47 protein-coding genes (1 of these 47 cut by a window edge) are annotated in these 57,671 nt (G+C 60.5%); 23 read left to right on the top strand and 24 right to left on the bottom strand.

All coding sequences use genetic code 11. The annotated features are described in order from the left end of the window. From C5F75_RS31310 to C5F75_RS31290, 5 genes are all read left to right on the top strand, one after another. Positions 1–78, top strand: partial view of a helix-turn-helix domain-containing protein gene (locus tag C5F75_RS31310; RefSeq protein ID WP_181035502.1) — the end only. It extends 348 nt beyond the left edge of the window; 78 of the gene's 426 nt are visible here — the last part of the coding sequence; the start codon falls outside the window, past its left edge; it ends in the stop codon at positions 76–78. A 223-nt stretch (positions 79–301) separates the two neighbouring features. Further along, a complete protein-coding gene (locus C5F75_RS31305; protein WP_104013273.1) occupies positions 302–940 on the top strand; it encodes a TnsA endonuclease N-terminal domain-containing protein in 639 nt (212 codons plus the stop codon). Then, positions 937–2,928 (top strand): Mu transposase C-terminal domain-containing protein, encoded by a 1,992-nt coding sequence (locus tag C5F75_RS31300; RefSeq protein WP_104013272.1) that lies wholly within the window; start codon positions 937–939, stop codon positions 2,926–2,928. The genes C5F75_RS31305 and C5F75_RS31300 overlap by 4 nt, the downstream gene beginning before the upstream one ends. Beyond that, positions 2,918–3,952: a TniB family NTP-binding protein gene (locus tag C5F75_RS31295; protein WP_181035501.1), complete on the top strand. Its 1,035-nt coding sequence runs from the start codon at positions 2,918–2,920 to the stop codon at positions 3,950–3,952. Before C5F75_RS31300 ends, C5F75_RS31295 begins: the two co-directional genes overlap by 11 nt. Then, positions 3,933–5,540 carry a TniQ family protein gene (locus tag C5F75_RS31290; RefSeq protein WP_104013270.1) on the top strand — a complete coding sequence of 536 codons (1,608 nt, stop codon included), beginning with the start codon at positions 3,933–3,935 and terminating at the stop codon, positions 5,538–5,540. Before C5F75_RS31295 ends, C5F75_RS31290 begins: the two co-directional genes overlap by 20 nt. 277 nt (positions 5,541–5,817) lie before the next feature. Here the strand turns inward: C5F75_RS31290 and C5F75_RS31280 are convergent, their stop codons facing one another. Together C5F75_RS31280 and C5F75_RS37430 are read right to left on the bottom strand one after the other, a co-directional pair. Beyond that, positions 5,818–6,207, bottom strand: a complete 390-nt coding sequence (locus tag C5F75_RS31280) for a BON domain-containing protein (RefSeq protein WP_258048623.1) — start codon at positions 6,205–6,207, stop codon at positions 5,818–5,820. A 342-nt stretch (positions 6,208–6,549) separates the two neighbouring features. Continuing rightward, positions 6,550–6,867 (bottom strand): hypothetical protein, encoded by a 318-nt coding sequence (locus C5F75_RS37430; protein WP_258048622.1) that lies wholly within the window; start codon positions 6,865–6,867, stop codon positions 6,550–6,552. Between the two features lie 364 nt (positions 6,868–7,231). Between C5F75_RS37430 and C5F75_RS31270 the strand changes: the two genes are divergently transcribed. From C5F75_RS31270 to C5F75_RS31250, 5 genes are all read left to right on the top strand, one after another. After that, positions 7,232–8,317, top strand: coding sequence for a catalase family peroxidase (locus tag C5F75_RS31270; RefSeq protein ID WP_104013268.1), 1,086 nt, complete (start codon positions 7,232–7,234; stop codon positions 8,315–8,317). Continuing rightward, positions 8,314–8,850, top strand: coding sequence for a cytochrome b (locus C5F75_RS31265; RefSeq protein ID WP_104013267.1), 537 nt, complete (start codon positions 8,314–8,316; stop codon positions 8,848–8,850). Before C5F75_RS31270 ends, C5F75_RS31265 begins: the two co-directional genes overlap by 4 nt. Before the next feature lie 220 nt (positions 8,851–9,070). Continuing rightward, a complete protein-coding gene (locus C5F75_RS31260; protein ID WP_104013266.1) occupies positions 9,071–10,222 on the top strand; it encodes a TDT family transporter in 1,152 nt (383 codons plus the stop codon). A gap of 102 nt (positions 10,223–10,324) precedes the next feature. Then, positions 10,325–11,311: a malate dehydrogenase gene (locus tag C5F75_RS31255; RefSeq protein ID WP_059605784.1), complete on the top strand. Its 987-nt coding sequence runs from the start codon at positions 10,325–10,327 to the stop codon at positions 11,309–11,311. Positions 11,312–11,375: 64 nt separating this feature from the next. Then, the gene (locus C5F75_RS31250) at positions 11,376–12,182 is read left to right on the top strand and encodes an extracellular solute-binding protein (protein WP_104013265.1); all 807 of its coding nucleotides are present in this window, start codon (positions 11,376–11,378) and stop codon (positions 12,180–12,182) included. 163 nt (positions 12,183–12,345) lie between these two features. Here C5F75_RS31250 and C5F75_RS31245 read toward each other — a convergent pair whose 3' ends face one another. From C5F75_RS31245 to C5F75_RS31220, 6 genes are all read right to left on the bottom strand, one after another. Continuing rightward, entirely contained in the window at positions 12,346–13,086 is a 741-nt protein-coding gene (locus C5F75_RS31245; protein ID WP_104013264.1) for an SDR family oxidoreductase, read from the bottom strand. Positions 13,087–13,233: 147 nt separating this feature from the next. Next, complete coding sequence (locus C5F75_RS31240; protein WP_181035499.1) at positions 13,234–14,139, bottom strand: SDR family oxidoreductase; 906 nt, start codon at positions 14,137–14,139, stop codon at positions 13,234–13,236. Between the two features lie 44 nt (positions 14,140–14,183). Continuing rightward, entirely contained in the window at positions 14,184–15,272 is a 1,089-nt protein-coding gene (nicT, locus tag C5F75_RS31235) for a Nickel transporter NicT (protein WP_104013263.1), read from the bottom strand. 100 nt (positions 15,273–15,372) lie between these two features. After that, entirely contained in the window at positions 15,373–16,404 is a 1,032-nt protein-coding gene (locus C5F75_RS31230) for a DUF4331 family protein (protein WP_104013262.1), read from the bottom strand. Positions 16,405–16,618: 214 nt separating this feature from the next. Further along, positions 16,619–17,896 (bottom strand): MFS transporter, encoded by a 1,278-nt coding sequence (locus C5F75_RS31225; RefSeq protein ID WP_104013261.1) that lies wholly within the window; start codon positions 17,894–17,896, stop codon positions 16,619–16,621. After that, a complete protein-coding gene (locus C5F75_RS31220) occupies positions 17,893–19,215 on the bottom strand; it encodes a sensor histidine kinase (protein WP_104013260.1) in 1,323 nt (440 codons plus the stop codon). The genes C5F75_RS31225 and C5F75_RS31220 overlap by 4 nt, the downstream gene beginning before the upstream one ends. Before the next feature lie 327 nt (positions 19,216–19,542). Here C5F75_RS31220 and C5F75_RS31215 point away from each other — a divergent pair, with 327 nt between their 5' ends. Further along, positions 19,543–20,280 carry an SDR family oxidoreductase gene (locus tag C5F75_RS31215; RefSeq protein ID WP_104013259.1) on the top strand — a complete coding sequence of 246 codons (738 nt, stop codon included), beginning with the start codon at positions 19,543–19,545 and terminating at the stop codon, positions 20,278–20,280. A gap of 60 nt (positions 20,281–20,340) precedes the next feature. On the opposite strand, the gene C5F75_RS31210 is transcribed toward C5F75_RS31215, so the two are convergent. After that, entirely contained in the window at positions 20,341–21,309 is a 969-nt protein-coding gene (locus C5F75_RS31210; RefSeq protein ID WP_104013258.1) for a LysR family transcriptional regulator, read from the bottom strand. Positions 21,310–22,067: 758 nt separating this feature from the next. Here C5F75_RS31210 and C5F75_RS31205 point away from each other — a divergent pair. Beyond that, complete coding sequence (locus C5F75_RS31205) at positions 22,068–23,018, top strand: AraC family transcriptional regulator (RefSeq protein ID WP_104013257.1); 951 nt, start codon at positions 22,068–22,070, stop codon at positions 23,016–23,018. 264 nt (positions 23,019–23,282) lie between these two features. Further along, on the top strand, positions 23,283–23,708 hold the full coding sequence (locus tag C5F75_RS31200) for a DUF3331 domain-containing protein (protein WP_104013256.1): 426 nt from the start codon (positions 23,283–23,285) through the stop codon (positions 23,706–23,708). 156 nt (positions 23,709–23,864) lie between these two features. On the opposite strand, the gene C5F75_RS31195 is transcribed toward C5F75_RS31200, so the two are convergent. Together C5F75_RS31195 and C5F75_RS31190 are read right to left on the bottom strand one after the other, a co-directional pair. Beyond that, positions 23,865–24,773 (bottom strand): LysR family transcriptional regulator, encoded by a 909-nt coding sequence (locus C5F75_RS31195; RefSeq protein WP_104013255.1) that lies wholly within the window; start codon positions 24,771–24,773, stop codon positions 23,865–23,867. Between the two features lie 97 nt (positions 24,774–24,870). Beyond that, positions 24,871–25,215 (bottom strand): DUF4148 domain-containing protein, encoded by a 345-nt coding sequence (locus C5F75_RS31190; protein WP_104013254.1) that lies wholly within the window; start codon positions 25,213–25,215, stop codon positions 24,871–24,873. Between C5F75_RS31190 and C5F75_RS37725 the strand changes: the two genes are divergently transcribed. Further along, positions 25,214–25,483 carry a hypothetical protein gene (locus C5F75_RS37725; protein ID WP_104013253.1) on the top strand — a complete coding sequence of 90 codons (270 nt, stop codon included), beginning with the start codon at positions 25,214–25,216 and terminating at the stop codon, positions 25,481–25,483. The two genes, C5F75_RS31190 and C5F75_RS37725, sit on opposite strands and share 2 nt — an antisense overlap. Here C5F75_RS37725 and C5F75_RS31180 read toward each other — a convergent pair. From C5F75_RS31180 to C5F75_RS31145, 8 genes are all read right to left on the bottom strand, one after another. Continuing rightward, entirely contained in the window at positions 25,414–25,848 is a 435-nt protein-coding gene (locus C5F75_RS31180) for a c-type cytochrome (RefSeq protein ID WP_104013252.1), read from the bottom strand. The two genes, C5F75_RS37725 and C5F75_RS31180, sit on opposite strands and share 70 nt — an antisense overlap. Positions 25,849–25,862: 14 nt before the next feature. Further along, positions 25,863–27,107, bottom strand: coding sequence for a molybdopterin-dependent oxidoreductase (locus tag C5F75_RS31175; RefSeq protein WP_104013251.1), 1,245 nt, complete (start codon positions 27,105–27,107; stop codon positions 25,863–25,865). Continuing rightward, positions 27,104–29,386, bottom strand: coding sequence for a heavy metal translocating P-type ATPase (locus tag C5F75_RS31170; RefSeq protein ID WP_104013250.1), 2,283 nt, complete (start codon positions 29,384–29,386; stop codon positions 27,104–27,106). The genes C5F75_RS31175 and C5F75_RS31170 overlap by 4 nt, the downstream gene beginning before the upstream one ends. Beyond that, positions 29,383–29,976 carry a c-type cytochrome gene (locus tag C5F75_RS31165; RefSeq protein ID WP_104013249.1) on the bottom strand — a complete coding sequence of 198 codons (594 nt, stop codon included), beginning with the start codon at positions 29,974–29,976 and terminating at the stop codon, positions 29,383–29,385. Before C5F75_RS31165 ends, C5F75_RS31170 begins: the two co-directional genes overlap by 4 nt. Then, the gene (locus C5F75_RS31160; protein WP_104013248.1) at positions 29,973–30,572 is read right to left on the bottom strand and encodes a cbb3-type cytochrome c oxidase subunit II; all 600 of its coding nucleotides are present in this window, start codon (positions 30,570–30,572) and stop codon (positions 29,973–29,975) included. Before C5F75_RS31160 ends, C5F75_RS31165 begins: the two co-directional genes overlap by 4 nt. A 1-nt stretch (position 30,573) precedes the next feature. Next, complete coding sequence (locus tag C5F75_RS31155; RefSeq protein WP_104013247.1) at positions 30,574–32,238, bottom strand: cbb3-type cytochrome c oxidase subunit I; 1,665 nt, start codon at positions 32,236–32,238, stop codon at positions 30,574–30,576. Positions 32,239–32,512: 274 nt separating this feature from the next. Next, complete coding sequence (locus C5F75_RS31150) at positions 32,513–34,846, bottom strand: FdhF/YdeP family oxidoreductase (protein WP_104013284.1); 2,334 nt, start codon at positions 34,844–34,846, stop codon at positions 32,513–32,515. Between the two features lie 218 nt (positions 34,847–35,064). Beyond that, positions 35,065–35,571, bottom strand: coding sequence for a Dps family protein (locus C5F75_RS31145; RefSeq protein ID WP_104013283.1), 507 nt, complete (start codon positions 35,569–35,571; stop codon positions 35,065–35,067). 522 nt (positions 35,572–36,093) lie between these two features. Here C5F75_RS31145 and C5F75_RS31140 point away from each other — a divergent pair. The 6 genes from C5F75_RS31140 to C5F75_RS31115 all read left to right on the top strand — a co-directional run bounded on the left by C5F75_RS31140 (position 36,094) and on the right by C5F75_RS31115 (position 42,150). Next, positions 36,094–36,915, top strand: coding sequence for an alpha/beta fold hydrolase (locus tag C5F75_RS31140; protein WP_104013246.1), 822 nt, complete (start codon positions 36,094–36,096; stop codon positions 36,913–36,915). A 520-nt stretch (positions 36,916–37,435) separates the two neighbouring features. Next, a complete protein-coding gene (locus tag C5F75_RS31135) occupies positions 37,436–37,822 on the top strand; it encodes a response regulator transcription factor (RefSeq protein ID WP_104013245.1) in 387 nt (128 codons plus the stop codon). Positions 37,823–37,941: 119 nt separating this feature from the next. Next, positions 37,942–40,131 (top strand): PAS domain-containing sensor histidine kinase, encoded by a 2,190-nt coding sequence (locus tag C5F75_RS31130; protein WP_104013244.1) that lies wholly within the window; start codon positions 37,942–37,944, stop codon positions 40,129–40,131. Further along, positions 40,121–40,795, top strand: a complete 675-nt coding sequence (locus tag C5F75_RS31125) for a response regulator transcription factor (protein ID WP_104013243.1) — start codon at positions 40,121–40,123, stop codon at positions 40,793–40,795. The genes C5F75_RS31130 and C5F75_RS31125 overlap by 11 nt, the downstream gene beginning before the upstream one ends. 173 nt (positions 40,796–40,968) lie before the next feature. Next, positions 40,969–41,646, top strand: a complete 678-nt coding sequence (locus C5F75_RS31120; RefSeq protein WP_104013242.1) for a heavy metal response regulator transcription factor — start codon at positions 40,969–40,971, stop codon at positions 41,644–41,646. Positions 41,647–41,871: 225 nt separating this feature from the next. Then, positions 41,872–42,150: a DUF4148 domain-containing protein gene (locus C5F75_RS31115; protein ID WP_104013282.1), complete on the top strand. Its 279-nt coding sequence runs from the start codon at positions 41,872–41,874 to the stop codon at positions 42,148–42,150. Between the two features lie 106 nt (positions 42,151–42,256). Here C5F75_RS31115 and C5F75_RS31110 read toward each other — a convergent pair whose 3' ends face one another. The 3 genes from C5F75_RS31110 to C5F75_RS31100 form a co-directional block, all read right to left on the bottom strand. Continuing rightward, complete coding sequence (locus tag C5F75_RS31110; protein WP_104013241.1) at positions 42,257–43,417, bottom strand: NAD-dependent formate dehydrogenase; 1,161 nt, start codon at positions 43,415–43,417, stop codon at positions 42,257–42,259. Between the two features lie 206 nt (positions 43,418–43,623). Continuing rightward, positions 43,624–49,134: a trifunctional serine/threonine-protein kinase/ATP-binding protein/sensor histidine kinase gene (locus C5F75_RS31105; protein WP_104013240.1), complete on the bottom strand. Its 5,511-nt coding sequence runs from the start codon at positions 49,132–49,134 to the stop codon at positions 43,624–43,626. 119 nt (positions 49,135–49,253) lie between these two features. After that, the gene (locus C5F75_RS31100; protein ID WP_104013281.1) at positions 49,254–49,910 is read right to left on the bottom strand and encodes a response regulator transcription factor; all 657 of its coding nucleotides are present in this window, start codon (positions 49,908–49,910) and stop codon (positions 49,254–49,256) included. A 222-nt stretch (positions 49,911–50,132) separates the two neighbouring features. Between C5F75_RS31100 and C5F75_RS31095 the strand changes: the two genes are divergently transcribed. The 3 genes from C5F75_RS31095 (at position 50,133) to istB (ending at position 53,731) form a co-directional block, all read left to right on the top strand. Continuing rightward, positions 50,133–50,591, top strand: coding sequence for an MEKHLA domain-containing protein (locus C5F75_RS31095; RefSeq protein WP_104013239.1), 459 nt, complete (start codon positions 50,133–50,135; stop codon positions 50,589–50,591). Between the two features lie 871 nt (positions 50,592–51,462). After that, positions 51,463–52,941, top strand: a complete 1,479-nt coding sequence (gene istA / locus C5F75_RS31090; RefSeq protein ID WP_407641370.1) for an IS21 family transposase — start codon at positions 51,463–51,465, stop codon at positions 52,939–52,941. Next, complete coding sequence (gene istB / locus C5F75_RS31085) at positions 52,934–53,731, top strand: IS21-like element helper ATPase IstB (RefSeq protein ID WP_104013238.1); 798 nt, start codon at positions 52,934–52,936, stop codon at positions 53,729–53,731. The genes istA and istB overlap by 8 nt, the downstream gene beginning before the upstream one ends. Positions 53,732–54,337: 606 nt before the next feature. On the opposite strand, the gene C5F75_RS31075 is transcribed toward istB, so the two are convergent. Continuing rightward, positions 54,338–55,546: an ATP-dependent helicase gene (locus C5F75_RS31075; RefSeq protein ID WP_258048621.1), complete on the bottom strand. Its 1,209-nt coding sequence runs from the start codon at positions 55,544–55,546 to the stop codon at positions 54,338–54,340. Between the two features lie 50 nt (positions 55,547–55,596). Further along, on the bottom strand, positions 55,597–57,387 hold the full coding sequence (locus C5F75_RS31070) for an ATP-dependent nuclease (RefSeq protein ID WP_104013235.1): 1,791 nt from the start codon (positions 57,385–57,387) through the stop codon (positions 55,597–55,599). Positions 57,388–57,671 lie beyond the last annotated feature (284 nt).

The following is a 57,671-nucleotide window of genomic DNA, read 5'->3' as shown; positions in this document are numbered from 1 at the left end:
CAGGAAATTGGACCAGGTGCGGACCGGCAGGTCGTCGGTCGCGTAGTCAGAAGAGACAAGGAGGACGCCAAAATGTAAAAAGCGAGACAAACCAGAAGGCTTGCTCGCTTTTGGGGAAGGCTGAACGCCGCTCCGTGTTGGCGCTCGTAGTGTCGTCCAGCCTCCCCGACTCGTCAAGCCTCCCCTCCTTCGTTTGCACTAAGTTGCCGCGCGATATTCCTGCGGCCGGGCGTTTTTACGCCCGAAGATAGTGCTATTTCTACCTGCTCTCCGAGCGGGTTGGCTTCTTATCGCCTGCGAAATGAAAAAGACGACTACTGCACGAAAAATATTGACGCGTTCCGGACGACGAACTCGATATCTATACCCCTCCACCAAGAATCGCGCGCTTATACAGTGTGAATCGCGGCTTGAGTTCAATGCGGCCATGCACTTCGAATTTTCGCCGGACGTCGTACGCTATCGCGAACAACCAACTGAAGTCACTTATCGCGATCGTAACGACCGAGTGCGGAAGTACTTTCCCGATTTCGAACTGACGATGAAAGATGGAGCGTCAGTACATGTCGAGATCAAGCCCTCATCGAAGCTGCGTCAGGCTCAACTGCGTGAGCGGCTGCAAGATATCGCGCAGCAGTATGTGCATCGAGGTCAGTTGTTCAAGGTTCTGACCGAGCGCGAGATCGGAAGCGCATCAAAAATCGCAAATCTTGAGCGTCTGAGCTATCACCGGCGACCAGCCCCGTACGGATTCGAACGTGCGGAGCTCTTGCGACGTCTGGCTCGGATTCAGCCGCTGACATTCGGCCGTGCAAGCTCAATCGCTGGGAGTGAACAGGCAGTCATGCGCCTGCTGTCGACAGGTTGCCTAGTGTTCGATCGCGACACCGCATTGACGAATTCGACCGTACTTGCCTTCGCGTCGGAGAAACAATCATGATCCGATTCACCTTCAAGAAGGGTTTGGTGTTCCGAGAAGGACTCAAACGATGGACGATCATCGGCCGGACAGTCTTCGGGAAGATAAAGCTCGAGTGTGATGAGGGCGAACCGCGCACGATGAGTCGCGACGAGCTCTACCAGGCGGTCTTGCTCGGCACGATGTCAATCGATGAGCAGAGTCTCAACGTCGATGCTAGCGTGCTATTCACAGCCGTTCCGCGCGATCTCACTTCTTTCCCAGAACACCATCAGAAGAATGCTCGCCGTCGGCACATTTACATGCAGAAGCTGACCGACAATTTTACGAACACAAACTCATGGATCCGCGAACAGACTGAAAAAATCGCAGCAGAGATCGGCGATACATTGGTGCCTTCGGTTAGCAGTATCAAGCGCTGGTGGAGACGATACCGACACACGCGAAGCGTTACCAAGCTGACCGACTGCAGAGAGAATAGCGGGCGCCGCCGCGACAACGTCATCCAGGCACTATTCGAGGAGGCTGTTAACGAGATATATCTCGATCCGCAGAAGCACTCGGGACAAGATGTCTACGGTAGGTTGGTCGAGAAGATCAATCAATACAATAAGCATCGACCTGACCAGGCGCCGCTTACCTGTCCTGTCGAGTCAACAATGTATCGCTGGCTGCGACGTCTCGATCAGAACGCGATAGATGCGGCGCGACTTGGAAAGGACGCGGCCGAAAGAAAGGCTCGCTGGGTGCATGGAATGGCCGTGGCCGATTTTCCTTTGCATCGTGTCGAGATTGACCACACGCCGCTCGACATCTTGGCTATCGACTTGGTCACAAACTTGCCGTTGGGCCGACCATGGATCACGGTTGCCATCGACAGATATAGTCGAGTGATTCTCGGATTCTATCTAAGCTTCCGAGCGCCGTCTGCACAGTCGGTGCTTCAGTGCCTCAAGCGCGCAGTCTTGCCGAAGGCGGATTGGGGGAAAGTTGTCAACTTGCATCGAGAACACCCTGGCTATGGCATCCCGTATCTCGTCGCTGTCGATAACGGCATGGATCTTCACGCGGATGCGGTGCAAATGGTGTGCGGGGAGATGGGGATCTCTATGCTCTATTGCCCGGCCGGGCAGCCGGAGTTCAAGGGAGCCGTCGAGCGTGTGATCGGCACGATTCAGCGCTCCGTGATGCACAAACTGCCCGGAACCGTGTTCTCGTGCGTCGATGAACGCGGAGACTATCCAGCAGAAAAGCTGGCTGCGATCGATCTCAAGACGCTGACGCAGATCCTTATCAAGTGGATTGTCGACGAATACCACCATACTCCGCATCGCGCGCTTGGCATGACGCCGGCCGAAAAATGGCAACAAGGAATCGCGAACGTGCGGATTGAGCTACCGGCATACCCTCAACAGCTCGATATCTTGACGGGACTACCGGAGAGTCGGACTGTATGGCACTACGGTGTCGAACTTGATGGTCTGCACTACAACAACGAGCATCTGCAAGTACTGCGTAGTCGGGCACGCAACTATCGGACGCAAGTGCAGTTGAAGCGCCACGAAGATAACGTCAGCTACATCCACGTCTTTGACGACGAAGCTCGAAGCTATTTCAAGGTACCCGTTACGCATCGGTTCGCGAGCTATGCCGAAGGCCTGACCTTGCACCAGCATCTTTTGATTCGACAGCGCACGAGGCTCGCTCATGGAAATAAATGGAACGATGAGCACCTGCTACGCGTGAAGGCTGAGATTCAGTCCATGATTCGAGAAGCTTTGCGAGGAAAGAAGTTACGAGATCGCAAGCATGCAGCGTCTCTAGATATTATGGATAGCGAACGGGTATTTTCAGATGGATCGGAAAGTGGACGTCGCTCACGTAAGTCCAGCCGTTCGAGATCCCCGGATTCGCAGCGACAAACCTGCGATTCCTCCGATATTGGGCCGTTGCCGGATCTGAATGGATCTCCGAATCCTAGGTACCAAGGAGATGCTCGTGGGTACTGATATCCAAACAGAAAAAAGAGACCCTCTTGAGTTTCTTGCAACGATTGGTCTACCTGAGGACGCGAAGAAGTCACGCGCCCTGGTCGTCAGATTCTCGATACGAAAAGAACTCATCCACTACGACCGCTTTTGCATCGCATTGCGACGGATCGCCGGTATCCATCGTCAATGGCGCTCGGTGTCACCGGGGGCTCGCGCGTTGGCATTGTTGGGGCACACCGGAACAGGGAAATCCACGATTCTGAGGTTCTATGCTAGTCAATTCGAGCAGTTTGAAACTACCGAAGGTCCCATTATTCCGGTTCTCTATGTTGTCGTGCCGTCGAGACCGAGTATCAAGAACCTCGCGCAGGCGATCCTTGACGCCCTAGGTGATCGTATATATAGACGTTCGGCGGAGGATAAGACGGTTTACCTCGTGGAGTTGCTCAAACAATGCAGGGTTGAAATGTTGATCATCGACGAGTTTCAGCATTTTGCTGATGCCGGACGTATCGCAGAAGCAAATCGTGCAACGGATTGGCTGAAGAACCTTATGGAGGCCAGCGGTGTCACTGTGATCGTGGCGGGTCTGCCGAACAGCGCTGAGGTCTTGAAGGCTAATCCGCAGTTAACTCGGCGATTCTCTGCAATCCATGAAGTGCGTCGGTTTGATTGGATGGTTCCCGACGATCGACGAGAGTTCGGGGGCGTTCTGAAGTACATGCACAGTCGCCTTCCGTTGCCTTGTCCCGACCTGCACTCCTCAGAATTTGCAATGAGGATGTATGTGGCTTCAGCCGGCGTGATCGACTACGTTGCCAAGATCATCGATGGCGCGGTCGTGCTTGCAATGGAGTGCGGTAAGACGACGCTGAGTCTCGCATTGTTCGAGCAAGCCTTTACCAAGGAGGTGTGGTCGGGCGGGACGAATAGACTCAATCCCTTTCATCCAGATGCCGAACTACGTGACCTCGTTGGTACAGACGAGCCGTTTTGGTATCTCGCTCACGACGTGAACGGCGATGGCACGAAATTACTATAAGCAATCGGCGTCTGCCGCAATCGCTTCCCTACCTAGGATGCTTATGCATCCCGTTATTCAGGTTGGGGAGGCGAGCTCGGCCTACATGAAACGCATCGCAATTAGCAACGGGCTGTCATTAGATCGCCTCTATGGGCTTGGCGTTATCCTTGATGATGAAGTTCTTGAACATGCGCTTTCGTGGGATAGAGTCGCGCCCCCGATCGAGGCGAGGCGATACTTGACTAGCTTGATCAGTATGCGTCGCTCAGCACCGAGGGCGTGGTTGATCAAATCGGCACGATGCTGCCCGCTTTGCTTACGCGAACAACCACTTTGGGCGGCGGAGTGGGAACTGCGTCCATATCTGGCATGTACGAAGCATCAATGCTGGCTCATTGATCGATGTGGTGCGTGTAATCGACCCATCGCATGGACTAGGAAAGCACTGTTTCGTTGCGATTGTGGTGAGAGGTTTGCCGATGCGTTTACGTCGCCTGCACCCATAAAATTTGCGGAGCTTGCTTCGCTGATCGCCCGCAAACTCCCGGATTATCGAGGTGAGCCGACCGCATTTGATGAACTTTCGTTGGACGACGTGATTGATGTTGTGGTGTGCTTCGGTAGTAACGCCAAAAGCGGAAAGGGGGACCGCGGGGGCAGGACATGGTTCATGCGTGAAATGAGTGATGCCATCACGGTCCTTGAGCCATCGGCTGACGCATTGTCGGCTTGGCCCTCTGGGTTTCTTGCGCATCTACGTGCAATGCACAAGAAAATTGGTGACGAAAAGGGTTGCATCGCATCTACTTTTCGTGGCGTCTATTTCTATATTCGTTCGACCCAAAAGCGACAAGAGTTTGGATTCTTGAGAGAGTGCTTCTTGCAGTATCTCGTTGATCACTGGCCATGGCCTTCTCTGGATCGGAAAAACTCCCCGGTGGACGCCATCGCGTCTCAATTGCCGTGGATGTGGGCCGCACACGCTGCTCGCGAACTCAATATGAGAGAGGGAAAGCTCAAGGAGTTGGCCGAGAAGGGACTCATCGAGGTGAAATACCGGCCATCTCAAAGCCAGAGAATGTTGCTGGCCGTTCGGCGTGAAGACCTACCGAAGATTCGACAGGCCTTGCATGAGCAGGCTGGTATCAAGGCGTTGCGAAATCTCGGGATCTCGGCTCGACGGCAGATCGTGTTGCTGCCGCTCCTTTTTCCGGAGGCTCAAGGAGGTACCGTACAGCTCAACAAGCAAGAAAATGTACAAGTCCTGAAATCCAGCATCGAGAACTTACTCAGACTCGCCAACGAGTTACCAGTCGTAGATCATGAGAGCAACGGACAAGTCGCGTTGGAGCGAGTACTCCGATCATGCGCTTGGCGAAACGACATGGTCGAGCATCTCTTTCAGTTGATTCTGAGTGGCGACATGAAACCGGAAGCCGTGTTGGCGGGAAAACCTGGGTTCACGGGTTGGCTGTTTGGTCGAGAGATGCTGGAAAGAATAAAGTTGCAGGGCTCGCTGACACGGCTAGGGGCATATTCGCAGGCGGGCGCCAACGCGCTTCCGGCGCTGGCGCCGCCAAACCGGATGATATCGACGCCGTCGTGAAGGCGGTTTCGCCCACGCCCATCAACGCCATCCTAGTCAGCTCCGACACGCAGACCGTAGATTTCAAGAAGCTCGGCGTGCGGCGGGTCAGCGTTGGTGCGATACGAGGTGGCAGACCGACGGGCTGCATGGGCACCCTCAGCAATCGCAGCGGGACGGTGAGCGGCGGCACGTGAAGGCGCTCAGCCGTCGCATCACCTGTCGATCGTCGGCGCGAACCGTCGCAAGTTTGACTTGCCCATTCGGTGTAATGAGAGCGGTTGAGCGGACCAACGGTTCAGTGCCCGGCTTCCTTTACGGACAAGTTGTTGACGATGGATTTCGCCGGGGCCGCGACCTGTGCTGCATTCTGTGCAAGCTGAACCTGGTTCTGTTCGGGGACCGTGCCGTCGAGGGTAACGGTGTTTCCGCGTGCAACTACACGGATGTCCGAGGTGGCGAGTCCTTGCGTCCGTGTCAACGCCTTGCGGACTTGTGTTTCGATGTGCCAGTTTGCCCGGCGCGCTTGTTTCTTGCTGATCGTCGTTGCAGACGAGGCCGGAACTGATGGCGTGCTTTGAGCGAACGCGGTGGTGGTGACAACGAACACCGGGACGAGTGCCAATGCTGCAAGTTTGAAATGGCGCATTTCTTCCTCTCTGTTAAACAGTGCCGAGACGATGGTCATTACCGGTCTCGGTGTGTGGGGGGAAAGCCTTGGTCGATGGACCGACGCGGAAATCACGCGCGAGGGTCATCTAGACGACGCAGACAACGACAACCCCGACATGGCGGTAGTTCAGCCTTCGTCGGGGTCAGCGCAGTGTCCGACACTCCCCTGACAATGATTTTCGAAAACGCACACCTGATTATTGGATAAAACGAAGTAATACCGTTCTACAGATTCTGTTGCGCTCGGTTCGTCTTTCGAGACGGTCGGGAAGAGACCGATGTTCGAGATGACGACGAGATCGCCGTCCATACCTCGACGCATGTGCAGAGAGGGGGCGACCTGTCGATGAAGTGGCTCCTACGTCCAGTCCTTCGCGTCATCGACGGTCGTCTTGTAACCGGGAAAATGGTGAAACGGTTCCTGTCGGCGAGAGACGACGGGAACCGATCGATTCGGAGCTATCCTCCGATGCGTTGAATCGTTGTTGCCAGCGATCATGCATGCGAGTCGACCGTCGGTCGAGATCTGCTCCAGCGGCGTTACCAGATCCGTTTCAACCTCGGTCATCGTATCGGTAAGAGGCCGCTTTTGTGTCATATGACCGAAGCCGGTCGCGCACGCGACTATGGCGGTCAGACAGGCTACGCGAAACGAGATCGCGTTCATCGATTTCATCGGACTGGCTCCTATGTCAGGTACGCAGAGGTGCACTTCGAATCCGGGCCGCTCTCGATTGAGCCGCTATGCGCAGTGCATTTGCATCATTGGCGAAGCTTGATTCGAATCGACTACAAAGCGTTTCGCGATGGATCGCCGCGCTTCAAAAATGCACGCTCATGGGTCTAGCGGCGTTCGGCTACTCCCCGCCAGTATGGTTGAGCCGCGCGTGTCGATCTGCAATCGGCCGTGCGAACGCCAAATGGATTCCGGATATTTCCTGACATAGTCGCTTCGCCTGCTTCGCAACTGTTGCGGTAGCGGTGTCGAGACGCGAATGCGCGTCGCGGCCATCTACTCGATCGACCCAGGAGCATATTCAATGTCGTCTCCCGGCCCTTCCCGCCCCCCATTTCTTGCGATAACCGCCATCGCGCTTATCGTATTCTCATCAGCTTTGGCATTCGCGTGGACTGGAGGTTGGCTTACGCCCGCCCGGTTGAGCGGCGCTGAGCTGATCGATTCACTGCAGTCCAATACCGGCAAGGTATTCTCCGGGTTTCGCCGAGCCCATACAAAAGGCATTTGTGTCGCGGGGCACTTCGATTCGAACGGTGCGGGTAGCGCACTGTCGTCGGCAGCGCTTTTCCGCGTCGGCTCGGTGCCTGTAACAGGTCGCTTCAATACCGGAGGAAGCGTGCCGACTGGTGCGGACAGCGATCAGATATTTCGTGGACTCGGCATGCGATTCGCGCTGGCCGACGGTGAAGAGTGGCGAATGGCGCTCGATCAAACGCCAATCTTCGTCGTGTCGAATCCGGCCGATTTCGTCGCACTGCAGATCGCATCGACCCCGGTTCGTGCTACGGGACAGCCTGATCCCGGCACGATGAAGGCGTTCCTCTCAACGCATCCGGAGACCCAGCGCTTCTTCGATTATCTGGAGAAGACGCCAATGTCCTCCGGCTTTGCAAACGGCACGTACTACAGCATCAACGCGTTTCGCTTCATCGACTCGCAAGGCGCAACACGATCGGTGCGCTGGCAATTCGAGCCGGAGCAGCCGTTCACGGCATTGGACAAGCGTACGGCTGCTGCACTGCCAGCAAACTTCCTCTTCGACGATCTGCTCGAACGCGTCCATGAGGGGCCGGTGAAGTGGCACCTTGTGCTCGTGCAAGCCAATTCGGCGGATCGCACCGATAACGCAACGATCGCGTGGGATGGACCACATCGACGGGTCGACGCCGGTACGCTCGTCTTCGATGCAATTGCGACGGAAGCGGACGGACATTGCCGCGACTTCAATTACGATCCGCTGATGTTGCCGAAAGGCATCGCACCATCCGACGATCCGCTTTTGCCCGCGCGCTCCGCAGCCTACTCGGTGTCGTTCTATCGACGTGCAGTGGAAGGGCCGCGCCCGGATGCCATCACTCTCGAACACGATCATGGAGCCGCGAAATGACGAGCCGAAACCCGACCTTTTCCGTGCCGGCCCGTGCGCTGCACTGGCTGATGGCCGTGCTGATCATCGCGATGCTATTCGTCGGAGCCGGCATGGTATCGACCGTTAGTGCGCGTTATCCGCAATTGCTTGCGTTGCATCGGCCGCTCGGTATCGCGATCCTGTTACTGGCGGTGATCCGACTTGGCGTGCGTTTGACGCACCGGCCACCACCGTTGCCGTCCGACATTCCACTATGGCAGACCATAGTAGCGAAGCTGTCGCATTACCTGCTTTACGCGTTGATGATTGCAATGCCGCTCATCGGTTGGGCGATGCAGTCCGCCGGCGGCTATCCGATCGTGATGTGGAAAGGCGTCGAGCTGTTTCCGATCCTGCCGCACGATATCGTCGTCTACGGTCAGCTGCGTCGGCTGCACGGGCTGCTCGCGTATGCGTTTTTCCTGCTGATCCTTGGTCACCTTGCCGCTGCGCTCGTGCACGCATGGATCCGGCGCGACGGTGTCTTCGAAAGCATGGCAGGCAGCCGATAGCGGCACGTCGGGTTCCTCCGGCGGACCGGGCGCCGGACTTGGGCCGCGTCAAGGCGCGAACGTGCGTTGGGGCGCAACCACCCGCCGGGGGCACTTGAGTGAAGGCATCGTGAGCGGGATCCATAAGTAAAAGGTATGTTGTGTATGCGAAGCATGTATTTTTCGTATGGCTCACACACACCTACATTGTCGATACCCCCTCCCTTCCGAGAGAACAGCGATGAAATCGACAATGCCTAGCACGACGGCAGCCCATAGCCGACAAAATCTCGGGGACAAGATTCGGCAATTCACACCGAACTGGTTCGCGATGACGATGGGCAACGGAATCGTATTTCTCGTCATCGCCGGATTGCCGTGGCACTTTGCAGGGCAGATGACGTTGGCCCACACGTTGTGGATGGCCGATAGCGTGCTTTACGTCTTGTTTGCCGGCATGCTGTTGGCGCGCTGGATCTTCTATCCGGAGACGATTCGCCCGATGTTGCATCATCCGCTGCAGTCGATGTTCCTCGGCGCGGTGCCGATGGGGCTCGCACCCGTCATCAACGGCCTGGTGCTCTTTGCCGGCCCGCACGGAGGCGGGGCTGCGAGCCAACTGGCGTACGGCTTGTGGTGTGTGGATGCGGTGGTGGCAGTGGCCGTCGCCGTCGGTGTGCCGTACATGATGTTCACCGCACAGGATCACGCGCTCGAGCGCATCACCGCCGTGCTGCTGCTGCCGATCGTCGCGCCTGAAGTGGCTGCGTCGAGCGCCGCCGTGCTCGCGCCGCATGTCGACGCACAGACCGCGCGCTTCCTGGTGACCGCTGGTTACGTACTGTGGGCCGTATCGGTGCCGCTCGCCTTTACCGTACTCACGGTCGTCTTCTTCCGGCTGGTGATCCACAAGCTTCCGCATCGTGATCTCGGTCCGTCCAGCTGGCTGACGCTCGGGCCGATCGGCACCGGCGCGCTGGGCTTGCTCGCGCTCGGCCACGTCGCACCGGATGCATTTGCCGGGACGCCGTTCGAGGCTACAGCAATTGTCGCGCGCGACATCGGCTTGATCGGCGCTTTGCTGCTCTGGGGCGTGGGCCTCTGGTGGCTGGCCATGGCGATGCTGTTCACACTGAAGTATTCCCGCGACGGGCTGCCGTTCAATCTCGGATGGTGGGGATTTACATTCCCGCTCGGCGTCTACACCGTCGTGACGCTCAGTCTCTATCGAACCACCGGCTTTGCCGCGTTTGCCGCGCTCGGGATTGCGCTCGCGGCGCTGCTCGGCGGGCTGTGGTTGACCGTGCTGTCCCGCACGCTGCGCGGCCTCGCCCGCGGCGAACTGTTCCACGCCCCCTGCCTCGTCGGCCGGGCACGACCCGCCACCGCCTGAACGAATCGTTGAACGCGCTCCCACCGACCGCACGTGCACTAAGCGGCCGGCCGGCGTGGAGCGATGCCATGACCATCACCGAACCTTCGAAGGAGATGCAACATGTCCAAATCAGCACGCCGTGTGGCCGTGACCGGGGCGGCCGGTCAAATTGCCTATTCGTTGTTGTTCCGGATCGCCCGCGGCGATCTGCTCGGCGACGATCAACCCGTGATCCTTCAACTCCTGGAACTGCCGCACGCGCTCGACGCGCTGCGCGGCGTAGTCATGGAACTGGAAGACTGTGCATTCCCGTTGCTGCAGTCGGTCGAAATCAGCGATGATCCGCGCGTTGCGTTTCGCGACGCCGATTACGCGATGCTCGTCGGCTCGCGTCCGCGCGGAAAAGGCATGGAACGGCGCGATCTGCTGGCCGCGAACGCCGCCATCTTCCGTGCCCAGGGCCATGCGCTCAATGAAGTGGCGAACAGGCAGGTCAAGGTACTCGTCGTCGGCAACCCGGCCAACACCAACGCGTGGGTGGCACGCTACTACGCTCCCGACCTGCCGGCGGATGCCATTACCGCGATGATCCGTCTCGACCACAATCGCGCCGTATCGAAGCTGGCCGCCCGATGCGGCGTAGCGGTGGATGCCGTCACCCGCATGGCGGTTTGGGGCAATCATTCGCCGACCATGTTTCCGGACTATCGTCATGCGCTGATCGACCAACAGCCCGCCCCGCTGCGGGTCGGCGACGAACGGTGGTATGTCGAGACGTTCATTCCCGAAGTCGCCCGCCGCGGCACCGCAATCATCGAAGCGCGCGGTGCATCGTCCGCGGCGTCGGCGGCCAATGCAGCGATCGACCAGATGCGCGACTGGATTCGCGGAAGCGACGGCCGGTGGGTGTCGATGAGCATCGTGTCGGACGGCGAATACGGCATTCCCCGCGGCCTGATGTTCGGCATGCCGACGATTTGCAGCGAAGGTCACTATCGTATCGTCCCGGATCTTAAGGTCGACGCGTTCGCGCGTGCCCGTATCGACGCATCGATCGTGGAGCTCATGGACGAAATGCAGGCCGTGCGAACGATTCTTGCGTTGTAGAGCGATTCGAAACGCATCGAAACCGCGTGCAATTTCTGAAGCAACTCACATAAATGGACCCATCATGTTCAGCTCCTTGAAAAAGAAGACGGCTATATCATTCGTAACCCTAATGGTATCGTGCGGCGCGTTCGCTCATGAAACTGCCGATCCGACGATACGGCGTGACGCGCAAGACGGCATCGTGCGTTTGTACGGAGCCGGCGGCCCGGATACCGCGTTCCAGAAGGTTGCAAAGGTCTTCACTGACGAAACCGGTATCAAAGTGGAGGTGACGGGCGGGCCGGAGCCGATGTGGAGCCGCAAAGCGCAAGCCGACGCCGATATTCTGTGGGGGACGTCGGAAGAAGATATGGCCGGCCTGCTGGAAACCTACACGGTGTTTCAATGGAGTGACGTCACGCCGATCTATATTCGTCCAGCTGTCATTGCCGTGAAGAAGGGCAATCCGAAACACATCCGCGGCTTTGACGATCTGCTCGCGGATGGCGTACGTATCGTCGTCACCGAAGGCGCGGGCGTGGCGAATACGTCCGGCACGGGTACGTGGGAGGACATCGCCGGCCGCATGGGACGCCTCGACGACGTGAGGCGGTTCCGGCGGAACATCGTCGGATTCGGCACGGGCAGCGGGCCGAGCTTCAGGATGTTCGTCGAAAAGGACGCGGATGCGTGGATCACGTGGCCCGACTGGCCGATTACACATGCCGACAAAGCGGATTACGTCAGCTTGCCCGCGAACAGGGCGATCTGGAGAGACGTCAATGTTGCGCTCGCCCCGGATGCCGATCCTGAAGCAAGACAGTTCCTCGATTTCCTGACTAGTGATCGGGGAGCCGCTATCATGAAGACGGAGGGTTGGGTGCGTTGAATGGATTCCGGAGTGGAACGACCAATCTACGTTGGCTGTTCCGCCCGACTATCAGTGGCCATGCGTCGAATCGAGCCAGCGAGGCGAAGGCGCCTTCGCGATATACGGTCCGGGATCGGCATCGATGCGCCGTGTGCGATGAACGCCGTCCCGGACTGTGGATTCAGCACATGCCGCCGTTTGCACGAACGACCTGGCCGTTGATCCACGCGCCTTCCGGGCTGGCCAGAAACGCGACGACGGCCGAGATGTCCGACGGCTGCCCCAATCGTTCGAGCGGATTCATCTTCGCCATTCGATCGATGAGCTCCGCGCTCTTGCCGGCGAGGAATAGCTCGGTGGCCACGGGGCCGGGTGCCACGGCATTGACGCTGATGCCTCGTCCGCGTAGTTCCTGGGCGAGCACCTGAGTCAGCCCCTCCACCGCGCATTTCGTCGCGATATAGACGGCATACGTCGGCAAGCGCACACCGGTAACGCTTGTCGTCAAGTTCATGATCCGGCCGCCGTCGCGAACACGGCGAGCGGCCTCGCGCGATACATTGAACGCACCCTTGAAGTTGATCGCAACCGTTCGGTCAAAAGTCGCATCGTCGAAGTCTGCGATCTTCGCCTGATTCATGACGCCTGCGCTGTTGACGACGACGTCCACGCGGCCAAAAGCCTTCTCCGTCGCGTCGAACATCGCAATGGTCGCGGCCGGATCGGCGATGTCGGCCTTGACGAGCAACGCGTCGCCGCCGCTCTCGCGAATCGTTGCGGCGACTTCCTCGGCCGGCGCCGCGTTGCTGGCATAGTTCACGACGACCTTGAAGCCGTCGCGTGCGAGACGAATCGCGATTTCCGCGCCGATCCCGCGCGAAGAACCGGTAACGAGGGCTACCTTTTCGGAAGGTTGGATCATGTCATGCTCCTGGAGTGTATGCCGGGCCACTGCGAACGAAGGTTCGTCGCACGTCGGGCCCGGACGTTGGCGGGAAGATGTCGGTATCGAGATGACACATTGCTACGCCATTACAACGACGCAGTTAAATCGATTCAGGACGCCGGCTCACGGCGATGTGCGGAGGTGCGGCGCAAGAAGGTCGGACAGTCCGACGCGATGCAGCATCTCGGCGCGCAGCCGGTCGAGCACGGCGAAGCCCACGTTCGCGCCGTCTTCGGTAGGATCGACATGCACGCGGAACGGGCGCTTGCCTGCAGGCTTCGCGACTACGTCCACGATCGCATCGGCGACGAGTCCCGCATGGGCGTCGGGCGGTACGATCGCGGCGAATGCCTCTTGGACTTCGTGCCCGAAGTTCTTGTAAGGGCCGGCGTCGTATTCGGCCGCGCGAGCCGTGTCCGCCGGGGCTCCGGCGTGAGCGAAATGATTCGTGCCCTGCGTAAATGCGCCAGGGACGATGATTGACGTCTCGATTCCCCAGCGCGACAACTCGCGTGCGTACAACACGGCAATCGCATCCATTGCCGCCTTCGCACCAAAATACGGTGCGAGATAGGGCGGTGTGCCGCCCGCGGCGCTGCTGCTCGATACCCACACCAGCAATCCTTGCTGACGCTCCCGGAAGTGCGGGAGGACTGCCCTGTTCACCCGCTGGGTACTGACCACGTTAATGTCGTAAAGCTGCGCATACTGCTCAGGCGTAAACGCTTCGGCCGGGCCGAAGGCCATGTGCCCGGCGTTGTGGATCAGCACATCGATGCCGCCGGCCTGCTCCAGAACGGTCGTGATTGCGCGTTCGACGGACGCGTCGGATTGCACGTCGAGTTCAAGCGTGCGCAGATCGATGCTGGCCGTGTGCGCAAGTGCGCTCATCTGTTCGGTTACGGCGGCGTTACGCCCTGCCGTATCGCGCATCGACGCGTAGACGATGTGGCCGGCATGTGCGAGTGCCTCTGCCGTCAGTCTGCCAAAACCACTAGACGCGCCGGTGACGAGTATGACTTTGCTCATGATGGATTTCCTTTGTGGTGAGTGAACGTTAAACGGGTGAAGGATCATGCGTCGCCGCCGCGTGCCCAGTGCTGTTCGATTCGTCCGAACTTCCATATCGCGACGGACACCGCCCATGTCGCGGCGAACAGCGCGACGATCGCGAAACCCATATGGTTGAGGTCGAGTGCTGGCAGCCACGTACCTGACGCGACGCGGATATGGAAGACGTTGTCGAGCAGACCCAGCATCTCGATCGTTCCGATGATGAGCGCGAAGCCGATCGAGAGGCCCGTGACGACGAGGTTGTAGTAGATTTTGCGAATGGGGTGCGTGAGCGCCCATCCGTATGCAAGCGTCATGAACGAGCCGTCGATCGTGTCGAACAGCAGCATGCCCGCAGCGAAGAGGACGGGCAGACAGAGGATCGCGTACCACGGGAGGCCCGAGGCGGCGCCCGCACCGGTCAGCACCAGGAGCGCGATTTCGGTTGCGGTATCGAATCCGAGCCCGAACAGGACGCCGACGAAATACATCTGACCGGGTTTGCGAACGATGCGCATCAACGGCGCGAGAAGCCGGCTGATCAGGCCGCGCGAGCCGAGGCATCGTTCGAGTTGCGCTTCATCGAACCTCCCGCTCCGCATGCTTCGAAATGCTGTGCAAAGATCGTAAAACGAAGCGATGTTCAACGCCGCTATCGAATAAAGGAAGACGCTGGAAACGATCGCGCCAACGGTGCTCGTCAGCATGCGCAGCGGCGAGCCGGCGTCGAGTACATGCGCCGATAGAGAATGCATGCCGAGTGCGATGAAGAGGGCGAGTCCGAACACGACGCTCGAATGGCCGAACGAGAACCAGAACCCCACGCTCGATGCCCGCTGGCCTTCACCGATCAGTTTGCGCGTGGTGTTGTCTATCGCCGCGATGTGGTCGGCGTCGAACGCGTGCCGCATGCCCAGCGAGTACGCAGTGATCCCGGCGCCGATGCCGAAGGCGCGGGAGTCGACGCTGAGGTGGTGCGGAACGATAAACGCGACCAACGTACCCCAGCCAACGACGTGAAGAAGAACGATGAACATGCCGACCGCAACCCATGAAACGGTTGCGGTCCGGTGGTTTGAGAAACGACGAATGTCATGGCTCGCGGACATGGAAGCCTCGTCAAGAATGAGGGGAGAATCGGGGCCGCCGACGCCGGGCGGTCATTTGCTACCGGAGAGCGTCGGCGCCACCGCACACCGCCGAGTCGATTCAAACCTTGGGCACGTACGGGAACGTCGAGGACGGCTTTGATGTGACGGACTCTTTCCCGATTCCGAGACTGATCGGCGTATTTGCGGCGATCGAGAACATCACATCCGGTGCGTTATCGGTCATGGACCGCCCATTCCATTGCGAGAAGCCGAATACGGCCGGCGTGCCGACCGTGTACGGCAGTACGTTCGGAAGCAGTCGGTGTGCGACGGCTGCTGCATAGCCGTCCGGGTCTTCGGCTGTTCCGTTGGCTCTCACCGCGCCCGCGACCGCCTTGATGAGCGTGGCGCCGTAGGTTTCGAAGTCGTCGGCCGGGCGGCCAGCGTTCAGCCGGTCGCCGAGATCCTCGTTGAACTGAGTGAAGAGCGGATGAATCATCGGGAGCCCGACGCGATTGATCGGTCGCCAGCCGCCACTGTCGGTGGCGAGTGTCGCGATCGCCCACACGCCGATTTTCCGGTTACCGTTTGCCGTGGCGAGCAATTCCGCGTCAGGCACTTCGAGAACGAGCGAATACACGGTGTGACCGGCAAACAGATTGCGCGCATCACGAGGTTGCCACGTGCCCAGATCGAGCGGCTGGCCGTCCTGGAACGCGTGACCGACCGCATGAAGGACATCTGGTTCGATCCAGAACGGATCCCCTGCGCGTCCGGCCCACACTCGCAGGCCGGACGGCGTCATAATCGTCTCATCGGTGTCGCCTTGCGCAACCACGTCGCCGGCCGCATGCGGATCCGCAGCCGAAGTTCCGACGATGCGGCGCACGACGAAGTGCTGTTTTCCGCCGGCATCCCGCTCGTCAAACGTGATGCGATAAGTCACGTCCTCGATCGCGTCCTGATTGAGGTCGATCTTGAATTCATAGAACCCTTCGGGGTGGTAGCCGGGCGTCGGTACGTCGCCGGCAATCGAATGGCAAACGTTGATGACGAATACGGTCCCGGTCTGGCCTCGAAAGCAATACAGGTCGGTGATGTCGAGACGGATGTCCTGGCGGGCGAGCGGGGAGTCGAGATGATGCGACATGGTTCGATCCTTTCCGTAAGATCAAGGAGGATGGCGGCGGTACGGCGTCGTGGACGCCGCACCGCGATGCCTCGCGCTGGATGACGGAAAGGAGTGTGACGCGCCGACCGAACCGGCGCTGTCCGGAAAGGCAGCGCCATTTCCGATTTGCACGGCATCGATACCATGCACATGTGCCGCCGTCTCCGCGGGCTTGCGGACCGGCGGCTAGATGTTATGCGCTCGCGCTACGGACGGTGCGAACCTGAAGAACGGCAACCAGCGTAATCGCGGCAGACACACAGACATACCAGCCGGCCGCGGAATGCAGGCCCGTCCACGCATCAACCGAAGCAACCACGAACGGGGCTGTACCGCCAAACAGTGCGACACCGGTGGCATACACGACCGACATCGCGACGGCGCGGCCTCGCATCGGGAACATTTCGAGGATAACGACAATGCTCGGTGCACCAGCGATGGCAGACAAACCGGCGAATAGCGCGACCACGCAGCGTAATACGAGGGGTTGCGGATGGGTCGCCGCGTAATGGAATGCCGGTAGTACGGTCAGCATGGTAAGGGCGCGAGACAGGCTGATGGTTCTCAATCGCCCGGCTCGATCCGCGAGCCAGCCGCCAGCCAGCGACAGACTCAGCGTGACCGCACCGACAGCCACCGTCGTCACAAAAGCGGCGTATGCAGTTGGTGGTGGACCGGCTACGCCGACCGTGGTCGCGTAGGTCGCAACATAGGTCGGTACAGTGCCGCCGAAGATCAATGCAATCGCGATGAGCCACTGCTGCCTATACCCGACCAACGTACTACGCACAGCGCGCCCATCGCGCGGCACCCGCCACGTCTCGTCGATCTGGCGGCGCAAATAGAGTTGAACGGGAATGAGCATACCCGCTAGCGCGAATGGTATGCGCCAGCCCCAATGCTGAATTTGCGTGATCGTAAGAAGGTTGAATATTGCAATACCGCAACTGCCAGCTGCGACCAATGCAAGTCCCTGGCCCGCCATCAGCCATCCTGCGTAGACGCCTTTGCGCTCGGGTGGACAGCGCTCGATCAGCAACGCTCCCGACGATCCCATTTCCCCGCCGATCGCCAAGCCCTGCAGGATCCGGCAGACGAGTACGGCGATCGGTGCGCCGATGCCCAAGGTCGCATAGTCGGGCGTCAATGCAACCCCGACCGAACCTGCTGTGACGAGTGCCGCGGTGAGTAGTAACGCTTGCTTGCGTCCGGCGGTGTCTGCATGGAGGCCGATCACCAGTGCGCCGATCGGGCGGGACAGGAACCCGGCCGCGAACGTGCCAAGCGACAACATTCGGCCATAGGCAGCCGATGCGTGCGGGAAGAACGCATCGGCAATGAATGCGGCGAAGACCGTATAGCAGAAGTAGTCGAAAAACTCGACAGCGTTGGCAAGCACAACCGTGGCCAAGGTGCCCGCCGTAAGGCTGTGTGCAAACGCTGTGTCGGCATCGTTCCGGGATCGTCTCATGCGGCCTGGCCATCTTCGGGCGCAGATGCACGCGGATTACCGGTACCGAAGGCCCCTGGACAGCGCGGGACGGTGAAGCAGAAAGTCGTGCCTCGTTTACTGGTTTGCCCGATCCATATCGTACCGCCGTGAGCCTCCACGATTGACTTCGAGATCGGAAGACCCATCCCCATTCCGTCGCTCTTCGTGCTGGAAAGAGGTTGAAATATCGAGTCCGGCTGGGCCGCCGCGATGCCACTGCCCGAATCGGAGACTTCGAACAGTGTCTGCATATTGTCGCAGCGGCGCACGCGTACCGCCAGTTCGGGCGCGCGATCGGCGAGATTGGCTGCCGAGATCGCATGGATACCGTTTATCAACAGGTTGGTCAGCACTTGTTGAAGTTGAATACGATCGGCATACGCGCGTATTCCCGGCTCGATATCCGTTGCGACGGCGATTGAATGCGCATTCGCCTCCGATGCAACCAACAGCATCGCGGATTGCACGATTTCCGCGCAATCGACGTCGGTCGCCTCGACCGGCGCACCCACGAGAAACCCGCGCAGACGCTGGCAGATGGCCGCAATGTCGTCCGTCCAACGTGCCGCGTATCGGAATGCGGCCAATGCTTCATCGATATCTGGCTCGGGCCGGTCCATCCAGCGAGCGGCTGCGTCCAGCGCGGTCCGGACCGCGCCGAGCGGCTGACCGATTTCGTGAGTAATCGATGCAACGAGCTGCCCGACCATCGACACTCTTGCGGTTCGGGCCATTTGCGCGCGCAACGCCTGCAGGCGCTCGCTGTTTTCCTTGTGCTCGGTCACGTCGAATGCATAGAAATGCAGACGACGATACTGCGCCGGGTCGGCCGGCAGCGAACACCGCCACACGATAGGCACTTTCCTGCCGGTGAGGGTCGATAGCAGGCGTTCGCCCTGGCAAAACGCCCGCCCGTCGAACATCGCGCGCAGTACCTGCGAGTTGCTGATGCGATTCGCCGGAAGCAGCTTGCGCGATTGTTCGAAAAACAGCTCCTTCGATTCAGCTTCGAAAAGTGCGAGCGCGGCGCCGTTTGCGTCAATGAACGCGTGCAGCTCGCGCAGCTCGTCGATGACTTGCGGATGGGCGTCGATGTAGGCTTCCAGATCCGTCACGCCACGTGCCTTGAGCGAGTCTACCCACGCTTTGATACCGGACCAGTCTTCTATAAGAATCGGTATGGGCGCGTCGCGAAACAGCGAATCCGCTTCGACGCGCGCTTGCGCCGCAGGGCTCGACGACGGGTCCGAAGCATTCCGTGTCGACCGGCTCGGCGACTTTCCGTTTGATCCGTTCATGGGGCGAGTTCGAATACGTGTGAAGCGAGGTCGAGCACCGCTGAGTGTCGCGGACGAAGGCGTCGCGGGAAAGGTGCGGCGATTATACAAAACCATAATTTCCTGGGAACCGGTGGCTGCGAATCGTTACGTGGGCGCGGCATTCGGGCATGTCGCCACGGTGCGAACCGACCGACCGCGCGTCTCTAGTCTTCTTCGCTCAAGTGCGTTGTGGCTGCTCTGGCTCAATAAACGTGCGAATTGAAAAAGAGCGGATCGGTGGCAACTGCATATTGGTGCGGGCATCGGGCTGTGCCGGTGCGTCACATCAACTGAACGGAGCCAAATATGTCGGAAGTATTGAAAGTTGCGCTTGTCACCGGAGCGTCTGGTGGCATCGGCAAGGCGGTCGCATTGCGCCTCGCGGCCGACGGATTTGCGATCGTGGGCCACTACGCCGGAAATGCCGCCGAGATGGACACGCTCATCTCGGAGATCACCAGCCGAGGCGGTCAGGCAATCGCGGTCAAGGGCGATATCAGCGCGGTGGACGACGTCGCCGCACTCTATGAACATACGCTGAATGCGTTCGGACGGCTCGATGTGGTCGTCCATTGCGCGGGCATCATGCCGCTTGCGCCTATTGGCCCGGACGGTCTGGACGTATTCGACAGGACGATTCGGGTCAATCTGCGCGGCAGCTACCTGGTCATGGCGCATGCCGTGTCGCACCTGGGCGCCGGCGGCCGTATCGTCGTCTGTTCCAGCAGTGTCGTCGCGAAGTCTTTCCCCAACTACGGCGCGTACATCGCGTCGAAGGCGGGCGGCGACGGACTGGTGAGAGTGCTGGCGAACGAGATGCGCGGACGAGGGATTACGGTCAACGCGGTCGCACCTGGGCCGGTCGCGACCGAGTTGTTCCTGAAAGGAAAGACGGATGAGCAGATCGAGCGGCTCGCGCACCTTGCACCGCTCGAGCGGCTCGGCGAGCCGGACGATATTGCCCGGGCGGTAGCGTTTCTCGTCGGCGAGGACGGCCAGTGGATCAACGGTCAGATTCTTTACGCCAACGGCGGTTTTGCTTGATGTACCGGACGCCTTCGGCGAGCGGTCGCGAAGGCGTCTTCCCTCTTCTCCCCGTGCATGTCAGCCTGCGCAAGCGGGGTGTTCCGGGCGAGGGGCGAGTCCCGCCACACCTGGGACAGTGCGGCATCTTGGCGCCTGAAGAGTGTCGATCATGTGCGCCACCACGAAATCGACGAACGTTCGGATTTTCGCGTCGACGTGGCGACGCGATGCGTAAAGCACGTACGCGGGAGTGCGCTCCAGTCGCTGTTCGGGGAACAGCCACACGAGCGAGCCTTGGCGAATGTCGTCGATCACGCAGTGCAGCGGCAGCGCGGCGACGCCGGCACCCGCAAGAACGGCGAAGCGCGTGGCATCTACATCGTCGATGACGATGGGTCCCTCGTGGTTCGTCGATGCAAGCTTGACGATGTTGAGTCTCGCTTGGTGTTTGGACGTCGAAACGCGCGTCGGCACGGGCGTCAGCGCATGCGCGACCACCTGGTCGAACGTATCGATTCGGCATGTCCGGAGATACCTCGGTTCCGCGACCAGCACATGCTCGATCTGGCCGATTATCCGGCTCACGTTCCCGGAATCGGGCAGTGAAGCCGTGGGCACGATTGACACATCGACGCGGTCTTTAATGAGATGTGCGGTGCCGGGAATGAATGTCACATGAACCTTGACGCTCGGGTGCTGACGTTGATATTCGACGAGACATTGCGTGACGCGTCGGAGTCCGAGCTCGGGCGAGCAATGGACGTGTAATGTGCCGTGCGGCCGTGAATAGGCGCCGACGGCCTCCGCTTCCGCGTCGTCGAGATCGACGAGAACCTGCTTGCATCTGGCGTAATAGCGCTGCCCGGACTCCGTCAATGACAGGCTGCGTGTGGTGCGATTCAGCAGCCGCGTATGCAGCCGGTTCTCGAGCATCGAGACCGCACGCGACACGCATGCCTTGCTGTACTCCATCTGAACGGCAGCCGCGCTGAAACTGCCTGTTTCCACCACGCGCGAGAAGATTCGCATGCTCAGTAGCGTGTCCATTCATACCTCGCCTTCTGGGGGAGTATCGACTGACCGACAGCAGGATCCGGGATGGACGATCACGCGCACCAGGCTGCTGTCTCGCGATAAAAAGATAGCGGGATGCTCGCTTGCGCGCCATCGTACGTTTGGATGTGCGGATACCCGATGGGAACTCCAGTCTCATCCTCCTGTATAGCAGCACCGTTGATTTCAGTTTTGTCATCCGGATGTTCGAATGGCGTCAAGCCCGATCGTCACAATGGGCTCACTGGACAACGACTGCATCGGCTGACGTGTTTGCCGTGCGTCAACGATACGCACTCCCCTGCTTATGCGAGGTATTAGCGATGCATAACCCAATATCAACGAGCGCATGGCCAAGACCAAAATCCATCGAATCGTGCAGTGATGGTGGGAAAGGACCGACCGATTTCGCATACCTGTTAATACCTTCGTATAGTCGGGGCCAGCGGTTCCTGGCCGGAGCACGTATCGGCGATGACGTTTCCGCGTCCGCCGCAAGTCTTTCTTCAGGCGCGATTGATCGTTCTCACTGAGGCCCGGGGCGTGAGGGCGATCATTCGTCGCCATGCCGACAAGGCGTGGTGCGGGATGCGAGCCTTGATTCGTGAATTAAACCTCGATATGACCGACCTCACCCATCGATAAGTTCGAGCAACCCTTTGTACGGCTGGTGCGACGTTGTTCGTTTCGATACTTTGTATTCACCGCGCAGGTCGTGCGCAACGTTTCATGTTTCCGTCAGGTAGCTAACCATGATTCTTTTGTCATCGAGTCCTTCCAGGACCGCCGCCGATTTCAACGCGCTTGCCGGCGCGCGCGTGTCGAGCCCTATCGCTGCCGAAACGACCTGGCGCGAGCCCGGGGCCGGTCGCGATATGGACATCGCGCTTTCGCGCTGGACGCGCAATGGCACCGAGACGCTCGAGGTAGCGAACGATTGCAGCGAGAATTGGCACTGCATCGGCATCAACCTCAAATGTACGGTGCTGACTTTCATCCACGCGGGCCGCACTCTCGTCCAGGGACGGTTGACGGCGGGCACTGCGCAAGTCACGGCGCCGGGCGTCGCGTGCCGCGCGGTGTTTGACGCACCGAGTGACGTGCTGCATTTGTTTGCGTCGCAAGCAGTACTGGCCGAATGCTATGCCGACCTGTTCGATCGCGCTCCTTCGGCCGACATCGTCATCGACGATCCGCGTCTCATCCGGGATCCGGCGCTTGAGCGGCTCGGTCAGGCACTGGCCGTGTCCCACACGCAGGACGCGGCATTGGGCAAGGTTTTCGCCGACAGCGTCAGCCTTGCAATCGTGTCGCGTATCGTGGCCAGCCACTTCGCGACGAATAGGAGCGAGGTGCGCGGTGCGGCTGCGCTGCCGTCGTGGCGCATGCGGCGCGTGGTCGAGTTCGTCGAAGCGCACCTCGCCGAGTCGATCGGGCTCGCCGACATGGCTCAAAGTGTCGGGCTGACGCGGATGCACTTCGCTGCGCAGTTCCGCCGGGCCTCCGGATTGCGGCCTCACGAATATCTGATGCGGCGGCGCATCGAGCGCGCACAGCAGCTACTGCTCGAATCACGGCATGGTTTGCTCGATATCGCGCTGGGTTGCGGCTTCCGTTCGCAAGCCCATTTCACGACGGTGTTCAAACGCTTCGTTGGAGAGACTCCTTTTTGCTGGAGGGCGAAGGCAAATGTCGATCGATGAACGGGTACCGGTTTTCCTTGCCATTAGCGCGGGATTTCTTCGTGATGGTTATCAGTTCAGTGGCCGCGACGCCGTCTTTCACGTCTCGCATGCCTTGCCCGGTTGTATGTGCGCCGGGGCGTGCTCGTCGAATGACGCCCGCGAGATGGACGAGCACGCTCGCCGATGTGATGAGCCAGGCGACCTGGGATAGTCGAGGCGGCGGCGCCGCTTGTGGCACACGCTTGTCGAAACCGTGAAACCTATGACGTAACGAGGACGATAATGAACTTCTCGACCGACGCGATGGTGATGGATCCATGGCAGCAGACGCTGAGCCTGCTTTCCCAATTGTGCCGCAACGATGTGCGACCGCTGGCGCGTGCGATTGGGCCGTTGCATGCCTGCGGGACGGCGCATCAGGCGCGTCCGCGAACGGCAGGTGCTGGGCGCCGGGCCGTTTCCGTGAGTTTCGTCGATCGTGTTAGCTCGACAGCGGTGACGATCGCATGGCGCGATTCGACGCACTGCTCGTATGGCGACCAGGCCTGGCATGTGACCCGCGCTCGCACAGGCGGGATGTGCGCACTCAGTGGGCGGCCTGTCCGGATTGGCGATGCCGTCTATCAGCCCCGCGGCCGTCCGAGGCCGCTCAATGCCGGTGCGATGATTCTGGAGTCGGTGCTGCGCGAAGCGGAAGCTGATCACTGAAGGCAGCGGCGATGCGGCAAGCGGCGGGCTTCGCTCGAACGGAAAATCCGCTTGCCCGCCCTATCGGCTCGCCATCTTTTGGAACGGTCGATTCGTTGAATGGACCGAGTGGGATTTTCAAGCGTCTTTGAACGCGAAATGCCTGACACCCGCGCGCTAGTCTGCGCCCACTGCCATCGCAGTGTTCAGCGTGCCGCTCGCCACCAGGTCGAACAATGCCTGGCTGCTGGGCGACAGCGATCGCCCTTTCGCCCAGACCATGTGTAGCGGTCGCACGATCCGCATGTCCTCGACTTCGATAATGGCCAGTTCTCCGCGTTGCAGCTCATTCGTGATGCTGAGCGTCGAGATGTAGGCTAGCGCGTGCTGAGACAGCAGCATCCGCTTGATCGCTTCGGTATGGCTCACCGACATCAGTGGCTCGATCTCGAGCCCGGCGCGACGATACGATTCTTCAATGATCGCGCGCGTTCCGGACCCAGGCTCGCGCATGATCACGGTCCGGTCGACCAGATCTCGTGAACGTACTTTCGTACCAGCAAGTGGGTGACCCGCCGCTGCGACGACGGCGATTTCGTCGGAGCCGATGCGTCGAGCATGGAGAATGGAATCGTCGAAAGGCCCCTCGATGAAGCCAATCGTGAAGCTCAAGTCGTGCAAACCCGCTTCCACGCGCTCGGTGTTCGTGACCGTAAGATCGATGGCGACACGTGGGTGGCGTGCATTGAACTGTGCAATTGCTTCCGGCACGAAAAAAACGCCGAGTGTGGCGCTCGCGCCGATCTTCATGTGGCCCGAGCCGAGGCCCGTGAGCTCCGCGAGTTCTTTTTCGGCGGTATCCGAGAGTGCAAAGATGCGGCTTGCATACTCATAGAGCAGCTTGCCGCCCTCCGTCAGTGCCACGCCACGCGGTAGCCGATCGAACAGCACGATGCCGAGACGATCTTCGAGCTCGCGGACCTCCCGGGTGACGGCCGGCTGGCTGACGTGTAAACGCTCCGCGCCGGCACTGATGCTGCCGGCGCGTGCGACTTCATAGAAGGCGAGAAGATGGGTGAAGTTCATGGGGTGCGGGAGAGGCGACGGCTGCTGCGCACTACGCATACCCGGCTGAACTGCCGAGCGGGCGGGCTCGGCTGAACAGTGTGCGGTGCATCAGCGTTCAACTGCCGAAATAGGGATTGCAGAAGCTTGCCGGGCCGACGCACGACGCGGAAGCATGCGTGACGGCGTGAGCGTGCTTGCCGCTTGCCGAGGTACCGTCCGTCGGTGCGCTGCCATAGCCGCTCCCCGTCTGCTGCTCGGCAGCGACCTTTGCTTCGGCTGCTTGAATGTCCGCCGGATACTGCGGATCGTTTCCGGTCGCCGGATTATAGCCAGCGCGCTCGACGCGGACCAGATCGGCGCGCACCTGCGCGCGCGTGAGCGGCGTATTGCTTTGCGCAAAGCTGAGCGCGGGAGCGGTGAGAGTACCGAGAACGAGGGCGACGCATGCAAGCGTTTTCATGATAAAGCTCCTTGAGTTGAGTGGAATGCGACACATCTTTCACTGTCGATCGATCCGTAGTTGTCCAACAGCGTTTGCCTTTACCGGGTATCGGCGGCGTCGCGATGGATTGCGAGTCGATGAAACAAGAATATCGGCGCGCCTCGCTCACGAAAAATGCATTGTTTCGATGCGTGCCATACACCCCGGTTATGGCTTTCAACTCGCCTGGTTGTCGACGCCGGACGGGCCTGCCTGCGGCTTGCGGCCGTCGATGGCGTTCAGGTAATGCGCCAGCGCGTCGATCTGGTCCGGCGAAATGGGTGCGCCGAACGCATTGCGCATCTTCGTGATCTCGACCTTCCATTCGTCGGTGGTGAGTGGCGGTTGCCGTAGCACCATGCCCGTGGAGTGGCACATCACGCAATTCGCGTTGGCTATGTCCGCACCGAGACCGGGCGGGAACGTCGAATGGCCGGGCGGTAACGTTACGGTGAGTGCGCTCAGGTGCACCGGCGGCGCGATGGCGTCCTGGCGTGCCGCTTGCGCCGCAATGGACTCGGGCAGGTAGTGCCGGCCCACCAGGCCGAGCAGCGCACCAACGCCAACGGGAACCGTCAGCATCACCGCCATGCGCTTCAGTCTTGCGTTCATGTTGTCGCTCCTTGTCAAGCCACGTCGAGCTGAATCGATTCGATGACGTTGCGCATGAAACCTGCGCCGTTCCAGTTCGGTGTGGCCGGCTGGGCTTGCCCCGTCGAGTCGATGGCGCGCACCATCAGCGTTTGCGGGCCGCGCTGTGCGAAGCGCAGGTTTGTCTGCCACTGGCGGAAGCTGTATTTGCCGTAGTCGTGGCCCAGGTGCGTATCGGCCCAGTTTCGACCACCATCCGTCGACAACTGCACGCGCGCCAATGCGTTGATGCCGCCGAACGCAATACCGCGCACGAGCGCGGGTTGCCCGGCGGCCACTTTGTCGCCCGTCTTGAGGTTGGTGAAGAACGAGCGCGGCAACATCCGGTTGATGGGAATCTGCGGCACGTCGGTCTCACCGGGCCGCACGTTGGCGAAGTGATTGGCCGGCACCTTGTATGCCTTGGCGGTCCAGAAGTTGTCGTCCGGTGTGTCCAGCACTTCGATGTCGGTCACCATCTTTACCCAGTACGTCGCATACCAGCCCGGGACGACGAGCCGTAGCGGATATCCGTTGAGCAGCGGCAGCGGTTCTCCGTTCATCGCGTAGGCGAGCATGACCTCGCCGTCGCGTGCATGGTCGATTTCCACGGACTTGAGGAATTTGGGCGTTTGCGGAATCACGCCCGAATCGAGCCCGTTGAATCGAACGCAAACGGCATTGGCGCGCACGCCCGCATGGTCGAGCACGTCCTTCAGACGAACGCCCTTCCATAGCGCATTGCCCATCGCGCCGTTGCCCCACTGGCCGCCAGGCACACGCGGGCTGAAGAAGCCGCGCGAGTTGCCCGAGCATTGATTGACGGCAGCGATTTCGTAGCGTGGGAACCTGCGCATCAGGTCGTCGAGCGAAAGACTCAATGTGCGCTTGACCGCGCCGTGAACAGCGACGCGGTACGTGGCCGGATCGATGGAATTCGGAATGTTGGCAAGGTGCCAGCGTACGTAGAAGCGGTCGTTCGGCGTGAACACACCCTGGTCGAAGACGTCGAATGGTGTTTCGAGCAACGGTGGACGCGTGCGCTGCAGGATCACATTGGATTTTTGCGGCAGGTCGGAGGTGAGCGGCCGGCTGCCGTTCTCGAACGGCAGCTCGATGGTGCTGCTCTGCATGCCGCGCGCGAGGGTGGGCACCATGAATGCCGCCGCACCCAGCGCGCCGAGACTGCCCAGTAGGAGGCGCCGGTGCAGCGAGACCGGATCGTAATCGTGTTGGCTCATGAGATGCTCCAGGTCTGTTCGGTGGACAAAGCGCGCGCGGGGCGCGACGTGCCGGTGCGGTGCGCTCGCATATCCGCGCGGATCGCGAGCCGGCCGGCGTTGAGCGTGACGGACATCGAGCTCGCGACCATCAGCGCGGCAGCGGTGGCGGGCGATACGTAGCCGAAAACGGCAGCGGGAATCGCGAGCGCGTTGTAGATGACCGCGGCGGCGAGGTTCTGGTGCACGACGCATGCGGTGCGGCGTGCGAGCTGCAACGCAAGGTCGAGCTTTTCGACTCCCGCATCGACGAGCACGATGGATGCGGCGGCCATCGACGCGGGCGACGCGCTGCCGACGGCGATGCCGATATCGGCCGCGGCTAGGGCCGGCGCATCGTTGAGGCCGTCGCCCACGAATGCGACCGCGCCGCGACCCGCGGCCTGTGCGTGAACGATGTGTGCCGCCTTACTCTCGGGAGACTGCGCCGCGAGAACGGAGTCATCGCCCAAGCCCACGGCTTGCGCGACGGCGCGCCCGACGGTCAACCGGTCGCCGGTCAGCATGGTCACCGTTGCGCCGTGCGCGCGCAGCGACGCCACGGCGTCCCCGGCGCCCTCGCGCGGGCGATCCGCGAAGCCGAGCACGCCGCGCCAGCGACCGTCGCGGGCGACATGGACGGCAGTGTTCATATCGTCGGTTTCGGGTACCTGTACGCCGTGACTGCGCAGGAATGCGGCGGTGCCGGCGAGAATGCATTCGCCGTCCGCGCCTTCCCATGCCACACCGGCACCGGGCACCGCGCGCGATGTGCCGCGCGGGGCGTCCACGACACCGGCGAGCCTGTCGGGCGCGACGCGCATGCGAATGGCCGCCGCGATCGGGTGCTCGCTGCCGCGTTCGGCACGCGCCGCTTCCTCGACGAGTTCGGCTTCGCGGACGCCGCTTGCGGCTCGTGCGCTGACAAGTCGTGGCTTGCCCTCGGTCAGCGTGCCGGTTTTGTCGAGGAAGAACGTGCAGAGTTTGCCGGCCTTCTCGATGGCCTCGACGTCGCGAAAGAGAATGCCTTCGCGTGCCGCGCGTCCGACACCGGCGCTCAGCGCGAGCGGCACGGCCATACCGAGCGCGCATGGGCAGGTAACGACGAGCACTGCGACGGCACGCTCCAGCGCATCCGCCCATCCCATGCCCAGCAGACCGCCGCCGACGAACACCAGCAGCGCGACCATCGCGATGGCCGGGACGAGGCGGCGCGTGAAGCGCTCGGCGATGGCTTGCGATGCCGTCTTGCGGGCGAGCATCGCGCGCACGCTTGCCGCGATCGCATCCACGCGGCGCTCGCCCCAGCCGTATTTCACGCACACCAGCAGCTCGCCGTCGGCATTGAGGGCGCCGGCCTCGACGAAGCTGCCGCGCTCCACGCCGACGAGCTCGCTTTCGCCCGTCAGCAGCGAACGATCGAGCGACGACCGGCCGTCCGCGACGATACCGTCGAGCGGCAGACGCTCGCCCGGCAGGACGCGAATGATGCTGCCGGGCGCGACGCGCTTGGCGAGCACGACCGTTTGCGCGCCGTCGCTCGCGAGCACGCGCGCGGTTTGCGCGGGTAAAGCGAGCAGCGTTCGAACGGCGTCCGACATGCGGCTGCGCACGCGCAGTTCGAGCCAGCGGCCAGCCAGCAGGAATGTGACGATCATTGCCGCCGAATCGAAATAGACCGTCGAATCGCCGTGCGCGACGCGCCACACGGAAAGCAGGAATGACGCGCTCGTACCCATTGCGACGAGGCAGTCCATCCCGGGCACGCGCGCACGCAATGTTCGCCACGCGGCCTTGAAGAACGGCTGCGCGCAATAACCGACGACAGGCAGTGCGGCGATGCCGGCGAGCACGGCAAGCCCATGGCGGACGGCCTCCGGCACCGTGGCGGCCGTCGTGAAGTAAAGCGTCGTCTGCGCCGTCATCACCCACATCGAGCAGAAGGCGGCGATGACGAGCCGGAGCGTCAGGTCGGCGAGTAGCGCGGCTGTATGCGCGCGCCGATCCGGCGCCTCGTTGTCGGGCGTGCATTCGTAGCCGAGTTTCGCCGCAGCAGCGAGCAGATGATCGAGCGAGGTCCGGCGCGGATCCCACTCGACGGTCGCGGATTCCGACGCGAAGCTCACGCGCGCGTCGAGTGCACCGGGCTGGCGCTGCAGCACCCGTTCGAGCGCGTTCGCACAGCTCGTGCACCACATGCCGCGCACGTCGAGCGTCGCGCTGTCGGGCGCGCTGGGTGTCGTCACAGCGGTTTCGCTCATGGGCGCTTCAGTTCGTCTTCGCCGGCCCACGGCGCCGTGCGGTTGCCGATGGCCGCGCGTTCGGCTTTCACGACGTCGGCCGTCAACGCGGGCGAGTGGTTGCCGAAGCTCGACCGAGCGTGCGAGGCGACGGCGGCAATCTCGGCGTCGCTCAGAGTCGTGCCGAACGCCGGCATCGACCCGTTAAACGTGCCGCCAGCCACCGTGATCTTGCCGGTGACGCCCAACAGGAGGATGCGCGCCACGAGCTTCGGATCGCCGTTGACCCACTCCGAGCCGGCGAGCGGCGGGAAGACGCCCGGCAGCCCCGCGCCCGTAGCCTGATGGCACGACGCGCAGCGACTCGCGAAGAGCAGGGCGCCGTTGGCTGCCGCCGGCGCCGCGGCAACGGCGTCGGCGCTGCCCGGCGCGGCTTGGGAATTCGCGGCCGAGCCCGGGCCGAGGGCGGGATTGAGGAGGAAGTAGCTCACGCCCCAGACCGCCAGCGCGGCGGCCACGAGGCCGAGCAGCCAGGGCACCGGGTTGCTGCGCTCGATCGGTTCGGTATGTTCGCGTGCGCGGACGGCACGCGCGTTGTCTTGTTCGCTCATTTCATTGCTCCCGACGGATCGGCCGGCGCCGGATAGGTGTGGTTGAGGGCCGTGAGATAGGCGACGAGATCGAGCGCATCCTGCGATGCGACGACCTGTTTGCCGTCGGCCGGTGCGAACTTCGGTGGCAACTGCACGACGGCATCGCCCGGCTTCGCGTGGTCGACCACCTTGAACAGGAACGGATAGGCGGGCATCACGCTGCCTGGTGTCACCGCGCGAGGCTGATAGAGATGCGCGAGGTGCCAAGCATCGCTCGGCTGCCGGGCGCCGATGTTGAACAGGTCGGGCCCCGTGCGCGATACGCCGAGCAGATGCGGATAGTCGTAAACATAGTCCGCGGGTACGGACGGGCGCCCCCATCCGCGCAGTTGGTCCGGGCCGAGCGAGGGAGCGCGCGGCTGCTGTGAATGGCAGTAGACGCAGCCCATGTTCACGTAGGTCGCACGCCCGCGCAATTGCGCGACGGTATAGGGCTTCAGAGGCGCGGGCGGCGCTTCGTCGCGCAATTGCCGATACGGCAGCGCGACGAGGACGAGCGTCGCCATCGCGAGCATGATCAGCGAGCCGATGACGATAGTCAGGACGCGGTTCATTTCAGGCCCCCATCGAGATCGCGTGGCGAGCTGGCGCCGCGTTTGAGCGCGCGCCCTGCCGACCGAAGACGAGCGCGAAGAAGTGATACGCGAATACGAAGTGGCCGATCGTCATGAGTGCGCCGCCGAGCGTGCGTGCCTGCAGATAGGGCGTCAGGATTGCGACGGACGCCATGAACGGACGCGCGGGATCGAGCAGGGCAATGCCTTGCAGAATGCCGCCGATCGTGAGCGAGACGAAGTAGATGGCAAAGCCGATGGCGGCGAGCCAGAAGTGGAGCCAGACGAGCTTCGGGTACGGCCATTCGCGGTCGAGCACGCGTGGCATCGTGAAGTAGATGGAGCCGAACATGATCATCGAAAAGAAGCCGTACAGGCCGAGGTGGGCGTGGGCCACCTTGTACTGCGTGAAATGCACGAGCCGGTTGAAGAACGGCAGCGCTTCGAGCGAACCCTGCAACGACACGAGCGTGTACAGCACGGCGCCCAGCACGACGAAGCGCAGCGTAGGCGAGTGTTTCAGCGCGCCGAAGTGGCCGGCCACCGTCATATGGTGATTCACGCCGACGGCGAGTACCGGCACGATCATCATCACGCTCTGAACGACCGAGACGCTCTGCAACCATTGCGGAACGGGACCGCCCAGCAGGTGGTGAATGCCGGCCTGGCTGTAGAACATGGCCAGGGCCCAAAAGCCGACGAGCGAGAGCGCGTACGAGTAGATGGGCCGCCCGAGCACCTTCGCGATGAAGTAATACGCGGCGGCCAGACCGATCGGCGTGAGCCACAGGCCGAGCACGTTGTGCGCGAACCACCAGTTGACGATGGCCTGCTCGACGCCGAAGTGCACGCCGGGTACCTTCGCGACGATGTAAAGGATGGGAAACCACAGGAGCGCGGCGGCGAGATACCACACCGACACGTAGAGATGGCGCGTGGTGCGGCGTGCGACGGTCATGAGGAGCGGCGCCGCCGCGAGCGCGCCGCCCACCGCGAGCAGGATGCCGATTTGCCACGGGATCTCGAGCCATTGCAGGCCATCGGTCCATCCCGACAGGATGGCGGCGATCCCCGCGGAGAGGCCGGCATTCCAGAGCCACGCGCCGGCAATCGCATAGCGTTCGCCTGCCAGTGGCGTCTTGAGCAGGCGCGGCAGCATCCAGAGGGAAATGCCGATGCCGGCCATCGACGCCCATCCGTATACCACCATGTTCAGATGTGCGGTGCGGACTCGGCCGAACGTGAGCCAGGCAGACTGCGTGAGAAAGTCCGGAGCGGTCAGCTTCTGCGACGCGACGAGGCCCGCCACGGAACCCAGCAGCAGCCAGAACACCGAGGACGTCAGAAAGACGAAGGTCGGCCCGCGGCTCGACGCGTCCAATCGCGCGCGCTCCGCAAGTTCCCGGCCGAGTGCGGCCGAGTCACCCGGTGCGTCGGGACGTGTATCGGACGCCGCATGCGCCGCGGCCTGTTGGAGGGTTTCGCGACGCGATGCGGACAAAGCCGGATCTTCGGTTTGTCCGACTTCGCCTGCCGCGAAAATGACCTCGGCTGCGTCGGGCCCGGCCCGCATCAGTCCGTTCATTTGTGCCCACAGGAACAGGAACAGCCCGAGCACGGAAATCAGAAACGACAGCGCGAGCAGCGTGCCAATCGTGAAGTTCATTTCGACAAAGCTCCTGGGTGATTGGCGTATCCACGCAAACAAGTAAGGTGTCGTTTAGAACAAAAAGGCATTCGAATGCCAACCATCAACGGTTGATCGACCTGCAATCGATAGCGGGGAAATCGGTTGTGGCGGCGGGAGCCAGTATAGGTAGCCCCGGCACGCCCGTAATATTCAAATTCGTCATCGCGGGCATGCCTTTTTCGTATGCCTCGCCAGCCGACCATCCTCGTGAATGGCGCACGTGATGTATCGACTCCGCCAGGAGAGCGGCTTACCCGCCGATCGCCCGTGCAACTGCGAATGCGGCGGAATCCGGGCCTACCGTAGCCGCACGCACCACCTTCACGGGGACGGACTTGTACGCGGGCGTGCGGCTTTGCGGGTCGAACGCATCGAGCGGCACAAGCGGGTTCGCTTCGGGGTAGTAGGCGCCGCAACAGCCGTCCGGCAGCGAGTATTCGACAATTTTGAAGCCGCGCACGATACGTTCGATGCCGTCCGTCCAGAGGGCGACGATATCCACGCGCTCGCCCGGATGCAGATTGCGCCTGGCGAGTTCGCGCGGATTCATGAACAGCACGTCGCGCTGCCCGAATACGCCACGATATCGGTCCGAATGAGAATAGAGCGTGGTGTTGTACTGATCGTGGCTGCGCATCGTCGTGAGCATCAGCGCTTCCGGGTCGCCATGATCGAAGTCTTCGTCGAGGCCGTCGAAGACGAGAAAATTCGCCCGGCCCGTCGAAGTGGCCCACACCCTCTCACGCGCGGTCGAAGCGAGATGAAAGCCGCCGGGTATGCGAATGCGATCGTTGTATGCCTGGAAGATCGGGAATACCGCTTCGATGGCGTCGCGAATACTGTCATAGTTGGCGACGAGATGCTCCCACGGAACGTGGGAAGCACTGCCAAGCGTCGCGCGGGCGATACCGGCGACGATCGCCGGCTCGCTAAGCAGGTGCTCCGACGCCGGCAGGTTGCGGCCAGCCGACGCATGGACCATCGACATCGAATCTTCCACGGTAATCGACTGGGGCCCGTCAGCCTGCATATCGATCTCGGTGCGCCCGAGGCAAGGCAGAATCAATGCGGCTTTGCCGTGCACCAGATGGCTCCGATTGAGCTTCGTTGCGATGTGCACGGTCAGATCGAGCCGGCCGATCGCCGGCTGCACGCGGCCCCAGTCTGGTATGGCCGCGGCGAAATTCCCACCCAGCGCGATAAAGACCCGTGCATGGCCGCGCATCATCGAGTCGATGGTCGCGAGCACATCATGACCGTGTGCAGCAGGCGGACGAAAGCCGAAGGTGCGCTCGATGCCGTCGAGCAGCGCAGCGGTCGGCTTCTCGGTGATGCCGACCGTCCGGTTGCCTTGCACGTTCGAATGTCCGCGCACCGGGCAAATCCCGGCTCCAGGGCGCCCGACGTTGCCTCGCAGCAGCGCGAGGTTGGCGATCTGCTGTACGTTTTCCGTGCCGCGACGGTGCTGGGTGAGCCCCATCCCGTACACCAGGATCACATTGTTCGCCGCAGCGTAGATGCGCGCGGCATTTTCGATGTCGGCCCGCGCGAGGCCCGACACGCGCTCGATGGCGTCCCATGACGTTGCCCGCAAATCCGCGATGAGCTCGTCGATACCTTTCGTATGACCCGCGATGAACGTCATATCGAGGATTCGGGGCTTGTCGGCCGCGACGGCTGCATCGTCTGCCTCGACGACTGCCTTCATCATGCCCTTGAGCACGGCCGCGTCGCCGCCGACGCGGACCTGGTAGAGGAATGTGCTGATCGGCGTCGAACCGAGCGTTGCCATTTCGAGCGGATCTTGCGGCGCGGTGAAGCGCTCGAGCGCGCGTTCGCGAAACGGGTTGAACGAGACGATCTTGGCTCCGCGGCGAGACGCTGCATGGAGGTCGCTCATCATTCGCGGGCTGTTGGTCCCGGGGTTCTGGCCGAAGATGAAGATCGCGTCGGCCTGCTCGAAGTCTTCGAGTAGCACGGTCCCTTTGCCGACGCCGATCGACTGCGGCAGCCCGACGCTCGTGGCTTCGTGGCACATGTTCGAGCAATCGGGAAAATTGTTCGTGCCGAATTCGCGTACAAAAAGCTGATAGAGGAATGCCGCTTCGTTCGATGCGCGTCCGGACGTATAGAAATCGGCCTGATCGGGATGGTCGAGGGCATTCAGGGCATCTGCGATGATCGAGAACGCGGCCTCCCACGTGACCGGTACGTAGCGATCCGACGTGGGGTCATAGGTCATCGGGTGAGTGAGACGTCCGACCATCTCGAGATCGTAGTCATCCCATGTGGACAGCTCTGACACGCTGTGTGCAGCGAAGAACTCAGGCGTGCAGCGCTTCGACGTTGCCTCCCATGCCACCGCTTTCGCACCGTTCTCACAAAATTCGAACGACGACGTATGTTTCGGATCGGGCCATGCGCAACCCGGACAGTCGAATCCCTCCGGTTGGTTCATGTGGAGCAGCGTCTTCGCGCCGGAAACGGGAATGCCCTGTACTGCGAGCGCCGCACCCGTCGCTTTGAGAGCACCCCAGCCGCCGGCGGGTTCGCTGTAGATACGAACGGTTTTCTTCCTGGCCATGTCGAGTTCCTCGATGGATTCGGGATCGATCTTGATGCGTTCGTGCGCGACGGTATTGCATCTTGGCGCCGCGGGTTTCGAATTCGCACGCAAGAATGCCGATGACCGGAGTGCGCTGCTCGGAGACTTCCCGACAGGGCGCGGAAATGGCGCGACCCGCAATTGGCGGTGGAGCGTTGTTGAAGCAAGCGCCGTCGACAAGCGGTCTAGCCGATGTGCTAACGACAGGCTTCGGCAAGAAACCACGCGCGCCGTTGCGCTTCGTCGATCCAGTTCTCGAGCATGCTCGCCGTTGCGACGTCTCCGTGCGCTCCGCAGACAGCGTGCGCGGCCAACATGAACTGCACGAGCAGCAGGTTGTCTCGGTGAAGTTCGCTCAGCATCGCGTCGGGGGGCACGTTCGCTGCGTCGCTATCCGCGAGTCGTTGGTGCCGTGCGATGTCGGCTATCGAACGCAACGTCGTCCCGCCGACCTTACGTACGCGCTCGGCGATGTCATCCGTGATCGCGAAGAGCTGGACACCGTGCTCGTCAAGCATCAAATGGTAATCACGGAAATGCGCGCCGCTCATGTGCCAGTGGAAATTCTTCGTCTTCAGGTAGAGCGCAAACACGTCTGCGAGTAACGGGTTGAGCGCGTCCGAGATCGCGCTGATTGCGCGTTCGTCGAAACTCATCGCGGTTTCGGAGGTAGCTTGGCGAATGGTCTGGCGTGCTTTTGACATGAGGTGGCTCCTTTTCATCGCAAACGGCGGCATCACGATCGAAGCACTCGTGGCGCGTGGTGCCGTTGAGAACGATTCGAAGGCACCGCATGGGAGCACGACATGTCGGACAATCAGACAGTGCATGCAGCCGTTTCTTGGCGAGACTTGCGTCCGTTCGCGGCCTTCATGGCAGTCGCGATGGGCAGACGGAACGCAAGAATGTATGGAGAGGTTGGCGATTCGGCCGTTCCGGGTTTTTTCCGTTCGCCCGTAACCACATGAATCGAACGGCCGCAAAACCGATGTCTCGGCGAGCGACGCGACTCGGCCTCGACCTCCGGTGCGGCAACCGTGTATGCCGGGGACGATCGTGCGGAGCGGAAAATCCCGGTCCCTGTCAAAAGGAACGGAGATTCGTCGCTTCGATAATTGTTCCAGTGCGTGAGTTTTGTGGCCCGCGTCGTGGCCGCGAGGCGGCGCGTAACGTCGCTTCTACCGTGAACGCTGGTTGGGAGCGACATCGCCAAGGAGAGTACGAAGATGGCAACGCTCGTATTGAAAGACGGAACCGAACTGTTCTACAAGGACTGGGGCTCGGGCCAGCCGGTGGTGTTCTCGCACGGATGGCCGTTGAACGCCGACGCGTGGGATGCACAAATGATGTATCTCGCCGAGCGAGGCTATCGCGTGATTGCGCACGACCGCCGGGGGCACGGCCGCTCCAGTCAACCGTGGGGCGGAAACGAGATGTCCCGTTACGCGGACGATCTCGCCGAACTCATCGAATATCTCGATCTCAAGGATGCAGTACTCGTCGGTCATTCGACCGGAGGCGGGGAGGTTGCCCGATATATCGGCCGTCACGGCACCACGCGTGTCGCGAAGGCCGTATTGATCGCGGCTGTGCCGCCGCTAATGCTGAAAACCGAGGCGAACCCCGGTGGCCTGCCGTTGTCGGTGTTCGACGATATCCGAACGGGTGTCCTGGCGAACCGCTCGCAGTTCTTCAAGAACCTGGCGGTCCCGTTTTACGGCTTCAACCGCGACAATGCAAAGGCGTCGGCCGGGACGGTGGATGCGTTCTGGTATGCGGGCATGCAATGTTCGATCAAGAGCGCGTACGACTGCATCAAGGCCTTCTCGGAAACCGACTTCACCGCTGATTTGCGAAGCATCGACGTTCCTACACTGGTGCTGCAAGGCGATGACGATCAGATCGTCCCGCTCGACGATTCCGGTCGGTTGTCGGCCGAGATCGTTCGCGACGCACGGCTGACCATTTACCCCGGCGCACCGCACGGCTTGTGTACCACGCATGCCGATCAGGTGAGCGCGGATCTTCTCGCGTTCATTCGCGCGTGACATTCCGGCTACTCGACGTGTCGTCGGTCGACGCGAACCGGCGACGCACGTGACGAGTTCCAGATACCGGTGCACTTACCGCCGGTATCGGCTCGGCGACATCGCCAGCCGCCCGCGGCGCATGCGGCCCTCATCGCACCGACGGTGCGCCGAGATCCGGACATTCGATGCAATGCAGACGTGGACTCCTCATGCATGGCGGCAGAAGTGGGGGGCCACGCATACCGCGCGCGTGCGGCATGCGTACCTTCGTTTATCACAGGCTTGTACGGCCTTCGTTGCGCGGAAGCCGGCGTGAGGTGGCGTCGTCCGATCGGGATGAGGCCGCGTTTTCCAAGCAAACGCGACGACGACGGCGTCCGACAGCTCGGCATCGCGATGAACGACCGGTGCCGACCGGGACCGCGTGGAACTATACATATATATGATTTCCGCAAATTGCCGATTTCTTTATGATTGGGGGCGACAGGGCGACCAATGTTCGGTCACCCGAAACGGAATTTCGGCCGAGGGCTCGGGTTTGCAGAATTATCCAATCGTTTCGATTGTTGACGATGACGAATCCGTCCGTGTCGCCACGTCCAGTCTCGTTCGCTCGCTGGGTTGGAGCACGAAACTTTACGCATCGGCGGAGCAGTTTCTGGCCTCCGACGACGTTCTGGACGTTTCGTGCGTTATTTCGGACGTGCAGATGCCCGGTATTTCAGGTCTGGAAATGTATCGACGGCTGCTGGACAGCGGCGTCACGGTTCCGATCATTTTCATTTCGGCATTCGCGTCCGATGCCGTCCGTCGGCAGGCGCTCGATATGGGCGCGATCTGCGTGTTGAGTAAACCCGTGGATGGCGTGGAAGTTGCCCGCCATCTGGAATCTTTGAAGAACAGCGGGGCAAACCGGGCCTCGTAGCGCATTCCGCAAGCCAGGTATCCCCGCTCGTATCGCCAACGCGCTGCTGTGGGAAAACGAGATACAGACTGGTATTCCGTACGCTTCATTTCCTTCGAGCACTGCGAAACACGACGACGATGAGCAATCGGACAATTGGCAAGCCGTGGCGAGAGGACGCACGCGTGTTGTATACCCTGGCGGGTGCACTGGCGTCGCTCATTTTCATCATCGACGTGACGCCGCTTGATATCGCGATTGCAGTGCTTTACGTGGTGGTGGTGTTGCTAGTGGCGTCCGCGGGCTCCCGCCGGGCCACGTATGTCGCTGCATGCGGATGCGCGGGATTGACATTACTCGCGCTGGGACTGTCGCATGACGAACGCTATTCAGGCGGCGCGCTCGCACGTTGTTGCGTAAGCTTGCTGGCGATAGGTACGACGGCACTTTTGTCGCTGCGCAATATCGCCAACACCGCGACCCTGCGTGAGCGATTGCAGTTGCTCGATCTCACTCATGACGCGATCGTCGTATACGACTTGCAGGGCAGGATAGCGTTCTGGAATCAGGGCGCGGAAGCGCTTTACGGCTGGACGGCCGAACAGGCGCTCGGTCAGCCGGTCCACGTGCTTACACAGACCGTCGCGTCGGTGCCGCTGGACCGCATTCACCGTACCGTACTCGAGTGTGGACAGTGGCAGGGTGAACTGCAGCGTGTACGCAAGGACGGGAAAGTGGTGATGATATCGAGTCGACTCGCGCTGTGGCGTGATGCCGGCGGAAAGGCGGTTGCGATACTCGCGACCAACAATGACATCACGGACCGCAAGCGCCTGGAAGGCGAAATGCGGCAGCAGAAAGATGAATTGCACGCGATGATCGACGCCATTCCAGCGATGGTGTGGAGCTCGGATAGTGAGGGCAAGATTGGCTATGTCAACAAGCGATGGACGGAGTTCGGCGTGTCCATGGCCGAACGCGAAGAGGATATCTGGCGTGCCGTCGTACATCCCGACGATCTGGTTGCGATGCAGCACGCATGGGAACGCGCTGTCTGTAACGAATCACGATTCGAGAACACCGTCCGGATCAGGCGCGAGGACGGCGTCTACCGATGGGTGCATGTCCGCGCGGCACCGCTTCGTGACGGGAGTGGGCGCCTCGTTCGTTGGTATGGGGTGAATGCGGACATAGAGGCACGAAAGCAGGCTGAGCAGGCATGGCGCCGCAGCGAGGCACTTTTATCGGGCGCGCAGCGGCTGAGCCATACCGGCAGTATTGCGATGCGGCTTCCCGACGGTACGATGTGGTGGTCCGACGAGACGTATCGCATCTTCGAACTCGGTCGCCACATGGTACCGAGCCTGCAGGAGATTGCATCGCGCGTCCACCCGGATGACATTTCCGTCGTTCGCAATGCGTGGAATCGCCAAGTCTCGGGTGCGTCGGCGCTTGACATCAAGTTTCGACTGTTGATGGCCGATGCCCGCATCAAACATGTCCATTACGTTGCGCATCCGATCCGACATCAAAACGAGACGGAATACGTCGGTGCATTGATGGACATCACCGAGCGAGTCGTCGCGCAGGAAGCGCTTGATCGATCGAATGCCGAACTGGCGCACGCGACGCGGGTAACGATGCTGGGCGAACTGGCCGCGTCGATCGCTCATGAAGTCACTCAGCCGCTCGCAGCAATTGTCACGGCTGGCGACGCCGCATTGCGCTGGATCGACCGGCCGGAGCCGGATCTACGCGAGGTGCAGCAATCCGTTTCACAGATGATCCGCGACGCCAAGCGAGCGTCCGATGTCATCCGGCAGATTCGGGCAATGGCGAGAAAGCGTGCACCCGAACAGGTACTGCTCGACCTGAACGACGTCGTGCGAGAATCGCTCGAACTCGTCGCGCGCGAGCTGGAGACCCAGCGGGTGGACGTTGAGACAGACTATTCGTCGTTACCCCAGCGCGTTTGCGGCGACCGCGTGCAATTGCAGCAAGTCGTCATCAATCTGGTGATGAACGCGATCCAGGCCATGTCGGGCGTGCCTCCGGGCGCGCGCCGCTTGCGGCTTCGTACTCACGCGCGCGATGGCCGCGCCCACGTGATGGTGGAGGACCACGGAGTCGGGATCCGGGACGAAGACTTCGCCCGGCTGTTCAGCGTATTCTTCACGACGAAGCGGGACGGAATGGGCATGGGCTTATCGATATGCCGGTCGATAGTAGAAGCGCATGGCGGCCGTATTTGGGCCGAGATGCCGGACCGCCCCGGAACGGTCGTACAGTTCGTATTGCCACTGGATGAGGAAAGGTGTAATGAACCCTGACGCGCAAGACGCCGCCCAACAATCGATCGTTTATGTCGTCGACGATGACGAGTCGATGAGAACAGCGGTCGACATGCTTCTTCGGTCGGTCGGGTTCCGCGTTGAAGCGTTCGCGTCGGCGCAGGAGTTTCTCGCCTTCGACAAGCCCGACGTCGCGAGCTGCCTGATTCTCGATGTTCGCCTGAAAGGCCAAAGCGGGCTCGCGGTTCAGGAGCAGATCGCCACCGCCGAGCTGCACCTGCCGATCATCTTCATGACGGCGTACGGCGATATTGCGATGTCGGTGAAGGCGATGAAGGCCGGTGCGATGGATTTTCTCGCGAAGCCGTTTCGAGAGCAGGACATGCTCGACGCGGTCACTGCGGCGCTAGAGCGCGATGCGCGATGGCGAAGCGAGCATCGTTCGCTCCTCGATCTGCGCGCGCGCTATGCAACGCTGTCTGCGCGCGAGCGCGAGGTAATGGCACTCGTGGCGAGCGGCCTGATGAACAAGCAGATCGCGGCAGAACTGAATCTGAGCGAAATCACTGTGAAGATTCACCGCGGACAGGCGATGAAGAAGATGGACTCGCGCTCGTTGGCCGACTTCGTGAAGAAGGCCGAGGCGCTGGGTGTCGGCCAGCCGGCACAGGCCCCGGCGGCAGCCAGAATGCAGAGTAGCTAGCGAGCGTCGGGTCCTGACAAGCGACGACATTCGTCTGTTGGCCGCGTAACAGGATCCTGTTTTTCCTTCGTAAACGGGAACCTCGTAGCCGATACGGCCGCGATTGCATGTCGCTGTTTCTTCTTCCAGGACGGTTCGCCGATCGTGCGGCGACAGTTCACACGGATACGATCATGCGCATTCTGATAGTCGAAGATGAGCCGAAGACAGGTGCATATCTGAAGAAGGGGCTTGAAGAATCCGGCTTCAGTGTCGACCTCGCGAAAGACGGTGCGGAAGGGTTGATGCTTGCGCAGGAAGAGAGCTACGACGTGATCGTGCTCGATGTGATGCTGCCGGTACTCGACGGCTGGGGTGTACTTAAGCGATTGCGTGCCACACATATGACGCCGGTGTTGTTTCTGACGGCGCGCGACGACGTACAAGACCGAGTGCACGGTCTCGAACTCGGCGCCGACGATTATCTGGTGAAGCCGTTTGCGTTCGTCGAGCTGCTCGCGCGTATTCGCACGCTAGCGCGTCGCGGACCGCCACGGGAGATGGAGCGTATCGTCGTCGGTGATCTTGAAATCGACGTTGTGCGTCGCCGCGTGAAGCGAGGCACGGTCCGCATCGAGCTCACACCGCGCGAATTCTCCCTGCTGCAACTGCTTGCGCGACGGCACGGCGAGGTGCTGACCCGAACGCAAATCGCGTCGTATGTGTGGGATATGAACTTCGATAGCGATACCAATGTCGTCGAAGTAGCGATCAGGCGTTTGCGCGCGAAAATCGACGAACAGTTCGAGGTGAAGCTGATTCATACGGTGCGTGGCGCTGGCTACGTGCTCGAGCTGCAGGACACTGCGTGATGCTGTGGGTCGTCGATCGCACCGTCCGCGCGCCCAAGCCGCTAATTCTGCAAAGTTTGATCGGGGGTCACCTGAAGCGATCCGTGGATTTCGGAATCGTCATCTAACAGTCAGCGTATCGGTGGGGGCACGGTACGAGAATAGGTTGGTCGATTGCAGCGCCAACGCCATTCGCTGTGCAATCGCGATGCAATTTTCTCGACCTACGCCCAGGAGAGTTTCATCATGAACCGCCGACTCATCGCAGCAAGTGCGCTACTCTTTGTCGCGCTCGGTACACCGGTTGCAGCGTTTGCGCAGATTCCGCAACATGTGCTGACGCGCGCGCAGGTTATCGCTGATCTGGCGCAGGCCGAGCGGGATGGCACCGTGCCCAATCCAAACTCGGACTACCCTCCCAGCGCCCAGGCAGCCGCCCGCCATCGCGATATGTACCCGATGGCGCCCGGTGTGCGGACAACCGTAAGCGCGCCGACGTCCGTGTCGAACGCACGTCCCCAATAACTCGGGAGCATGGCTACCGACACTCCTGCGTCAGGATGCCGGTACGCAAGGTTCACCGCCGGCTCCACGCCGAATGAACGACGTCTGTGTCGGCGCCTTTGGGGTATTAGCTCAACTTATATGACGCTGCGCCCGTCCCGGCGAGTTTTCCGGCATCCACGATAAGGTATTCGGGGCGAATCGGCCGGCCTTCCAGATGGCACTGCAGGATCTCCAAGGTGCCTGCCGCATAGCGTGCCTGTGCGGACAGCGATGTGCCGGAGATATGGGGTGTCATTGCTTCGCTCGGCATACGGCGCCACGGATGGTCGGGCGGCGCCGGTTGCGGGAACCACACGTCGCCGCCATAGCCGGCGAGACGACCGGATTCGAGCGCTCGCACGACGGCGTCTCTATCGCATAGCTTGCCGCGCGCAGTATTGATGAGGTAAGCGCCCGGTTTCATATGCGAGAACATTTCGTCGTCGAACATATGTTCGGTGGTCGGATACAGCGGGCATTGCAAATTGATCACATCGCACACCTGGACGAGGGACCTGGCGCTGGCGTGGTAGGAGAGGCCCAGTTCGCGTTCGAGGTCTGCCGATAGGCGATGACGACTGTGGTAATGAAGATGTACGTCAAACGGCTTCAGTCGTCGAAGCACGGCCAGCCCGATACGCCCTGCCCCGATCGTTCCGAAATGCATCCCTTCGAGATCGTAGCTTCGCCTCACGCAATCCGCGATGTTCCAGCCTCCGTTCGTCGCAAACTGATGAGCTGGAACGAAATTCCGGACGAGCGCCAGCACCGTCATGACGACATGTTCCGCTACGCTGATGCTGTTCGAGAACGTCTCCTCCGCGACGGTAATGCCTCGTTCTGCAGCAGCCAGGAGATCGACATGATCCGAGCCGATTCCCGCGGTGAGCGCGAGTTTGAGCTTGGATGCCTTCGCGATTCGCTCTCTCGTCAGATAGGCTGGCCAGAACGGTTGTGAAATCACTACGTCCGCGTCGGGCAGATGTTGGTCAAAGACGGACTCGGGGCCGTCCTTGTCGCTCGTCACGACCAGTTCGTGACCGTTTGCCTCCAGATAAGGCCGAAGGCCGAGCTCGCCTGACACGCATCCGACGAGTTCGCCCGGAGAGAAGCCGAGCGGACCTTGAGGGGTAGGCAAGCGCTGTCCACCGGGATATGCGGCGATCGACGGGATACCGTCACGAACGTACCGCGGCGGATAGCCGGACGTCGGATCCGGGTAGAGCACACATAGAACTTTTGCCATTCATCGTCTCCTTCTCGCGTTGACGGGACTACGCAGTGACGCGTCGTCGCAGATTAGGAGAGACGGACAGCGGTGAATTTTGTTATGGCACGGCTTTTCTCAAATTGCATGAAGTGCTCGCCGTGCTCCGAGGTCGCTCGCCCTTTGAGTGAGCCGATCGAGCCAAGTCACACGGCGCAATTCCGACAGTCGATGTCGCGGCGCGGTTACGCGAGCGACGCTGGAAGCGTGATGTGAAATGTTGTGCCGGAAGGTTCTTCGGGGGTCGCCCTCAGGTGTCCGTCATGGGCTTGAACGATCGAATGAGCGACTGATAGCCCGATGCCCATTCCCGTATCCTTGGTGGTGAAGAACGGCTCAAAAAGCCGTTCCATATGTGCGGCCGACATACCAGGGCCCGAGTCCTTCACCTTTATGTCTACCATGCCATCGTCGCTGCACGATGTGGTGATCGACAGCAGCCGGCGCCCTTCGTTGACGGCGTTCATCGCTTCGATCGCGTTGGCGACGAGGTTGAGTACGACCTGCTGCAGTTGTACGCGATCGCCTGTCACGATCGGAGCGGGCGCGGCAAGCGTCGTCTCTACGCCGACGCCATTTTTCTCCGCATCGCGGCGAGTCATAAACAGAACTTCGAGTATGGCATCGTTGACGTCCACCTGCTCCTTTCGAACCGGGGATTTGCGCACTAGGTCTCTGATGCGGTCGATGATGTCGCCGGTTCGCAAGGTATCACGCACGATCAGTTCGAGGGCCCTGGCTGCTCGGTCGACGTTTGCGGGGCGAGCAGACAGCCACCGCAGCGCCGCGTCTGCATTCGCGGACATCGCGGCGATCGGTTGCTTCACCTCGTGACTGATCATCGCCGTCAACTGTCCGACGGTAGATACACGGTTCGCGTGGGCGAGTTCCTGCTGCATTTCGCTGAACCGGATTTCGCTGTCTCGCGCGCGTGCCTCCGCACGCTTGCTTGCGCTCAGATCGAGAACGAAGGCGACCCCTTGATCGCCGTCGGGCGAGAACATCGCGGCGCCGACAAGGACAGGCGCACGGCTGCCGTCCTTGCGGAAATACTCTTTTTCGATTGGCGCAAGCACGCCGGTCGCGCGAAGGACCGGTTCGTGGATCTGGAAGTCGACCTGAATCCATTCAGGAGGGGTGATGTCCCGCCAGTTCAGCTGGCGATGACGGAGCTCCTCGCGACTGTAGCCGAGCAAGTCGAGAAAGGCGCTGTTCGCGTCCAATATCGTGCCATCCAGAGCGTAAATGAAGATGCCGATGATGTTGGCGTCCACGAGGCGCCTGATTCTAGCCTCGCGGTCGGACAGCTCTCGATACAGGCGTGCGTTCTCCAGCGTGATGGCGACCTGCGAAACGAGTACGCCAAGCGCCGCCAACCGGGTCGGCGCGAATACGCCCGTGGAAAGCCTGTTTTCCAGATAAAGCGTACCGACCAGTGTGCCGCGACGGATAAGAGGAATGCATAGAATCGAGCGCACTCGATGTGAGACGGTGTATGCATCGGTCGCGCATATTGGATCCTTCGATACATCCGGTATCGACAGGACTTCCCGAGTCCGCATGACGTAGGTGATCGTCGCCGTCGGGAGCCGCTTCGGATCGAGCGGTGAGCTTCCCTGCCGAATGCACACTGCTTCGCCTTGGACCGTCGCCTCGGCCTGTATCTCCGCGGGTCCCTCGTCCGCGGTGAGAATCAGAATGGCGCGATCCGCGCCAGAGTGCGTCAGTGCAGCCCGCATGAACGTATCGACTACGTTTTCGAGAACGATCTCGGACGAAACGCGCTGCGAGACGTCGATCAACATCCAGTAGTCGATCTCGCCGGCTGTGGACCGCGTCGTCTCGTGCGCGCTGCTGCCACGCGCGTCGGTGCCTAGATGCGGGTATGCGTCGTCGAGTTGCCGGACTTTCCCAAGCGCTCCCCAGCGCATATAACCGTAACGTGCATTGCGTAAGTAGGCATCGCTGATGATCGCGAAGCCACGGGACTGGTAAAAGCCCGCAGCCAGTTCGCTCGCAATCGCTTCCTGATGCGGAAAGTCGCTTGCGCGTGCGGCACCGATCGCCTGTTCATAAAGCCGCTCGGCGTCGAGTATGCGGGATTCGATGCGAGCGATCTCCGCATTCACGAGCGCTGCTCGATCGTCGAAATTGCGGGGAAAGTGGTTCGCCAGTACGTTGAGTTTCGCTTGGTGCCGAGCCAGTTGCTCCAGCCGCCGAGCACGGTTCTCCGGCGTCATCTGCTCCAGTGTTGCGGCCAACGTGAGCGCGGCGTAGAAATGGAACTCCGCCTCTTCGAGGAACATCGAAGAGGTCCACATCAGGGCTTCGGCGCGGAGCAGAGACTCGAAAGCGGCGTCGTGGTCACCCGCCAGATAACGTGCTTGCATTTTTCGCGTCCAGTACCAGCACTCCGCGATGGCAAGACCGCGGCGATGTGAAAGACGGGACTCAAATGCCTGTTCGTTAAAATGCTCGCTGCAGAATGTCCCGAGCCTTTTCGTCCGCCCTCGCAGGCTATCGATGAACGCGATTTGTGTCGAGATGATATCGACGACCAATCCATGTTGAGCGTTCCGGGCGAACGCAAGACCGCGTTCCGCTTCGGTGTGAACGGTGGAAAGGGGATTGCCCGCGAACAGCAACACCGTATTCATACAATTGAGGGAGTACGATGCGTACAACAGATCCCCGGTTTTGTTTGCCGCGGAAAACGCGTACCTCAACGTGTCTTCGGATGCGTGAACATGCTCTATCCAGCACTTCGTAAAGATTGCGAACACCATCGACGTGCTGGCATGGAAGCGATGTTGAACATTGCGTTCGGCAATGCGATAGCCCGCATGGCTGAAGCGAATCCCGAGGTCGAAATCACCGAAACGCGGACCGGAAGTCCGGGTCAGCGTGCCGTAAGCAACGCAGGACGCGTCACAGTTTCCACTGGTCAGGCTGAGGTTGATCGCCTTGCACGTAATCAGCGAGTTGAGATTGAAATCGGTGAAGCATGCTGCGGACAGCAGGCGTGTCAGTACCTCCAGCGTAGTCAACGCTAGCGGGTCGACCATGGCTGGTAATCCGGCGATGTCATCGACCGTCAGGCTGGCCGCACGTCGGTGGAGTTGAGCATATTCGTCTTGCACGTCCTGATCGGACGGATGTGCCGATGATGTGATACCGACGCAACGCAAATAATCGAGCGCGACGGCGATCGCGTCGTCGCTTTGATCGAGCGCCGTGTACACGTCCATCCGTTGTACCGTGACGCGACCGCGCGCGATCAGGTCTAATCCTTGTATCGGCAACGCTGCCAGGCGCCGTTCCGCCAGCTCGAGTTGTCCGGTCAGGAATTCACATTCGGCAAACTCAAGTTCGAACTCGAAATGGATGCCGGCAGGGTCGTTGGTTGGTATAGCGCTCAGTAGCGCCGCACCGGCACTGAAGTAGCGCAGCGCGGTATCGTACGCGGCGGATCGCTTCGCTCGAATGCCGGCTCGCAAATTGAGCGCCGCGACTTCGTGCCGTTCTTCTGCCAAGATGAGTTTGTCACCGGCGCGATTGAATTGGCCGACGATTTCAAACAACAGCCCTTCGTCGGTCCCTTCGGCAAGATGCGGTAACAGGCGCCGCGCAGCCATCAGGTGCATTTCCGCGCGCGAGCTGACAGGGATGAGCGAATATGCTGCCTCGTGAATCCGGTCGTGGGCGAATCGATAGATATTTCCAACGCGTTCGACGAGTTGTTGCCGGATGGCGGCCTGAAGCTCGCCGTGCAACGTTTCTTCGGTGGTTTGGCGCACGATCGCCAGATTGCAGGTCGTCGCTGCGCTGCCCAGGCAGGCAAGGTCGCGGAGTGCGGTGTTGCAGTTTGGTGGAAGCCGGTTGAGCCGGATAGCCATCAGATCCGCGACGTTGTCCGTATAGCGCGCGCTCCGGACGTCCTGAACGTTCCACGACCAGCGTCCGGCGGCCGGATCGATGACGAGCACGTTCTCTTCCGCGAGTGCATGCAGGAACTGAACGACGAAGAACGGGTTGCCTGCCGTCTTCGAATATACGACTCTCGCAAGCGGCTCGACCAACTTGTCGGTGGAGTGCAGGATGTCGCGAAGAAGTGGCGCGACATCCTTGGCGCTCAATGGCAACAGGTCGATTTCATGAACTGCGATTCCCGCCGCTTTGGCGGCAGAAATCTTTCGCGTCAGTGGGTGATCGGCATCGACTGCATTGTGACGATACGCACCGATCAGCAGCAGGTGGCGCATGTCGGAATGGTGCGCGATATGTTCGATGAGATCGAGCGTTGCGGCGTCTGCCCATTGAAGATCGTCGATAAAGAGCACAAGGGGAGGGCTCAGCTCAGCGAACACCTGTACGAGGTCCCGCAACACCCGTTGAAATCTGACCTGTGCCTGTTGCGGCGGCAAATCAGCTACGCCGGGTTGCTTGCCTATCAGCAGTTCGAGATCCGGCACGAAATCCGTGACGAGGCGTCCGTTCTGCCCGAGTGCGTCCAGCATCGCGTCGCGCCACCGGTGTACGTCGTCTTCGCCTCTGGCGAACACGGACTTGATCATGCCTTTCAGCGCAAGCGCCACCGAGGCATACGGTACGTCGCTGCTGTACTGGTCGCACTTTCCGCTGGCGAAAGTCCCTTGAAACGTGCCTACCGCGGTTTGCAGCTCGCGCGCGAGACACGATTTGCCGATACCGGCATAACCGGAAATCATCACCAGTTCAGTCGATCCCGCGAGCATGGCCCGTGAAAATGCGCCGGTCAGTCGCGCCAGTTCTTGGTCCCGACCGTACAACTTGGCCGGTCGGGAAAGTCGCTCGGGCAGATCGGCGATGCCCAGCTCGAACCGAGATATCGTCGCGGTCGCTGACCACTCCGCCATGCATCGACGCAGGTCGCGCTCCAATCCTGTCGCGCTTTGATAGCGTTCGCCGGGGCATTTTTCGAGCAGTTTCATGACGATCGCCGACAACTGGGGATCTACGAGTCCGTGGCGCAGATGGGGCACTACGGGCGTGCGCGACGTATGACTGTGTATCCACTCCATCGGGGTGGTTGCGGAAAATGGCAGTTGCCCGGTCAACATGCGATAAAACACGACACCAATGCTGTACAAATCGCTGCGCGCATCGATCTGCCAATTCATGCGGCCCGTTTGCTCAGGCGCCATGTAGGGCATGGTGCCTGCAATGACTTCAGCGTGCTCTGCCATCTCGGGACGATCCTGGCCGCTGAGCGCGATCCCGAAGCCGGTGAGCCGCACACGGCCGCCGGCTTCGTCAACGTACAGGTGAGCGGGTTTGAGATCGCGGTGAACGATCTTGGCGGCGTGCATATGGCCGACTGAGACGACGATCAGGAGGGCAATATTCAGAAAGCGTCCAGTATCCAGCGGCTCACTCAATAGCTGCTCGAGGCTGACGCCGGCGGAGTTTTCGAGAATGAGTGCGACGCTGTCGCCTTGCCGCTGCAATTCGAGCGGGCGCAACGCCCACGCGCCATCCAGCTGGTCGCGCATCCGGTATTCGTTCAATAGATGTTCAACGGCGATCGTGTCAGATGCGCCGCGTCGCGGCCGGACGACGACGACCGGGATGCGCCGCCCTTCGGCATTCGTGAAGCATGCGCGGGAGTGAGAGATGCCGTCGTCTTCGGGGATGATGGAGGGGGCGGTATCGGTCATGCCGGCAATCGCTGTTCCGGGAGAGGGGTATAGCTGACGGAGCCGTTCATGACGACCGGCAACGCCGGCGATCTGGCGCCGCGCCGTCACGATCGCCGCAGGTCGTTAACGTTGCGCGCTCAGGCCAGTGCGGCCAGACGCTCGTCGCGGCTGATCAAACCCAGCGCTTCCGCTTTCAGTACGAAATCGGCAATCGACGGCGACTTCATTTTCTTCATTGCTTGCCCGCGGTGCAGCTTGACCGTGATTTCGCTCAGGCCAAGTTCGGCCGCAATTTGCTTGTTCAGCAGCCCGTGGGCGACCATCGTCATGATGGTTCGTTCTCGCGGCGTCAATGTGTCATAGGACGCGCGCAATATCGCCATTGACCGTTCGGACGTGCGGCGCTTGCAATCGGACTCCAATGCACATGTCACGGCGTCGATCATGTCTTGTCCGCGAAACGGCTTCGGAAGAAAGTCGACGGCACCAGCCTTCATCGCCTGAACCGACATGGGGATATCTCCGTGCGCCGTCATCAGGATCACGGGCAAGCGCATGTTCCGCACGATGTGCTCCTGCACGGCGAGTCCGCTGTGCCCCTTCAAGCGAACATCTAGGACGACGCAACTCGGTCGGTCCGGCAAGTCGGCGGCCAGGAAGCCGTGCGCACTGTCGAACGAAACGACATGCAGGCCGACGGAATCGAGCAACGTTTCGACAGCTTCGCGCACGGCACTATCGTCGTCTACTACGAAGACGACTGGATCCGTCGTACCACCATTCATGTCCGTCATCATCGCTCCGCTGCTGAGATCCGTAGAGAATTGCCTTTGATGCTTCTGCTTAATAATCCGGTAGGCCGGTTCATGAACCACCACATTTTAGAGCGAAACATATCGCCGGTACCAACAAAGGTCGGCTTGAACGGACCGGGCCGGGTGGTGGCGCGCCAGATGTTGCTGCATCCAAAATCGTCATACTATTAACGCCGAAATCCCTCTCTGGAGCACTTCGCGATGTCATCGAGTATTGACCTTCACTTCTTCCGCATCCTTGCGGACAGTTATCACCGACTGCTCAACAAGTCGCTCGTTCCCGCCGGGATGAATGCGTCCGAAGCCGCGACATGGCTATACGAGGAAGCGCCGTTCGGGATTCTGGCGCACGATTTAGCGGTAGATCCCGTGTTCGTCTACGGCAACAAGCGTGCGCAGGCCATTTTTGGGTATGACTGGGACGAACTCACCGCCCTACCTTCCCGGTTCTCGGCGGAGCCAATGGAGAGGGGCGAACGCCAACTGTTTCTTGAAAAAGTCGCGCGAGATGGCTTCGTGGCGGGATATCGAGGGATACGGATCACCAAGTCCGGCACACGCTTTTGGATCGATCATGCAACGGTGTGGCAACTCACTGATTCGGCCGGAAATCACTGCGGTCAGGCAGCGATGATCCCTGAGGTACACGCCATTCAGTAGTTCATGCAAACACCATACCTGAAATTGCGCGATGGTCGGGACCCTGTGGGTCGGCCAGCCTTTCGTAGACATCTTCGAGCCATAATTTATGGCAACCGAGGAGGTCAGGATGAGCGGCAAGCGGTACGCGGATAAGTTCAAGATCGAGGCAGTCAAGCAGGTAACCGAACATCGCAATGGATGTTGCGTTGCGAACGTTGAGCGTCCGACTTTCTGAAAGGTATCAGACGCATGTCGACTCGGAGCAGTCAATCAAGGCCGCTACCTTGTTGCCGTCTTTTTGAGGCAAGCATTGCCGAGGTAGTTCGACACGATTTCCAGGAAGATTCAGCGGAAATGACCTATGGGTGAGATTGCCTAGATCGGCCAAGGGACCGCGTTCAAGCGCGTAAGTACCGCTTGACCATACGTGGGGTCGATTTGCCTCGCGTAGTATGCCAGTCCAAAGAGATGGTGGCGAAGGCCATATATCGATTCAAATTTCCTATGATCGGCATGAGATTGGACGCCGTATTTGTCAATGAAATACAGGTGGCGATTCAATTCTTCGCGAAACTCTTTAGTTAGTCGCGGCTTCTCTCCATCGATCAATAATCCGAGCAGAAGTTTGCGGCCGCCGGGCGGGGTGACGGCAGTTTTGCTCAAATTTGGAGCAAGTCCATACTTTGCAATCAATTTATAGACATCAGTGATAAGTGCGCCGCATAAGTTTCGGCTACTCATCTCCTTCTGTTGATGTCCGCACAGAACTGACCCACTAGAGCTGCAAATTTTCATCGAATTTTGACCCACGTGATTGAATGCCCTGCTCAATCTTTGAGCAGGGGATACAAAGGTGATCACGGTGGGCATATTGGCCAAGATCAGGCGGATGTATTTCCGCGAGAAGGTCCCGCTGCGCGAGATTGCGCGGCGTACGGGCCTGTCCCGAAACACGGTGCGTCGCTGGTTGCGGCAGACTGATGCTGTCGAGCCGAAGTATCCGAAGCGCGTCAGCCCGAGCGTCATCGACGACTGGGCCGCACAGCTGACAGGTTGGCTGCGTGCCGACAGTCATCGCCCGAAGCGTGACCGGCGCACCGCCCGGTTCATGTTCGAGGCGATCCGCGCCGAGGGTTACGCCGGCAGCTACGGCCGCGTAAGCGCGTTCGTGAGGCGTCGGCACGAGGAGCAGGCTGAGGCGCCTCGCAAGAAGGCCTTCGTGCCGCTCGCCTTCGAACCCGGCGAAGCCTTCCAGTTTGACTGGAGCTGCGAATACGCGTTTGTTGGTGGGCTGCGGCGACGCCTGGAGGTCGCCCACGTCAAACTTAACTCCAGCCGCGCGTTCTGGCTCGTCGCCTATCCCACACAGAGTCACGAGATGCTGTTCGATGCGCACGCCCGCGCATTCGCCGCGTTCGGCGGCGTGCCGCGGCGCGGCATCTACGACAACATGAAGACCGCGGTGGACAAGGTTGGCCGCGGCAAGGAGCGTGCGGTCAACGCGCGCTTCGAAGCGATGTGCAGTCACTACCTGTTCGAGCCGGAATTCTGCAACCGGGCCGCAGGCTGGGAGAAAGGCATCGTCGAGAAGAACGTTCAGGACCGGCGACGTCAGATCTGGCACGAAGCAGCGCTACGGCGCTGGGAAACGCTGGAGATCCTGAACGAATGGGTCGCTGGTCAGTGTCGTGAGGCGTGGCACATGCGGCACCCGCAGTGGCCTGAACTGACAGTCGAGGATGTGCTGCAGGACGAGCGTACCCGGCTGATGCCCAATCCACGGCCGTTCGACGGCTACATCGAGCAGACCCTGCGAGTCTCGTCGACCAGCCTGATTCACTTCCAACGCAACCGATACAGCGTGCCCACCGAGTACACGAACCAGTTGGTGAGCGTGCGCTGCTATCCGGCATATCTCAGCGTCGTCGCCAACGCCCAGGAGATCGCACGCCACGAACGCAGCTTCGAGCGGCACATGACCTTCTACGATTGGCGCCACTACGTCACGCTGGTCGAGCGCAAACCCGGCGCACTGCGCAACGGCGCACCGTTCATCACGATGCCGCAGCCGCTGCAACTGCTGCAGCGGCATCTGCTGAAACACCCGGGCGGCGATCGCGTCATGACGCAGGTGCTCGCTGCGGTGCGCGAACACGGGCTCGATGCGGTGCTGCTCGCCGTACAGGCTGCGCTGGATTCAGGACGCCCCAGCGCAGAGCACGTCCTGAACGTGCTGAGCCGGCTGAAGGCGCCCGTCACGAATGGCAGGCTCGCCACGACGAAACTCCAGCTCAAGGAAGAGCCCGCGGCCGACGTGGGCCGTTACGAGACGCTGCGCGCCAACCCACCGGAGGATCGTCATGTCTAACGATATCGCGGCCCAGCTCAAGGGTCTTAAACTGCACGGCATGGCGAGCACATGGCCGGAGCTGCTCGCGCAGTCGCGTCACACTGACTTCGAGCCGGAGCGCTTCATGAAGCAGCTGTTGATGGCTGAAACCGCCGAACGGCAGGTGCGCTCGATCGCCTATCAAATGACCGCTGCGCGCTTCCCGGCACACCGCGACCTGAAGGGCTTCGACTTCGCGCAGGCACACGTCGACGAAGCGCTGGTGCGCGAACTGAGCGAGCTGTCGTTCCTCGCAAGCGCGCACAACGTCGTGTTCATCGGTGGTCCGGGCACTGGCAAGACGCACCTCGCCTCAGCGATCGGAGTCGAAGCCGTACAGCGCCACGGCAAGCGTGTGCGCTACTTCTCGACCGTCGAGCTGACCAACGCCCTGGAGCAGGAGAAGTCCATCGGCAAACAAGGCCAGATTGCCCACAAGCTGATGTACGTCGATCTGGTGATCCTCGACGAACTGGGCTATCTGCCGTTCAGCCAGACCGGCGGTGCATTGCTGTTCCATCTGCTCTCAAAGCTATACGAGCACACGAGCGTCGCGATCACGACCAATCTCAGCTTCGGCGAGTGGGCGAGCGTGTTCGGGGATGCAAAGATGACGACAGCGCTGCTGGACCGCGTCACCCATCACTGCCACATCGTCGAAACGGGCAATGAATCGTGGCGCTTCAGGACCAGTTCTGCCAAGGCAAAGACAACAAGAAAAAGAGCGGCAAAACCAGAGGGTAACGAAGAGTTATCCACACCGGAATAGATGTACTACGCTGTCTCGGGGTGGGTCAGATTTAGATGAAATCGGTGGGTTAAGACTCGGTGGAAATCAACACCTCACTGCCCGCCTCTGGGCCGAGGGTCCGTCTGGGCTGAAGTAACCTAATTTTGGGCACGGTGTGATGGGCCCGAACCACCGGCCGACCCGACCGGGGACTCTTCATCGTTCGCTGATGGAATGCGTACTGTGGCTTTTGGGAGCGCATAGCGAGTTCCCGCTCGACATAGAGCGCTATCGGCGTATCGGGGGTCTGCGCAGCTTCTCTTTTGATCAACTCGAGGAGTTTGGCCCGCAGTGTATCGGCACTGATGACAGTGAGTTCGTCCAGCCATCCAGCAGCGACCGATCTGTCTTCGTCGGAAAACTGCTTTAACCACTCAATGGCCTCGTGTGTCTCGGAGAAAAGTTGCGCGTTTGTGTTTGATGCCTTCATGTTCAAGGAGTCGATTTGCGTTCAAATTGGTTTCGCGCAGTCCGCTTCAAAAACTTTTAGAAACTGCACAAACTCCAGTGGCGGTCGCGTCACGTGAGGTCCTCAAAGTATCACTTATTGCGAGGTGTAGTCCCCACCCGAACACAGAGCGGTGTCTAGGCAAACGGCGCCTGATTAAGGTGCGCCGCTGCCTGCACCAGCACGAGGCAGCGCTCTTTCGCACGAGTGACTGCGTTGTAGAGCAGTCGACGCTTTTGATCAGCGCTACCTCCAACTGCCGCTGGCCAAAGCACGATGACGTTATCGAATTCGCGATTCTTGGCACCATGAACTGTCATACCCTTCCAACCATCGTCACCGTCACTTCGTGCTCGACGTCGACGGGCAAACACTTGCTTGATTGCAACTGTGATCTCGTCCTTGGCGAATAATGTTTTGCCACGTGTCCGTCGTTGCACGTCCATCCAGTCGACGATGTCTTGTGTAACCCGAAAATCCCCTGCGACATTAAGAAGAGCGATCACCCTAGCCATGTCGTTCATATCCTGGAAATCGACGTTGTCTAGGAAGCGCTCACCAGCTTTTCCTTCAGACTCTTCCCACGGAACAGAATACGGTCCAGCCCCTCTGGAATTCGTATTACGAGCAGCCCATTCCATAGTCGCTCGAGCAAACACGCCTAACGTCGGCGTGATTATGGCCACACTCTTGCCTCCTCCGTACCAGCGGAGGTTCGAGTTGATCCATGCACCTGCTAGCGGTGGCCTCGCTGTCGGTGTAACCATGAATACCCTTCCGGGATTCGGAGGCTCACCTCTACGGATCGCTGCAGCTGCATCGATAAGCTCGGCTTCGTTGGTGCGGTGAGGCTGAGTAAGGTCGTCCGCGTCACACACCCGAGCGAGCCACGCGCATGCCGGATTGGGTCGGAGGTCTTCGCTAAGACATTGAAATTCGTCAGCCGCCGCAAAGACTTCCAATCGATTTGACAATCCCGCAACAATACGGAGACGATTTTCCGTCATGTCCTGCGCCTCATCTACCAGGAGGATGGGGAAAGTGGCAGCTACCCAACTGCAAACATCTCCGTGCTGAAGAAGCGCCCCCGCAGCATCACACACCTGTTCGTACTGTTCCGGGTCAATGTTGGCAAATCCCAGTGTACTGGCGAGAGACAACCACCTTCGGACCAAGCGCCAAGCAAAGCTGTCGATCGTCGAGCACTCTGCGCGTCCCCGCAACGTTTGCAATTGTCCCAGCCGACCTTCCAGCCGCCGGCGGGAACCGTGCATGAATGTCAAAGCCAGAACTTTCTGCCCGTCTTGTAGCGGCGTCGCCTCCAAATGCTCCTCCAGCGACTGCATCAGTTGATGCGTCTTGCCGCATCCCGCACCTCCGGTGAACGCTCGAACTGTCACGGTTGAAAGATCCAGAAGCCATTGCCATCGCGAACGAAACGCCTTGTGTTATCGACTCCTGCACAGGCGCACGCAAGCCCACCAAGCAAATCTGAAGCACGCTCCCGACAAAGTATTGTCGTGGCAATCGCTTCTGCGACGAGCTCGTAGGCAATAATGTCCATTTTCTTCGCCTTAAGGTGAGCCACGACGTCCTCGATCGACGTGGGTGGGTCCACCGATAGGTCCGCGAGCTTGGCGATCACAGCACCTTCGTCTGCCGACAAGATCCAGCCAACTGCGTCCTCAACCATCGCTCCTTCATTCCACCGAATGATCGCTGCGGGAGGTTTTGGAGCCGCCAACAGACCATTCGCGTAGCGTCGCCCGTCTCCGTCCCCGTCAACGAGACAGCACACCCGCCCATGTAATCTAGCCATCAGCCTGTGAGTTTCAACCACTTTGGCGTCTTCCGTAGGAACAACCCCGACCTCGATGCCAAAGGGGCGGCTCATGGTATCGACCCACCCAGCCGTCATCATTAGCGGCCTCAGAATACATCGAAGCAGTTGAAAATCGGCTCGACCCTCGGGGATCAGCAGAAAAGGCTGCATCAGCGCGCTGAGTACATCGACCCGACTGTGCTGAAAGAACTTGCGCTCCCAGTTTTGGGCCGCGGCCGGCAACGGTGCCTCAAGAAACGGTTCAGCAGATAGAACCCCATCCTGCTTTTTCAGGATAAGAACCGAGGTTGGATCCGCCATGCTCGCAACTAGTGGCGAATGCGTTGTTACGAACGTTTGAGTCGATAGTGCCTGTACTCGGTGAACCAATCGCTGCTGCGCCGAAGGTGGCAGATGTACTTCTGGTTCTTCCAACGCCATCAAAAATTCGCCGCCGGCCGCTGCTCGAGCACGCCCCAACTCAAGCAGCAGAAGTAAGCCCTGCATCGAAACCAGTCCGCTTCCCTGCCTCGCGGCAGGGATGCTCAACCCGTCTGCCGCCGCGAAGTGAGCCGTTACCGCTTCCATCACGGAGCGACTATCCGTCCCCGTCAATCGCAGTTGGACTTGAGGAGCATTGGGAAATGACAGAGCCAGTTCTCTGTTGAGGTTTTGAATCAATGGTTCGATGCCAGGATCGGCATCGATTGGCTGGGCCGGTGCTCTCAGGCGATCTCGTTCTGCCAAGAGTGCAGCAGCAGGCTGAGCGGCGGCGGCCAGGACTGTGCGCTTGAACAATTCATTTCCCCACGAGAAGACTTTGTCCCATGTACGGCTCGCTCGAACGAGGTAGAAGCTCAACTCTTGAATGAGCTTCCCCGGTACAGCGGTCGGGGTCTCATCTGCAAATGGGTCAATAGGCTCGTCGTGGTCGTAAAAGTATCGCAGCATCTCTACCGCGAGTGACTCGTGGTCGAATCTAGCCTGTACAGCAATTTGACAGCACAACTTCCATGCGTCGTTCCGCCTGAGTGGATGGACAGCACCGGTTGCATCGTCCAGCCATTTGACTACTGCTCGACCTTCGCGGAACCATTGACTGCTTTGTTCCGGATCGTCGTTTGCAAAATCGGTGATCGTTGCGACCAGCTTGATGCGATCAGCAGCTTGCGGGCAGGAGCCGTAGAAGTCGTGTTCGGTTAGCTCGCGAAGCAGTCGATCCCGTCCCAACAGCAGTGTGAGGGCTTCGATTATCGATGTCTTTCCGGTATTGTTGTCCCCGACAAGGACCGGATGCTTTCCAAAGCGAACGAAGCCCTCACGGACACCGCGGAAGTTCGAAATCTTCAGGGTAGCGATTCTCATGCGATTCCTTTACGTTTTACAGTATCGGGCCCGGGTCGATAGTGCTGAGGTAGATATGAGTTACGTGAACAGAGACCACCTAATTTAAGCGAAAGCGCTCGTTGCACAAGCGCGGGACAACCCGACCTCTAAACGAATTGCGTCGCTACTCGTCAAATGACTACACGAAACGTCGCGGCTCAAGGTGATTTCCGCAACACTATTCCGATACGCTAGGATTGGGTTCCTACTGCGCTTGTTCGTATCTTTTTGACGTCGTTCTAAGATCGTATGGTGTCCCCGAT

It is taken from the genome of Burkholderia anthinoferrum, from assembly GCF_002925705.1.
GTDB lineage: Bacteria > Pseudomonadota > Gammaproteobacteria > Burkholderiales > Burkholderiaceae > Burkholderia > Burkholderia semiarida.
This window is presented reverse-complemented; position numbering and strand designations above follow the sequence as displayed.

Excerpts from the sequence above, each read along its gene's own strand:
- C5F75_RS31305 (WP_104013273.1), top strand. The coding sequence starts at position 302 with ATGAAAAAGACGACTACTGCACGAAAAATATTGACGCGTTCCGGACGA.
- C5F75_RS31300 (WP_104013272.1), top strand. The coding sequence starts at position 937 with ATGATCCGATTCACCTTCAAGAAGGGTTTGGTGTTCCGAGAAGGACTC.
- C5F75_RS31290 (WP_104013270.1), top strand. The coding sequence starts at position 3,933 with ATGGCACGAAATTACTATAAGCAATCGGCGTCTGCCGCAATCGCTTCC.
- C5F75_RS31280 (WP_258048623.1), bottom strand. The coding sequence starts at position 6,207 with ATGACCATCGTCTCGGCACTGTTTAACAGAGAGGAAGAAATGCGCCAT.
- C5F75_RS37430 (WP_258048622.1), bottom strand. The coding sequence starts at position 6,867 with ATGAAATCGATGAACGCGATCTCGTTTCGCGTAGCCTGTCTGACCGCC.
- C5F75_RS31270 (WP_104013268.1), top strand. The coding sequence starts at position 7,232 with ATGTCGTCTCCCGGCCCTTCCCGCCCCCCATTTCTTGCGATAACCGCC.
- C5F75_RS31265 (WP_104013267.1), top strand. The coding sequence starts at position 8,314 with ATGACGAGCCGAAACCCGACCTTTTCCGTGCCGGCCCGTGCGCTGCAC.
- C5F75_RS31260 (WP_104013266.1), top strand. The coding sequence starts at position 9,071 with ATGAAATCGACAATGCCTAGCACGACGGCAGCCCATAGCCGACAAAAT.
- C5F75_RS31255 (WP_059605784.1), top strand. The coding sequence starts at position 10,325 with ATGTCCAAATCAGCACGCCGTGTGGCCGTGACCGGGGCGGCCGGTCAA.
- C5F75_RS31250 (WP_104013265.1), top strand. The coding sequence starts at position 11,376 with ATGTTCAGCTCCTTGAAAAAGAAGACGGCTATATCATTCGTAACCCTA.
- C5F75_RS31245 (WP_104013264.1), bottom strand. The coding sequence starts at position 13,086 with ATGATCCAACCTTCCGAAAAGGTAGCCCTCGTTACCGGTTCTTCGCGC.
- C5F75_RS31240 (WP_181035499.1), bottom strand. The coding sequence starts at position 14,139 with ATGAGCAAAGTCATACTCGTCACCGGCGCGTCTAGTGGTTTTGGCAGA.
- nicT (WP_104013263.1), bottom strand. The coding sequence starts at position 15,272 with ATGTCCGCGAGCCATGACATTCGTCGTTTCTCAAACCACCGGACCGCA.
- C5F75_RS31230 (WP_104013262.1), bottom strand. The coding sequence starts at position 16,404 with ATGTCGCATCATCTCGACTCCCCGCTCGCCCGCCAGGACATCCGTCTC.
- C5F75_RS31225 (WP_104013261.1), bottom strand. The coding sequence starts at position 17,896 with ATGAGACGATCCCGGAACGATGCCGACACAGCGTTTGCACACAGCCTT.
- C5F75_RS31220 (WP_104013260.1), bottom strand. The coding sequence starts at position 19,215 with ATGAACGGATCAAACGGAAAGTCGCCGAGCCGGTCGACACGGAATGCT.
- C5F75_RS31215 (WP_104013259.1), top strand. The coding sequence starts at position 19,543 with ATGTCGGAAGTATTGAAAGTTGCGCTTGTCACCGGAGCGTCTGGTGGC.
- C5F75_RS31210 (WP_104013258.1), bottom strand. The coding sequence starts at position 21,309 with ATGGACACGCTACTGAGCATGCGAATCTTCTCGCGCGTGGTGGAAACA.
- C5F75_RS31205 (WP_104013257.1), top strand. The coding sequence starts at position 22,068 with ATGATTCTTTTGTCATCGAGTCCTTCCAGGACCGCCGCCGATTTCAAC.
- C5F75_RS31200 (WP_104013256.1), top strand. The coding sequence starts at position 23,283 with ATGAACTTCTCGACCGACGCGATGGTGATGGATCCATGGCAGCAGACG.
- C5F75_RS31195 (WP_104013255.1), bottom strand. The coding sequence starts at position 24,773 with ATGAACTTCACCCATCTTCTCGCCTTCTATGAAGTCGCACGCGCCGGC.
- C5F75_RS37725 (WP_104013253.1), top strand. The coding sequence starts at position 25,214 with ATGATAAAGCTCCTTGAGTTGAGTGGAATGCGACACATCTTTCACTGT.
- C5F75_RS31190 (WP_104013254.1), bottom strand. The coding sequence starts at position 25,215 with ATGAAAACGCTTGCATGCGTCGCCCTCGTTCTCGGTACTCTCACCGCT.
- C5F75_RS31180 (WP_104013252.1), bottom strand. The coding sequence starts at position 25,848 with ATGAACGCAAGACTGAAGCGCATGGCGGTGATGCTGACGGTTCCCGTT.
- C5F75_RS31175 (WP_104013251.1), bottom strand. The coding sequence starts at position 27,107 with ATGAGCCAACACGATTACGATCCGGTCTCGCTGCACCGGCGCCTCCTA.
- C5F75_RS31170 (WP_104013250.1), bottom strand. The coding sequence starts at position 29,386 with ATGAGCGAAACCGCTGTGACGACACCCAGCGCGCCCGACAGCGCGACG.
- C5F75_RS31165 (WP_104013249.1), bottom strand. The coding sequence starts at position 29,976 with ATGAGCGAACAAGACAACGCGCGTGCCGTCCGCGCACGCGAACATACC.
- C5F75_RS31160 (WP_104013248.1), bottom strand. The coding sequence starts at position 30,572 with ATGAACCGCGTCCTGACTATCGTCATCGGCTCGCTGATCATGCTCGCG.
- C5F75_RS31155 (WP_104013247.1), bottom strand. The coding sequence starts at position 32,238 with ATGAACTTCACGATTGGCACGCTGCTCGCGCTGTCGTTTCTGATTTCC.
- C5F75_RS31150 (WP_104013284.1), bottom strand. The coding sequence starts at position 34,846 with ATGGCCAGGAAGAAAACCGTTCGTATCTACAGCGAACCCGCCGGCGGC.
- C5F75_RS31145 (WP_104013283.1), bottom strand. The coding sequence starts at position 35,571 with ATGTCAAAAGCACGCCAGACCATTCGCCAAGCTACCTCCGAAACCGCG.
- C5F75_RS31140 (WP_104013246.1), top strand. The coding sequence starts at position 36,094 with ATGGCAACGCTCGTATTGAAAGACGGAACCGAACTGTTCTACAAGGAC.
- C5F75_RS31130 (WP_104013244.1), top strand. The coding sequence starts at position 37,942 with ATGAGCAATCGGACAATTGGCAAGCCGTGGCGAGAGGACGCACGCGTG.
- C5F75_RS31125 (WP_104013243.1), top strand. The coding sequence starts at position 40,121 with ATGAACCCTGACGCGCAAGACGCCGCCCAACAATCGATCGTTTATGTC.
- C5F75_RS31120 (WP_104013242.1), top strand. The coding sequence starts at position 40,969 with ATGCGCATTCTGATAGTCGAAGATGAGCCGAAGACAGGTGCATATCTG.
- C5F75_RS31115 (WP_104013282.1), top strand. The coding sequence starts at position 41,872 with ATGAACCGCCGACTCATCGCAGCAAGTGCGCTACTCTTTGTCGCGCTC.
- C5F75_RS31110 (WP_104013241.1), bottom strand. The coding sequence starts at position 43,417 with ATGGCAAAAGTTCTATGTGTGCTCTACCCGGATCCGACGTCCGGCTAT.
- C5F75_RS31105 (WP_104013240.1), bottom strand. The coding sequence starts at position 49,134 with ATGACCGATACCGCCCCCTCCATCATCCCCGAAGACGACGGCATCTCT.
- C5F75_RS31100 (WP_104013281.1), bottom strand. The coding sequence starts at position 49,910 with ATGACGGACATGAATGGTGGTACGACGGATCCAGTCGTCTTCGTAGTA.
- C5F75_RS31095 (WP_104013239.1), top strand. The coding sequence starts at position 50,133 with ATGTCATCGAGTATTGACCTTCACTTCTTCCGCATCCTTGCGGACAGT.
- istA (WP_407641370.1), top strand. The coding sequence starts at position 51,463 with ATGTATTTCCGCGAGAAGGTCCCGCTGCGCGAGATTGCGCGGCGTACG.
- istB (WP_104013238.1), top strand. The coding sequence starts at position 52,934 with ATGTCTAACGATATCGCGGCCCAGCTCAAGGGTCTTAAACTGCACGGC.
- C5F75_RS31075 (WP_258048621.1), bottom strand. The coding sequence starts at position 55,546 with ATGCAGTCGCTGGAGGAGCATTTGGAGGCGACGCCGCTACAAGACGGG.
- C5F75_RS31070 (WP_104013235.1), bottom strand. The coding sequence starts at position 57,387 with ATGAGAATCGCTACCCTGAAGATTTCGAACTTCCGCGGTGTCCGTGAG.